Source organism: Sphingopyxis sp. (assembly GCF_050725615.1).
GTDB lineage: Bacteria > Pseudomonadota > Alphaproteobacteria > Sphingomonadales > Sphingomonadaceae > Sphingopyxis.
The window spans coordinates 1-55,173 of sequence record NZ_JBOHHU010000001.1 but is presented as its reverse complement, the minus strand read 5'-3'; the positions used below and the strand labels follow the sequence as shown (position 1 = coordinate 55,173).

Here is a 55,173-nt window from a genome sequence, read left to right as displayed (position 1 = left end):
CGCGATCGGCATCCCCGGCGCGCTGTCGAACCAGCCGCCGCCGGCCTCGACGCTCAACCAGACGCCGACCGGCACCGCGCCGGGCGCCGCGACGACCGAAACGCAGAGCAACGAAAATGCCCAGCGCGCCTATGAAGTCGGGCGCGAGATTTCGGTGACGCACCGCCCGCAGGGCCAGCTGCGCCGCGTATCGGTCGCGGTCGCGCTCAACCAGGGCAGCAAGGCGCTCGGCCAGGGCGAACTCGCCAAGATCGACCGGCTGGTCAAGGGCGCAGTCGGCTTCGACGCCGCGCGCGGCGACCAGGTCGCGATCGGCCAGCGTCCCTTCGCCAAGATCGAAGACGCATCGCCCGCCTTTTACGAGCAGGGCTGGTTCCTGCCGCTGATCAAGCAGGTCGGGGCGGTGCTCGCCGCCCTCCTCGCCTTTTTCTTCATCGGCCGCCCGCTGATCCGCTCCGCCAAGGCCAAAGCCGCCGCGCGCGCCGAACGCGACGCCGCGCTCGAGGAAACGCTGATGGCGAACGCCGGGTCGCAGCCCGCGCTCGGTTCGCGCGGCGCGGGACGCGAAATCACGCTCGAGATGATCGAGGCGGCGCCGAGCTATGAAGCGCGCGCCAACCTGGTCCGCGCCTTCGTCCGCCAGGATTCGGCGCGCGCCGCGATCGTCGTGCGCCAGCTGATGCAGGAGGGCGCGCGTGGCTGATCTCGACACCGAACTCGGCACCCCGCCCGCCAAGGCCCCGGTCGAGGGATCGGCGGCCGCCGCGATCCTGCTGATGCTGCTCGACGAAAGCGAAGCCGCGACGATCCTGAAGCATCTCGACCCCGATGAAGTGCGCCAGCTCGCCAAGGGCATGTTCGACGCCGCGAGCGCGACCGAAGGCCAGATCGAGCAGGCGCTCGACCGCTTCGTGACGCGCAGCCGCTCGGTCAGCGCCTTCAGCATCGGCGCCGATACGCGCATCCGTACCGTCATCAACCAGGCGGTGGGCAATGTCCGCGCCGACAATATCCTCGCCGCCGTCGCGCCGCAGTCGAGCGCCGCGTCGCTCGAAATGCTGCGCTGGATGGACCTTGACGCGATCAGTGGTCTGCTCGCCAGCGAACATCCGCAGGTCGGCGCGCTGATCCTGTCGGTGCTGGTCCCCGACATCGCTGCCCGCGCGATCGAAACGCTCGACGAAGGGCTGCAGGCCGATCTCGTCCTGCGCGCCGCGCAGCTGACCTCGGTTCCCGCCGCCGCGATCGAGGATCTGGAATCGGTGCTCGCCTCCGCCAACATAGGCGGCCAGCGCGTCGCCAAGCAGCCGATCGGCGGCCCGAGCGACGTCGCCAAGATTATGAAGAAAATGCCGAAGTCGCTGAGCGAGCGGACGATCCGCGCGCTCAAGAAGGCCGACCGCCAGCTTGCCCAGACGATCGAGGAAGAGATGTTCATCTTCGAAAATCTGCGCGACCTCGACATGAAGAGCCTCGGCACGATCCTGCGCGGCGTCGATGCGTCGCAGCTCGCGATCGCGCTCAAGGGCGCCGACGACGACATGGTCGACCTCTGCCTGTCGACGATGTCGCAGCGCGCGTCGGAAACGATCCGCGACGACATGGCCGAAATGACGATGGTCAAGCGCACCGACGTCGACGACGCGCAAAAGAGCATCATGCAGATCGTGCGCCAGATGGCGGCCTCGGGCGAAATCATGATCGCGGGCGCGGGCGACGATTATGTCTGATCCCCGCTTCGCCCCGACCCCGCTGGCGATCGCGATGGCCAGGGACAACGGCTTTCGCCCGACCTCCTTCGATCCCGTCGTGCGCGCCCGCGCGGTCGTCGCCGACGCGCCGGTCGCGGTCGAACCGGGCGAAGACCTGTTCGCCAAGGGCCTCGCCGAAGGCCAGCGTCTCGCCGAAGCCGGCTTTGCCGCCGAGCGCGAGCAGCTCTTGTCGCTGATCGCCGGGACCGAAGCGCTGCACGACGAACCGAGCGAAGAACTGGCGCAGATGATCGCCGAAACCGTCGAGCGACTGGTGCGCCAGATCGTCGCCGAGGCGCCGATCGACGCCGACTGGTTGAAAGGCCAGGCCGAAGCCGCCGCCGCGCTCGTCGCCGAATGCGACAAGGCGCGCACGCTGTGGGTGCATCCGCAGGACGCCGCGCTGTTGATGGATTGCGCGCTGACGCTGCCGGTCGAGGCCGATCCGGCGATGGTGCGCGGCACCGTGCGCGTCGAAACCTCGGCCGGCTGGATCGAGCATGGCCGCGCCGTCTATCTGGGCGAACTCCGCGCCGCCCTGGGCGGCGAAGGCGGCGTGGCATGACGCGCCGCATGGCCATGACCGCGCAGCAACTGCTGGCGCCCGTCGATCTCGCCAAGGCCAGCCCGCGCCGCATCGGGACGCTGGTCGCGCACGAAGGCATCATGCTCGAAGTGTCGGGTTTCCCGCAGCCTTTGGGCAGCAATGTCCGCATCAAATCGGCCGACAACGACTATGTCTATGGCGAAGTCGTCGGCTTTCGCGGCCACCGCAGCCTCGTTCTCCCCTTCGACATGAACAAGCCGCTGGTCACCGGCGCGCCGGTCGAACCGCATGGCGCGTCGTCGATGGTCCCCGTCGGCAAAGCTTTGCTCGGCCGGATCATGGACGCGCAGGGCAACCCGCTCGACGGCCGACCGCCGGTCAAGTCGCAATTCCTGTGGCCGCTCGCCGGGCGCAAGGTCAATCCGCTGCGCCGCGGCCGCGTGACCAGGGCGCTCAACATGGGCGTGCGCGCGATCAACGGCCTGCTCACCGTCGGCGAAGGCCAGCGCGTCGCGATCATCGCGGGCTCGGGCGTCGGCAAGTCGGTGCTGATGGGTCAGATGATCGCCGGCACCGAATGCGACGTGATCGTCGTCGGCCTGATCGGTGAGCGCAGCCGCGAAGTCAGCGACTTCGTCGAGACCAAGCTGCCCCCCGAGGTTCGCAAGAAATCGGTCGTGGTTGCAGTTCCCGCCGATCACCCGCCTTTGCTGCGCCTGCGCGCCGCGATGCGCGCGACCGCAATCGCCGAGGCTTTTCGCGACGAGGGCAAGAAGGTGCTGCTGTTGATCGACAGCCTGACCCGCGTCGCGCATGCGCAGCGCGAGATCGGGCTGACGCTGGGCGAACCGCCGACGATGAAGGGCTATCCGCCCTCGGTCTTCGCGCTGATCCCGTCGCTCTGCGAACGCGCCGGCATCGACCGCGAAACCGGCGGCTCGGTCACCGCGCTCTACACCGTGCTCGCCGACGGCGGCGACATCGACGATCCCGTCGTCGACAGCGCCCGCGCGATCGTCGACGGCCATATCATCCTGTCGCGCACCATGGCCGAACAGGGCGTCTATCCCGCGATCGACGTCGCCCGCTCGCTGTCGCGCACCATGGCCGATTCGGTCGATCCCGAGCATGCCGCCGCCGCCGCGCGCTTTCGCCAGCTGTGGTCGGCCTATGAAGAGAATCGCGATCTGATGCTGATGGGCGCCTACGTCGCCGGCGGCGATCCGGTGCTCGACGAAGCCATCGCCCGCCGCGCCGACCAGCTCGCCTATGTGGCGCAGCCGGCCAAGGCCCAGGTCGATTTCACAACCTCCCGCCAGTCACTCGTTGAAGGATATATTGCATGACCTCTCGCACCGCGCGTCGCAAACGGATCATCCGCGTTCGCGGCGTCGAGCATCAGATGGCCGAAGCCAATCTGGCGCGGGCCACCAACGAACTGGCGAATCTGGTCGAGCTGTCGAAGCGGCTCGAAACGCTGCGCAGCGACCTCGCGATGGCGAAGGGCGCGGTGGCCGGCCGGTCGCTCAACACGATCGGCGAACTCGGCCTGCGGCTCGACATGGCGAAGGAAAATCTCGCCGCGCCGATGAGCCATGCGAGCGCCCGCCGCGACCAGATGGGCGCGCTGGCCCAGCGCGCGATGGTCAAGGAAGAATCGGCCGTCCGCCTTTACGAAAGCAGCCGCAAATCGGCCGAGCAGGAAAGCGAGCGCCGCGCCGACGCCAACCGCCCGTTCCGCGTGCGCGGCGGTATGCGGCTGCGCCTGATCGACGGGGGCGTCGCATGATGGGCGCTCTGCCGCAGACTTTGACGGCCCCGCTTCCCTCGCTGCTCGCGACGCTCAACCCGGCGCAGTCGGGCGAAGCCGGCGACGCAGGCGGGTTCGACCAGCTTGTCGCGCAGCAGGCACGCGGCGCGGTTCCCGTCGCTGCGCCGGTTGCGACGCCGGTCGTGCCAGCCGCGACCCAGCCGAACGCGCCGGCAGTCGCCCTGCCGATCGACACCGCCGTCGCGACGCCCGCGACCGCGATATCGACCCCTCTCCAGCCCGCGCCGGCCATCGCGCAGCAGGACGCCGCGCCGAGTCAGGCTCTGCCGGTCCGGATGCCGAAAGTCACCGCGCCGTCGCAGGATGCCGCGATCATCGAGGAAGCGACCGCCGAAACGCCCGCCCCGGCGAAGGCCGCCGCCGCATCGACCGACAAGGCCATCGTCGCCGCAAACGAATTGCTCGCCACGCTGGCGCAATTCCCGGCCCCGGGGATCAAGCCCGCTCCCGCCAAGCCGACTGTCGCGGCTCCCGCGACCGAAAGCGAAACGGCAAGCAACGGCGAAGCCCCGATCAGCGCCGAAAACGCACCGACGCTGGCGTGGCTGGCCCCGACCGTCGCGCCCGCCGAAACGCGCGGCAGCGCCAGGCCCGCAGCAGAAGCCGCGCCGGCATCCAGGCCGCGCCGCGACGAGGCGCCCGCGCTGGCAGCCGCCGCACCGAAGACCCGCGACGCCGCTCCGCTGCCGCTGCCCACGCTCGCAGCCCTCGAACCGCAGGCCGCCAAGCCCGCTGCCGAGCCGTCGATGACGATCCTCTTCGCCCAGCCTGCCGCGCAGGTCGGCGCGATGACCGAGGCCGCCAAACCCGTGCTCGTTGCCGAGCGCATCCTCGACCTGACGAGCGACGATGCCTGGATCGACCAGCTCGCGTCGGACATCGCCGCGACCAAGTCGGCGTCGAACGAGGTCAGCTTTCGCCTGATGCCGCGCCATCTCGGCCGTCTCGACGTGTCGATGATGATGGGCGACGACGGCGTGTCGCTGAAGCTCGACACCCAGCATGAGGCGACCGCGACGATCGTCACTGCGGCGCAGGTCCGCCTCGTCGATGATCTCCGCCAACAGGGCGTGCGCGTTGCCGATACGCAAGTGACCCACAGCCCGACCGACGCCGGCCGCCAGTCGCAGCAGGGTCAGGGCCGCAGCCCGGCGCCCGACGCGACCCACCTGATCGAAACCGCCACCGAGCGCGATCCGCGCGACACCCATGACCAAGAGCGCGCCGGCGACCGCCGCGGCCGCTTTGCCTGACGAGGAATAGAGCGATGAGCAAGGACAAGACCGAAGCCGCCCCGCCCAAAAAGGGCAAGATGAAGAAGCTGCTGATGATCACCGTCGGCGCCGTGGCGCTGATCGGCGCCGGGGTCGGTGCGGGCCTCTATTTTGGCGTCGGCATGGCGGCGGAAGCCCCAAAGCCCGAGGATCATTATCCCAAGCTCGTCGTGCGCGATCCGGCGGCGGAACCCGCCGCCAAGGGCGAAGGCGAAGAAGCCGCGGCGCCGAAGGTCGGCACCGTGTCGGTCCCCAACGACAAGTATAAGGTCGACCCGCGCAAATATGAGATCACCTACTATCCGATCACCCAGGCGTTCACCACGAACCTCGCCGACGGGTCGGGTTTCCTGCAGATCGGGATCAGCCTGTCGACCTATTATGACGGCAAGGTCATCGCCAACATCGAACGGCAGGACGTGCCGATCCGCTCGGCGGTGCTGATGGTGCTCGCCGAACAGGACCCCGCCCTGCTCTCCACTTCGCACGGCAAGCAGCAGCTCCAGCGCCAGCTGACCGGCGCGATCAACACGGTGCTGCGCGACAAGGAAGGCTTTGGCGGCATCGACAATGTCTATTTCACGAGCCTGGTGATCCAGTGACCAGCAAGGGCAATCCTTTCAAGGCGCCGAAAGCGCCGGTCGCGAAGCCGGTTTCCGACGCAGCGGCCGATGACGCCAAGGCGTCATTGCTGCTGCGCAAGGCCGAGGGCGGTTACGCCTTTCCGCTGCTCGACGGCGTCGCCAACCAGTTCGCCCGCAGCTTGCGCGAGCTGATCCGCGCGCTCGGCGCGCCGACGGTGCAGGTCGAACGGCAGGCGGCCGAGGTTGTGCGCTTCGCCGACTGGACCGCCGCATCGGCGCCGGCGATCTTCTGGCGCTATCACGCGCCGCCGCTCAAGGGTCCGGTGCTGCTCGCCGGCGCGCGTCCGCTGATCCTCCAGCTCGTCGACATCTTCTATGGCGGCAAGGGCCAGCTCGGCGCCGAACGCGAAGAGCTGACCGATGCCGAGGAACGCTTCGCGGCGCGGCTCGGCCGCGACATGGGATTGCAACTCGCGGCGGCATGGGACGACAAGCTCGCCATCGCCCCCGAACTCGACTGCGTCACCGGCGATCCCGCCAAGCTGGCAGCCGTGCGCGCCGACGACGAACTCTATGTCCAGCGCTTCGCCCTGCGCGGCGGCAAGCTCGACGGCCGGGTCATCACCTGCGCCTATCCGGTCGCCGCATTGCGCGGCATCGCGGGCGCCGAACCCGCGCCCGAAGCGCGCGAGATGAGCCCCGCCGATGCAGCCTGGACCGCGACGCTGAGCGGCGCGTTGAAGGAGGTTCGCCTCCCCGTCCGCTCGGTTCTCGCCCGACCCGAAATTTCTTTGGTCAAACTGCTCGGTTTGGAGGTCGGTGATATCATTCCGTTAACCATTCCGCGCAATGTTCCGGTAACCGTCGCAGGCCGCAGTTTCGCGGCCGGCAGCATCGGCGAGGCCAATGGGAATGCAGCCATAATGATCGAGCATATCGAAAAAGGATCGGACCATGAGTGACATGAGCGAAGGCGCCGGTCGCCGCGACCGCCGCGACGCGAAGGACATGGCGATGGCGCCCAATTTCGACCTGCTCGCCGGGGTCTCGCTGCGCGTTTCGGTCGAGGTCGGATCGACGAGCATGACGCTCGCCGACCTGCTCGCCCTGTCCGAAGGCAGCGTCGTCGAACTCGACCGCGCCGCCAACGAACTGCTCGACATCTATGCCAATGGCACGCTGATCGCGCGCGGCGAGATCGTCAATGTCGACGGCCGCTATGGCATCCAGGTCGCCGAAGTGGTCGCCCCCGACCGCGGCCTCGCCGGTTTCGACCGGAGGGCCTGATGTTCGAATATATCCTGCGCCTGCTCATCCTGCTGCCGCTCGTCGGCGGCATGGCGTGGGGCAGCCTTTGGCTGTGGAAAAAGGTCCAGATGGGCACGCTCCAGCTTCCCGGCCAGAACGCCAAACGCGCCCGCGCGATCGAGATGATCGACGTGATGCCGCTCGGTCCCGGCACCAAGCTGACCGTCGTCGAATTCGCCGGCCAGCGCATCCTGCTGTCGGTCTCGCGCGGTACGGTCACCCGCCTCGCCGACAACAGCCAGGGCGATTTCCATGTCGACTAAACATAGTTGGCTGCGCGCTGCGGCGATCGCCGGCGGCCTCGCGCTGCTCGTCGCGGCGCCCGCCGCCTATGCGCAGGAAGCGAGCGGGCTCAGCCGCGCGGTGAACGAACTCGGCGGCGATGGCCGCCCCTTGTCCTTGTCGCTCCAGATCCTCGTCCTGATGAGCTTGTTGACGGTCCTGCCGTCGCTGCTGCTGATGATGACCAGCTTCACGCGCATCATCATCGTGCTGTCGATCCTGCGCCACGCGCTCGGGCTGCAACAGACGCCGCCGAACCAGGTGCTGGTCGGGCTCAGCCTGTTCATGTCGCTGTTCGTGATGGCGCCGGTGATCACCGAGGTGAACCGCGTCGCGATCGAACCCTATGGCCAGGAACAGATCGATATCGGCACCGCCGTCGTCCGATCGGGCGATTCGCTGCACGCGTTCATGCTCACCCAGACGCGCAAATCCGACCTGATGATGTTCGCCAAGATCGCCAAGGCGCCAAGCTATGCCAGCCCCAAGGATGTGCCCTTCTCGATCCTGCTCCCCGCCTTCGTCACCAGCGAACTCAAGACCGCCTTCCAGATCGGCTTCCTGATCTTCCTGCCTTTCCTGATCATCGACCTGATTGTCGCCTCGGCGCTGATGTCGCTGGGCATGATGATGCTGTCGCCAACGATCATATCCATGCCTTTCAAGCTGTTGCTCTTCGTCCTTGTCGACGGATGGGCGCTGACGATGGGCTCGCTCGCCTCCTCTTTCGGGACCTAGCGATATGGAGGCCGATTATTTCATCGGGGTCGCGCAGCAATCGCTGTGGATCCTCGCGCTCGCGACCGCGCCGTTGCTCATCCCGATCCTGATCGTCGGCGTGCTGCTCGGCATGGTGCAGGCGGCGACGTCGATCAACGAACAGACGCTCACCTTCATTCCCAAGCTGATCGTCGCCGCGGTCTGCCTCGCGATCTTCGGCGGCAGCATCCTCGTGCTGCTCACCGATTTCACCCGCGAGATTTTCGCGCAGATCCCGACGCTGGTGCGTTAGCCCAAGCCCTATGAACCCCGCCGACATCCCGAATGTGGAGGCAATGCTGCAGCTCTGGATGCTCGGCATGATCCGCCCCGGCGCCTGTTTTCTGGCGGCGCCGGTGTTCGGCGCGACCAATGTTCCGGTCCAGCTTCGCCTCGTCATCGCACTCGCGGTCGGCGTGCCGGCGGTCGCGGCGTCGGGCATGACGCTACCGCCCGAGGGGATCGTCTCGGTCCCGGGATTCCTGCTGGTGATCGGCGAAGTCCTGATCGGCCTCGCCATGGGTTTCGTGCTCCAGATGGGGCTCGCTGCGGCCTTGATCGCGGGCGAAACGATCAGCAACGCCATGGGCCTCGGCTTCGCGTCGATGATCGATCCGCTCAGCGGCGCGTCGAGTTCGGCGATCGGACAATTCCTGTCGATGCTCGCGACCGCGATCTTCCTCGCCGCCGATGGCCATCTCGTGCTGATTTCGATCATCGTCGACAGCTATAACGCGCTGCCCCCCGGCAACGCCTTCCCCTCCTGGGAGACGATCGGCGGCATCTTGCGCTTCGGCAGCCTGATGTTCGCCGCCGGACTGACGATCGCCCTGCCCGTCGGTTTTGTGCTGGTGCTGGTGCAGATCATCATGGGCGTGATCGGCCGCTCGGCCCCCGCGCTCAATCTGTTCGCGGTCGGCATTCCCGCCACGCTGCTGGCGGGCGTCGTCCTGCTCGGCGTCGCCACCCCGGTGATGGCCGAGGGGCTGGCGATGATCCTGTCCGACGCGCTCGACGCCGCGCGCATGGTCGCGGGGATCTGAGCCATGTCCGGGACGACCGACAAGGACCAGAAAACCGAACTTCCGACGCCGAAGAAGCTCGCCGACGCGGCGCGCGACGGCGACATATTGCAGTCGCGCGAATTGGCGACGGCGCTGATGATGCTCGTCGCGGGTGGCTGGCTGGTCGCCGCCGGCGGCTGGTTCGTACAATCGGCGGGCGATCTGCTGTCGCGCGGGCTGACGCTCGATCGCGGCGACATCACCGATTTCGCACCGGGCGAGGCCTTGCTGCGCAACGGGGTCGATATCTTGTTGCCGCTCGCGAGCCTGTTCGGCGCCGCGCTGCTCGCGGCTTTTGCCGGCCCGGCGCTGCTCGGCTCGATGGGCTGGCGCGGCAAGGCGCTCGAATTCAAGGGCAGCCGCATCAACCCGATGAGCGGGCTGAAGCGCATGTTCGGCGCGCAGGGCGCGACCGAGCTGGTCAAGGCGCTCGCCAAAGTGCTGCTGCTCGGCGGCATCGGTTACTGGCTGGTCGCCAAGAATCTGCCCGCGATCCTGCATCTCGCGTCGAGTGACCTGCGCAGCGCGATCGGGATGGCGGGTCAGGTAATCGGCCATTCGGTGCTGGTGATGGCGGGCGGGCTGGTCGTCATCGCGCTGATCGACGTGCCGACGCAATGGATGCAGCGCCGCAAGCGGCTGATGATGAGCAAGCAGGAAATCAAGGACGAGAGCCGCCAGTCCGACGGCGCCCCCGAACTCAAGCAGGCGCAGCGCCAGCGCGCGCACGAGATGCTGAGCGGGTCGGCGCGCAAGGCGGTGTCCGAGGCGACGGTGATCCTGACCAACCCGACGCATTTCTCGGTCGCGCTCCGCTATCGCCCCGGCATCGACGCCGCGCCCGTGGTCGTCGCACGCGGACGCGGCGACGTCGCGCTGGCGATCCGCGAACTCGCGCGCGGCACCGCGGTGCCGATCCTCGAATATCCGCAGCTCGCCCGCGCCATCTATTTCACCGCGCGCGCCGGGCGCGTGATCCCCGAGGAATTGTTCGTCGCGGTCGCCACCGTCCTCGCCTTCGTCTTCCGCCTCGAACGCGCGGTCGCCGACGGTCTGGCGCAGCCCGACATCAAGGTGCCGGCGTCGCACTGGTTCGATGCAGATGGGCGCAAGCAGGGTTAGGGGCGCTTTCGGGGGAGGCGCGACCCTTATGGCATCGTCATCCTGAACTTGTTTCAGGATCCATGGTCTGCCGTTTCCTTCAGCGCGGCGTCGGACGGGAGTTCAGGCCATGGATGCTGAAACAAGTTCAGCATGACGAGATTTGAACGGCAGCTTCCTTCTCCAAAACCGCCCTGCCGCAGCTTAAACTCCCCCCCGCGCTGCCGTTAACAAGTGCGAAGGATATCGCGCATGGTCAGCTCTATCGCCAACAGCCTCGGTTTCGGATCGGGGATCGACACCAAGCAATTGGTCACCGACCTCGCCGCCGCGTCGCGCGAGCCCAAGGTCGCGCGCATCACGACGCTGGCCAAACAGAATAATGCCCAGATCAGCGCGCTGGCGCAGGCCAAGTCCGATCTCGACGGCTTCGCCGACTCGCTGGGCCAGATGGTGTCCGACGGCACGTTGCGCAGCACGCCGACCGTCTCCGACGACAGCGTGCTGGGCGCCACCGCCCGCGCCGGCATGACCGCCGACAGCTTTTCCGCCACCGTCGAAGTCACCCAACTCGCGCGGGCGCAGACCGTCTATTCGGGCATCGTCGCCGACAAGAGCGCGGCGATCGGCCAGGGCACGATGACGCTGACCGTCGGGGGGGTCGCCAGGACGATCACCATCGGCGCCACCAATGACAGCCTCGACGGGCTCGCCAGTGCGATCAACGCCAGCGGCGCCGGGGTCACCGCGTCGATCGTCGCCGACGACGGCGGTTATCGCATGATCCTGAAAGGGCCGACCGGCGAGGCCAATAGCTTCACGCTGGACACCGCCACCCCCGCCCTCACCGGCTTTGCCTATGGCGCCGGCGGCGGCATGACGCTGGGCCAGAGTGCCGCCAACGCCAATTTCACCATCGACGGCGTCGCCTTCAGCCGCGCGAGCAACATCGTCGACGATGTCGTGCCCGGCATGTCGCTGACGCTGAAAAAAGCCGCGCCCGGCCAGCCGGTCGACATCGGCGCCAGCCGGCCGCTCGACATCATCAAGCAGACCGTCGGCGATTTTGTCTCGGTCTATAACCAGATGAAGGCCAGCCTGTCGTCGGCGGGCAGCCAGTCGGGCGCGACCGCCGGGCTGCGCGAACTCGAACGCGAATTGCAGGCATTGGTCGGCAAGGTGCTGACCAGTCATGGCAGCATCAACAAGCTGACCGACATCGGGATTTCAACGACGAGGGACGGCCTGCTGTCACTCGACAGCGCGAAGCTCGAAAAGGCGCTCGCGGCCGACGCCGGCGCGGTCGAGGCCTTGTTCAACCCGCGCCGTGACGCGACGCACACCGAGACGAGCGATCCCGGCATCGCCTTTGCCCTCGACGCGATCCGCGACAAGGCGGTCGCCACTGACGGCGTCATCGACCGCGTCTCCAAATCGCTCGCCGCCAAGAAGGAGAGCCTCGCCGAGACGCTTGAAAAGATCGAGCTGCGCGAGGATGCCTATGAGGCGCGGCTCGAAAAGCAGTTCGGCGGGCTCGATGCGAAGCTCGCAGCGTTCAAGGCGACCCAATCCTATCTCGAGCAACAGATCGAGATGTGGAACAACCAGAATAACAATTGAGGGCGATCGCCATGGCAGCCACCGCCTCGACGGTCCGCGCGACCGGAACCTATCGCCGCATGCAGAGCGAAAGCCGCGCGGCGGGCGCCGACCCGGTCGAACTGGTCACCATGCTGTACGACGAGCTGGAGATCGCGATCGGCGTGCTCGCCGCGATGGTGCGGCAGGGCCAGCCAATCTCGGCCACCGAACCCGCGCACCGCGCGCGCGCGATCCTGATCGGGCTCGACGCCGGGCTCGACCACCAGGCCGGCGGCGACGTCGCGGGGGCGCTGTCGCGCGTCTACAGCAGCATGCGCCGCAAGCTAGACAAGGCGGTCGCCGCGAACAGCGCCGAGGATCTGGATGAATTGCTGGAAGGCGTGAAGACCGTCAGCGGGGCGTGGCGGCAGCTCAGGTAGCCGTCGCATTGAAGGTTTTCGGACGCTGCCGAAAAGCCGACCTATAAATCCCGTTTGTGTCGAGCGACGTCGAGACACGTTTGGCGAGTGCCCGGCTTCTGGGTGTCTCGACTTCGCTCGACACAAGCGGAGATAGAGGGCGGCGTGAAATCCAATCCGAGGCCACCATCAGGCCCGACGCAGCATCCCCCAAATAACTTCGGCACCGGCCCGTTCCTTTCTCCATCGCCAAGGTGGGGACTGGCGGCGGGAGAGGAACGAACCGGTGCCGATTCAGCGGCACTGACACGGGTGGGGACGGTCAGGCTGCCTGTTGCTGAACTCCATATTTGCGCATCTTTTCGATGAGCGTGGTGCGCTTGAGCGTCAGGAGACGCGCGGCTTCCGAAATGATCCCGTCGGCCAGGTCGAGCGCAACATGGATCTGCTCGAGCTCGATCGTCTCGATCTCGCGCTTCAAATCGATCGGGCGGCCCGGGGCCGGCGCCTTGGCGAAGGGCATCGCCGGCGTGCTATCGTCCGCGCTGGCTTCAGCCGTGACATAGCCGGTGGGGATGGCCTGTCGCGGCTGAAGCGCTGCGGTGGGGTTCAAAAGGATGGCGACGTCGTCGGCGCCGAGCGTTTCGCCGCCGTGCAGCACGCTGGCGCGCTCGACGAAGTTGCGCAGTTCGCGGACATTGCCGGGCCAGCGATGCTGCATCAGCAGGTGCATCGCGTCATCGTCGAAGCGGCACTTGAGCTCGCCGGGCATCTTGCGCTGGAAATGGCGGATCAGTGCGGGAATATCCTCGACGCGGTCGGCCAGGCTCGGGACCTGGAGGACGACCACGCCGAGCCGGAAGAACAGGTCTTCGCGGAATTTGCCATCGGCGATCGCGGCGCCGAGATCCTGGTGGGTGGCCGAAATGACGCGGACGTCGACGGCCTTCACATCGCTGCTGCCGACACGGACAATCGTCCGTTCCTCGAGCACGCGGAGCAGTTTGACCTGCATGTCGAAGCGCATGTCGCCGATTTCGTCGAGGAAGAGCGTGCCGCCCTCGCTCGCTTCGAAATGGCCGATGCGGCGGGCGTGGGCGCCGGTGAAGCTGCCCTTTTCATGCCCGAAAAGTTCGGATTCGATGAGGTCGCCGGGGATGGCGCCGCAGTTGATCGCCGAAAAGGCCTTGCCCGACCGGGCGCCTTCGTCATGGATCGCGCGGGCCACCAGTTCCTTGCCCGAGCCCGAGGGGCCGCAGAGCATGACCGAGGCGTTCGAACGCGCCACCCGGCGGATCATGTCGCGCAGTCGCTGCGCCGCAGGGCTGTGCCCGATGATCAGCATTTCCAGGGCAGCCTGGTCGCTGCCGTTCCCCACCTTGGTCATTTCGATCTCCACCGCGCCCCCCGAATTCGGCGCTTTTCGATGAACCAAGAGATTGCGGAATCTGGTAAACAAAAGACTAACCAAACCGGCCTAACTCATTCAAATATAAGAGTTATTGCCAATCTGGCAGCAATGGTGGCGGATGTGTGTTGTTAACCAATGGAACGCTGCCAGATTGGCACCAATTGTCGCCGCTAATTGTTTCCCGCATCCCAGCCGAGGGTGATCGAGATGCGGCGGTTGCGCGGATCGAATCGGTCGGAGGGCACATAGGGCTCGGTATCGGCCACCCCCTCGATGCGGGCGAAGCGGTCGGACCCGATGCCGCGATAGGCGAGATATTGGCGCGCCACTTCCGCTCGCTCGACCGACAGGCGCCAATTGTTGGTGCCCGATTTGGCCGACCATTGGCTGGCATCGGTGTGGCCGCGGATCATCACCTGGTTCGGGACCCCGGCCACGATCTCGGCAATCTGCGCGAACAATCTGGTCGCTTCGGGCGTCAGCTGGTTGGTGCCGACGACGAACATCGAAAAATCGGCGTCGTCGACGATGTCGATACGCAGCCCCTCACGCGTTTCGGTGAAACGGATGTTGGGTGCGAGGCGGCGGATCTCGGCCTTGGCCTGGACCTCGCGCAGCAGCGACTTGGCGAGCTTCACGAAATTGGCGCGCTGGATTTCGCGGCCCGATGCTTCGCGCGGACCGCCTTCCGCATCGCGGGGAATCGTCATCGACTTGGTGCCGGTCTGCGCCGCGCCGTGCGGATATTTGTCGGCCGCCACCAGCGAGTCCCCGCCGAACAGGCCGTTCGAGCCCGCCGTGTCCTGTTTCGACTGGACGATCGTCGGCGCGAAATAGTCGGCGAGCGCCTTGCGCTGCTTCTCGGTCGTCGCGCCGAGCAGCCACATGAGGAGGAAGAAGGCCATCATCGCGGTCACGAAGTCGGCATAGGCCACCTTCCACGCGCCGCCGTGATGGCCGCCATGCGGCGCCTCGATGATCTTCTTGACGATGATCGGGCGCAGCGGGGTATTTGGACGCGCCGCCATTACCGGCCCCGCATACCGTCGAACACCTCGGCAAAGCTCGGCTGGTTGTCATGGTCGACCCCCGACCGCGCGGCCTCGATCACCAGCGGCTGCGGGTGACCGTGGAGCGACGCGATGATCAGCTGCTTCACCGTGTGATAGATGGCGGCGTCGCTTTCGATCACCGCGCGGGCGCGCGTCGCGAACGGACCGACCAGACCATAAGCGAGCAACACGCCGAGGAAGGTGCCGACCAGCGCCGAGCCGATCATGCCGCCGAGCACCGCCGGCGGCTTGTCGATCGAGCCCATCGTCTTCACGACGCCAAGCACCGCCGCGACGATGCCGAGCGCCGGCAGCGCGTCGGCGAGGCTCTGCAACCCGTCGGCGGGCTTGATCGCATGGTGGTGGTGGTTCTTGATCGCGCTGTCCATCACCTCCTCGACCGCATGCGGGTCGAGCGTGCCCGACGACACGACGACGAGGCGGAGCGTGTCGCAGATCAGGTGGACGAGCGTCTGGTCCTTGGCGAGTTTGGGATATTGCTGGAAGATCGGCGAACTCGCCGGATCCTCGATATGCGGTTCGACCGCGACGGGTCCCTCGGTGCGCATCATCTTCATCAGCGTCGAGACGAGCAGGATGCAGTCGAGATAGTCGGCCTTCTTGTAGGTCGGCCCCTTGAACACCTTGCCGAAGCCGCCGCCAAGCGCCTTCAGCTCCTTGCCCGAATTGCCGATGATGAGCGATCCGACCGCAGCGCCGCCGATGATCAGCATTTCGTGCGGCAGCGCGTGCATCACGGGACCGAGATTGCCCCCGGTCAGCGCAAAGCCCCCGAACACCAACACCAGCAGAACAACGATGCCGATTACGGGAAACATGCGCGGTGGGCTCCTGTTGGGGCGAAACCCCAGCAAGTGGGGACGTCTTGATGATTAACGGCAGCGGCGGCGAAAGATTTAGGGCGAAGCGCCCCGGCTCAGCTCAAAATGTCTAACAAGGTCTGACGGTTGATCCGCGCGAAGGCCGCCTGTGCCGCGTCGAGCGTCAATTTCTGGGCGTTGAGTTCGGCGATCGCCACCGACAGATCGGTGTCCTCGACCGCCGACCACTCGTCCGACAGGCTGATCCCGCGTGCTTCCAGACTGTCGCCGATGCGTTCGAGCCGCCCCGCCGACAAGCCCATCGCGGCGCGCTGGTCGGCGACATGCGAGATGGCACTGGTCAAGGAGGTCAGCGCCGTGCCGATCGCGGCGCTGTCGCCGGCGGTGATCGCGCCGACCGCGTCGCGCAGCCCGGTCGACAGGCTGTTGCCGCCGACGACGAAGGCGGTGCTGGCCGAGGGCACCGGCGCGAAGCTGATATCGGCGTCGAAGCGCACCTGTTTGGCATTGCTCGCGGCGAACAGCGGCTCGCCGTTGGAATCGCGCGTCGCGGCGAAGCCGTCGATCTCGTCGGCGATCGCCGACAGTTCGGCGGCGATGCTCGCGCGGTCGGCGGGATTGGTCGTGGCGTTCGCCGCCGACAGCGTCAGTTCGCGCGCCCGCGTGAGCAAATTGCTGACCGAGCCGAGCGCGGTGTCGGCTTGCGACACCTGCGCGCTCGCGGTCTTGACGTTGGCGGCCCAGGTCGTGGTGCTGGCCTGCGCCTTGCCGATCGTCGCGATGCGGCGCGAGGCGACCGGATCGTCCGAGGCGCGCAGCAATTTCTTGCCGCCCGAGATTTGCGTCTGGATGCGGTCGAGCTGATCCGACAGTTTCGACTGGCGCGCAATTTCGCGCGTCATGCGGTTGCCCACGGCGTTGATCATCGCGCGGTCCCTTCCTCTATCTTCAGATCGCGCTGAGCAGCGCTTGCATCGTCTCGCGCGCGACCTGGATCGTGCGCGCGGCGGCGGAATAGGCTTGCTGGAAGCGCAGCAGGTCGGCGGCTTCCTGATCGAGGTCGACCCCGCTGACATTGTCGCGCGCGGCGGCGGCGCCGTCGGCGCGGGTCCAGGCCGCACTTTCCTGCGCGCGCGCCGAAGCGGTCGCCTGCGCCTGTTCGGCGAGGCGGCCCGACCAGGCGGCTTCGGGATCGTTCGCGCCGCGCATGGCGCCGAGGCTCAGCATATTGCCGTTCGAGCCGCTGGCGTTCGCCGCCGCGACCTGATCGGGCGTCAAGGACGTAGCGGTCAGCGTCGCCGCAGTCGTGCCACTGAACAAAGGCTGGCCGGCGTCGCCATTGGCATCGGTGCCCGCCTGATGCGCGGCATTGAGCTGGGCCGCGAACTGCGCCGCCGCCGCATCGAGCCCGGCACGCTGGTCGGCGACATGATCGGCGGCCTGCCCCAGCCCGGCGAGATTACCAGAGCTTGGGTCTATGCTGTTGCCCGCCACCGAGAAGGCCAGCCGGCCGTCGGCAGCACTCGCCACCGCGACATGGGTCACCGTCGCATTGCCGACGAGCGTGTCGCCCGACGGCGCGGCGCGCAAGGTCACCGTACCGCGATCGTCATAGCTCGCGCTCACCGGCATCTGCGTCGCAATCTGGTCGACCAGCCGGTCGCGTTCGTCGAGCAGGCTCGCCTCGTTGGTCGAACCCGGGCGCGCCTTGCGCAGCCCGTCGTTGATCCGTTCGAGCGCGTCGAGATTGGTGTTGAGTTCGCCGACCGCCGTCTGGGCGGCGCCCGAAATGCCGTCGGACATGTCCGCCAAGGTTTTCGCCGTACTCTGGAACCCCGCAGCGACGTCCTTCGCCGCCTGCAGGAATTCGGCGCGCAGCGTCTTGTTGTTCGGATCGGCGGTCAGCTTGTCGGCGGTGGTGAACAGCTTGGTGAGGTTGGTCGAAATGCCGTTGCTGTCGTCGCTCAGCGCGTCTTCGGCGCGGTTCATCCACGACAGACGGGTCGCGGCGCGCGTTGCATCGCTTTCCGACACGCGGGCATCGTCGATCAGCCATTTGTCGACCGAACGCGAAAGACCGCCGATCGTGACGCCGCCCGGGCTGACGTTGCGGCTGACCAGCGCCGATTGGGTGCCGCCCGCCGTTTCGCGCAGCGCAAGGGTGCGCCGCGCGTAACCGGGGGTCTGGGCGTTGGCGATATTGTCGCCGATCGTCGACATCGCGCGCGAATAGGCCTTGAGCCCGCTCGCGCCGATGCTGAGGAGATCGCTCACTGGACGCCTCCGCCAAGGCCGCTCGGACCACTGCCGGCAAGGCCCTTGAACTGGCGCTCGACCATGTCGGCGATGCCGAACTGGCGCATCGCGGCGATGCTGTCGGCGGTCTTGGCGTCGGCCATTTCGCGGAAATTGTCGGTCGCGCTCGACCCGAAGACATCGTCGCCGAGCTTGGCCTGGCGCATCGACGCCATCAGCTGGCGCAGGATGACCGCCTCGAACGCCTCGGCCGCCTTGCGCAGTCCGCCGTCGCCGCCGCCGGCGGCCGCCGGCGTGGGACCGATCGAAGAAATGGGCGTCGTCATATGATCACCAATTCGGCTGTGAGCGCGCCGGCCTGGCTCAGCGCCTCGAGGATGGCGACAAGGTCGCCGGGAGGAACGCCCATGCGATTGATCGCATCGACGAGTTCGGACAGCGACGCGGTCGGCTTGACCAGCATCATCGGGCGATATTCCTCGGTGACATCGACGTCGCTCGACTGTTCGACGGCGGTCTCGCCGCGGCTGAACGGCGCGGGCTGGACGACGGTCGGCGATTCCTTGATCGAGACGGTCAGCTTGCCCTGCGACACCGCAGCGGTGCCGACACGCACCGCGCCGTTGATCACCACCGTGCCGGTGCGGGCGTTGACGATGACCTTGGCCGGCGGCTCGGCGCGCCGGACGCCGAGATTCTCGATCTGCGACATCAGCCGCATCCGCGCGTCGCCGCCGCCGCTGGCGCGGATCGCGATGCTGGCGCCGTCGATCATCGTCGCGGTGCCCGGCAGGGCGGCGTTGATCGCATCGGCGACGCTCTTGGCATTGGTCGCATCGAACTGGTGGAGGTTGAAGGTCAGCATTTCGCTGCTGGCGAATCCGGTATCGACCGCGCGCTCGACGGTGGCGCCGCCCGCGATGCGGCCGCTCGACGGCACATTGACCGTCAGCTTCGACCCGTCGGCGGCATCGACGCCGAGCCCGCCGATGACGAGATTGCCCTGCACCATCGCATAGATCTGGCCGTCGGCGCCATAAAGCGGCGCAAGCACGAGCGTGCCGCCGCGCAGGCTCTTGGCCTTGCCGATCGCCGAGACGGTGACGTCGAGACGCTGGCCGGGCTTGGCGAAGGGCGGCAGTTCGGCGGTGATCATCACCGCCGCCGCATTCTTGAGCGCCGGGTTCACCCCCGGCGGCAAGGTCAGGCCGAAACGCGACATCGCGCCCTTCATGCCCAGCGTCGAATAATCGAGACTGTCGTCACCGGTGCCCGCGAGCCCGACGACGAGGCCGTAGCCGGTGAGCTGGTTGGCGCGCAGGCCCTGGAACTGGCCCATGTCCTTGATCCGCTCGGCTGCGGCGGGCGCGGCGAAGGTGAAGCTCGCGACCAGGAGCGCAATGAAGGCGAGGATGGCGTGGCGCATGGGCACGGCGATGATCCCTTTGTCTCTAGAACGGGCTGATGATCGAGAAGAAGCGTTGCAGCCAACCCTGCTGGCTGGCGCGGGCGATCTCGCCCTTGCCGACGTAGCGGATGTGGGCGTTGGCAACGCGGGTCGACAGGATGCGGTTGTCGGGGCTGATGTCGATCGCGCGGACGATGCCCGAGATCTGCACCCGCTCGTCGCCGCGGTTGAGGGTGAGCAGTTTCTCGCCCTTCACCAGCATCGTGCCGTTCGGATAGACGGCGGCGACGGTCACGCTGACCTCGCCCGACAGCGTGTTCGACTGGGCGGCGTCGCCCTTGCCCTTGAAATTCTGGTTGCCGCCGGCGGCGACGTCGCTGGGGTTGAACAGCGACAGCGGCCCCGTGGTCGGCGGGGTCAGCCCGATGCTGCCGTCGCGCGTCGTCCCGGCGCTGTTGCTCTTCGCCGCGATCGTGCGTTCGACGAGCTGGATGGTCAGGATATCGCCGACCTGCCCCGCGCGGCCACCCGAGGTCAGCGCAACATAGCTGCCCTGAAAGATCGAGCCATTGGCCGGCGGCGCCGGCGGAGCCGGGTCGGGCATGGTGACCGCAAAGGCGTCGGGCGCGATCTTGTCCTTCTTCGCCTCGACCGCCGTCGGCACGGCGAGCAGGATCAGGAAGGCCGCCTTAGAGAGTCTGCGTGGCATTTTTCATCATCTCGTCGGTGGCCTGGATCATCTTGGAATTGACCTCGTAGGCGCGCTGGGTCTCGATCATGTCGACGAGTTCCTCGACGACATTGACGTTCGATCCCTCGAGCATGCCGCCGCGCAGCGTGCCACGCCCTTCCTCGCCCGCCGCGCCGACCAGCGGCGCGCCCGAGGAGGCGGTCTCGACCAGGATATTGTCGCCGATCGCCTGCAACCCCGAGGGATTGGCGAAGCGCGCGATCTCGATGCGGCCGAGTTCGGTCGCTTCGGCCTGCCCCGCGACCTGCGCCGAGACGGTGCCGTCAGCGCCGATCGAGACGCTCGTCGCATCCTCCGGGATCTGGATCTGCGGCTGGACCGGTTTGCCGTCGGGGGTGATGATCGTGCCGTCGGCCGAGCGGTTGAAATTTCCCGCGCGGGTGTAGCCGGTGCGACCATCGGGCATCTGGACCTGAAAATAGCCCGCGCCCTCGATCGCGACATCGAGCGCATTGCCCGTCGTCTGCAACGTGCCCTGCGTATCCATGCGCGAGGTGCCCGCGAGTTCGACGCCGGTGCCGAGGTTCAGACCCGTGGCATAGCGGTTTTCGGCCGAAGAGGGCGCCCCCGCCTGCGTCATAATCTGATAGCCGAGCGTCTCGAAATTGGCGCGGTCGCGCTTGAAACCCGTGGTGTTCACGTTGGCGAGGTTGTTCGCGATCACCTGCATCCGGAAGCCCTGGGCATCCAGACCGGTTCGCGCGACGTGCAAGGCACCAAAGCTCATCTATTTTCTCCTTAACGGGGCAGCGCCATCAGGTTCGCGGTCGCGCTGTCCATGTCGCGTGCGTCGCTGATGAGCTTGAGTTGCGAATCCCAGGCCTTGCTGGCCTCGATCATGTCGACGAGGGCGACCGTCGCGGTGACGTTCGAGCCCTCGATCGAGCGGGTGATGACGCGCGCTTCGGGATCGTCGGGCAGGATGCCGCCGCCCTTGACGCGGAACAGGTTGTCGAGGCCCTTGACGATCTCCGACCCCGTCGGGGTCGCGAGGCGGAGCCGATCGACCTCCTGCGGATTTTCGGGATCGCCGCCGGCGGGCACGATGAACACGCGCCCTTCCTGGTCGACCTTGATCGAGTCGGCGGGCGGGATGGTGACCGGGCCCTGCGAACCCTGCACCGGATGACCGTCGCCGGTGGTCAGCAGTCCGCTCGGCGACACCTGAAGGTCGCCGCGCCGGGTATAGGCTTCCTCGCCGTTCGGCGCCTGGACGACAAGCATCGCGTCGCCCGCCATGGCGACGTCGAGGTCGCGGCCGGTCGCGGTGATCGTCCCGGCGCGCATGTCGGCGCCGACGACTTCTTCGGACGAGACGGCGCGGCTGTCGGCGCCGCTGCCGTGCAGCCACAAGGTCTGCGCTTCGGCCAGGTCGGCGCGAAAGCCGGGCGTCTGCGCATTGGCGAGATTGTTGGCGATCGCCGTCTGCCGGGCCATGCTGCCCCGCATCGCGGTGAGGCTGGTATAGATGACGCGGTCCATATGGTTGCTCCCGGCAGGCGGCGATCAGGATCGGATCAGCGGAGGCCGATGATCGTCTGGGTCAGCGCGGACGCCCCCTCGATCGCCTTGGCATTCGCCTGGAAATTGCGCTGGGCCGCGATCAGCATCACCAGTTCCTCGGTGATATCGACGTTCGAGCGTTCGAGCGCGCCCGACTGGAGCGTGCCCATCGGGCCGTTGGTCGCGGCGTCGATCGTCGGCGGGCCGCTGTCGCCGGTCGCCTGCCAATGCGCGTCGCCGACGGGGCGGAGGCCCTCCATCGCGGGGAAGGTCGCCATCGCCACCTTGCCGAGCTTCTGGTTCGAGCCGTCGGCGAAGGTCGCCGTGGCCAGCCCGTCGAGACCGATCGACACATTGACCAGCGCGGCGTCGGGGTTCCCCGCGGCATGTTGCGGCACGACGAGATCGGTCGTCGAGGCGAGGTCGCGGCTGGTGACATTGCCGTCGGCATCGACGGGCAGCAGTTGCAGCGTCGCGCCGGTCGAGTCGACGACGCGGCCGTCCTCGAGCGGCGAGAAGGCGCCGTTGCGGGTATAGGTGACCTGGTTGCGCGGCGGTTCGCCCTTCACGACGAACATGCCGTCGCCGATGATCGCCATGTCGAACGTCTTTTCGCTCGATTCATACGATCCCTGCGTGAACTGCTGGGTGATGCCGCTCAGCCGCGTGCCCTGCCCTGCGACCGTCTTGGTCGACTGGTTCGGCGAGGCGGCGAAGATGTCGCCGAACTGCGCCTTGCTGCGCTTGAAGCCGATCGAGCCGGCGTTGGCGATGTTGTTCGAGACGACCGACATTTCGGTCTGGGCGCCCTTGAGGCCCGAAAGCGAGGTATAGAAAGACATGGGTTCGGCTCCTTATTGCGTGCTGGTGTCGGGGGTGGTCGCGGTCGACGGGGTCGCCGCCTTGATGTCCTTGAGCAGCTGGGTCTGCGCTATGAGCTGGTCGGAAATCGTCTGAAGCGTCGTGTTCGTTTCGGTGATCCCGGCGAGGCTGGAGAATTGCGCCATCTGCGCGACCATCTGCTGGTTATCGACCGGGTTGAACGGGTCCTGCTGGCTGAGCTGCGCGGTCATCAGGCGCAGGAAATCGCTCTGCCCCATCTGGTTCGCGCTGCCCTTCGGCTGGAGTACGACGTTGCTGGTGTTGGTGACGCTGTTCACGGCCATCTTATTGTCCCATCCGCAGGGTTTCGTTGATCAGGCCCTTGGCGGTTTCGAGGACCTGGACGTTGTTCTGATATTGCCGTGCGGTCTCGACCATCTCGACCAGCTCGGCGGCGCTATCGACTGCGGCTTCCCAGACATTGCCGTCCTTGTCGGCCAGCGGGTTGTTGGGGTCGTGCCGTTTCGACGGCGCCATTTTCGTTTGCGTGACCTGGTCGACCGCGACCGTCGCGCGGCCGCTGTCGTCCATCACGGTGCGAAACACCGGCTTCATCGAGCGATAGGCGCCCGCTTCGCTGCCGGCGATCGTCCCCGCATTGGCGAGGTTCGACGCGGTGGTGTTGAGGCGGACGAGCTGCGCCGACATGGCGCGGCCGCTGATGTCGAAGACCGAGAGCGAGCCGTTCATCGTCATTCTCCCTTCAGCGCGCGGGTCAGCGTGTTGACGCGGCCCGAGAGGAACGAGAGGCTCGAACGATAAGCGAGCGCGTTTTCGGCGAAGGCGGTCTGCTCGGTCGCCATTTCGACGGTATTACCGTCGAGCGACGCCTGGACGGGAATGCGATATTCGATCGCCCCTTCCATCGAGCCACCCTGCTGCGCAAGGTCGAGCGCTTTCGAAAAATCGAGGTCGCGCGCCTTGTAATTGGGCGTCGCGGCGTTGGCGATGTTCGACGCGAGCAGCATCATCCGCTGGCTCCGAAGCTGGAGCGCGCTGGCGTGGATGCCGAAGAGCTTCTCTGATGCCATCGTACATATTCCTTCTTTCGGTGGTCGCTTCCGGCAGTGGCCGGCGCAGACGCGCGAAAAACACCAAGGCATAATGCAATCGGCGTGCCAAATGCCGAACGGAGACGGTTTTCCGCCATTTATCGGAGCCTCGAACAGGCATGGGACCGGGCCGTCGAAGCCCAGGTCAGATTTTTGACGGTCACCCCGCAAGCGCGCCCGAAAGCCGCAGCAAAGCGCGATTGGCACGCATCCTGCACTCCTGCGAGCGACCATTTTGGACCGAAGGAGATGGGACATGAAACGCAAGATCATTATCGGCATCGCCGCTTTCGCCGCCTGCATCCCCGCCGCATCGGCGCAGCAGGCGAGCGAGGACTGGCAGACGATCGACGTGCTCACCGCGATGGTGGCGAACGCGATGGGCCGCACCGCGACCCCGATCGACCGCCGCATCAAGCTGGCGCGCTGCCCCGAACAGGCATCGGTGACCGCCGTCGACAGCGCGACGCTCGCCGTGCGCTGCCCGTCGCTCGGTTGGCGCCTGCGCGTGCCGATGACCGCGCCCGCCGGCGCCAGCGCCGCAGGCGGCTTCGTCGCCAAACCCGCCGCAGCGGCCCCGGTCGTGCGCCGCGGCGACAATGTCCGCGTCACCATCGACACCGAAAGCTTCTCGATCAGCTATGCCGCGACCGCCACCCAGGACGGCCGCGTCGGCGACCTGATCGCGCTGCGCGGCAGCGACGCCAAAAGCGCGCTGAGCGCCGTCGTCACCGGCCCGGGCCGCGCCCGCCTGGTCGACTGACACAAGAATTTCAGCTCCTGGTTGGGGTCCCGAGCCCCACCCTTGGCCCGGTGGCTGTCGGTTTTCCGACGCCGCCGGGCCTTTTCTTTGGTTTTTTGACTTGTTCGCCTTAATCGCCCGATTTCGCGTCCGTTAGGTCCCTTCGAAGCGGCCGTCGTTTTTCTGACGGGCCCTAGGAAAGGAGGCGCATATGACGGGAGACGGCAAGATCGGGCTGCAGGTCGGCAACGTCGTGCGCATCGGCGCCGTGCGCCAGATCGCGAGCGCCACCGCCGAACCTGCGCCGACGCCGGCGCAGCACCGGACCGCAAGCGAACCGGTTCCGGTCGCCAGCCTCATCACCCTCGCCGCCGGCATCGCCAGCCAGCCCGCCCCGGTCGACGGCGCGCGCGTCGCCGCGATCCGCGGCGCGATCGCCGACGGCAGCTATGTCCTCGACCCCGCCGCCACCGCGCGCGCGATGCTGCAGTTTCACGGGCGCGGCGCCGACGCATGATGATGCAGATGGAAGAGGTGCAGGCGCAGCTCGACGCGCTGGTCGCGGCGCTCGACGGGCACGACGCCGGCGCGATCGTCGCGGCGACCGAGGCGCTCGCCACCGCGGTGATCCTGTTCCGCAGCACCTCCGTCCCGGCGGGCCGCGAGCAGCACGCACGGATGCTGATCGACCGGGTGTTGCGCAAGCTCGAGGCCGCCGCGATCCGGGTCAATGTCCTCAAGGACTGGACGCGTCAGCGGATTGACAGGACCCACCAGATCCGCGGGACCGCGCCGCAGGGCATCGCGCTAAGCTATTAATAACCATAGTCGAACCGGCCATTTCCTCGATATGGCACGATGATTGCTTTTGGTCTGCTGAATGCAGTGGAACCAACAGCCATGACGACGATCAACAGCAGTGCAGCCGGCATCGCCGCCTCCCCCGTGATGACGGCGGTGGCCGACGCATCGGGCCGCACCGGGGTCGATTTCGACTATCTGGTCGATGTCGCGCGCGTCGAAAGCGGGTTCAACCCGACCGCCAAAGCCCCGACCTCGTCGGCGCGCGGCCTGTATCAGTTCACCAAATCGACCTGGCTGGCGACGCTCGATCGTCACGGCGCCGACCATGGCCTCGGCTGGGCCGCCAATGCGATCGGGCGCGACGCCTCGGGCCGCCTTACCGTCACCGACCCGACGCTGCGCCAGCAGATTTTCGACCTGCGCGACGACCCCGCCGCTTCGGCGGCGATGGCCGCCGCCTTCACGTCGGACAACCGCGCCTATGTCGAAAGCCGCACCGGCCGCACCGCCGAACCGGTCGACCTGTATCTCGCGCATTTCCTCGGCTCGGGCGGCGCGGTGAAATTCCTGTCGGCCTGGGCCGCCGATCCCGATCAGGCCGGCGCGCCGATGATGCCCGATGCCGCCGCCGCCAACCGCTCGATCTTCTACGCCGCCGACGGCAGCATGCGCAGCCTCGGCGACATTCGCGAACGCTTCCGCGCCAAGCTCGAAGAGGGCGGCGAACCCGGCTTCTCCCCCGGCGCCTTTCCCGGCGGCACCGCCCCCAACCCCGGCTGGCGGATGCAGATGGCGAGCGCCAGCGGCACCCAGGGCGGGCGTCCGCCGCTTCCGATGATGGATATTCAACCCATGCCCAAGAAACTCTCGATGGGCTTCGCCGCCCAGGCCTATCAGCGGCTCGCGTCGCTCGGCGGTGCCGCATGAAGCTGAGCCTCAACGCCCGCGACGCCGGCCGTTTCGCCGGCGCCGCCGCGCTGCCGGTGGGGATGCTCATCCTCGTCGCGCTGATGGTGATCCCGGTGACACCGCTGATCCTCGACATCAGCTTCGTCGCCAATATCATGGTCAGCCTCGCAGTGCTGATGGTCGCGCTGTCGGCGGCCAAACCGCTCGATTTTTCGGCCTTTCCAACCGTGTTGCTGCTCACCACGCTGTTCCGGCTGGCGCTCAACGTCGCCTCGACGCGCGTCGTCCTCGTCCACGGCCATGAAGGAACGTCGGCGGCGGGACATGTGATCGAGGCGTTCGGCCAGGTGCTGATCGGCGGCGACTATGTCGTCGGGCTGTTCGTGTTCGTCGTGCTGATGATCATCAACATGGTCGTCATCACCAAGGGCGCGGGGCGCGTGTCCGAAGTGTCGGCGCGCTTCACCCTCGACGCCCTGCCCGGCAAGCAGATGGCGATCGACGCCGACCTCAATGCCGGCCTGCTCACTCCCGACGAAGCCAAGGCGCGGCGCCAGGAAGTCGCGACCGAGGCCGATTTCTACGGCTCGATGGATGGCGCCTCGAAATTCGTGAAGGGCGACGCCGTCGCCGGCCTGCTGATCCTGTTCGTCAATATCGTCGGCGGCCTCATCCTCGGCGTGTTCAGCCATGGCCTCAGCTTTTCCGAAGCCGGCAGCACCTATGTCACGCTGGCGATCGGCGACGCGCTCGTCGCGCAGATCCCGGCGCTGTTGCTGTCGATCGCCGCCGCCGCGATCGTCACCCGCGTCACCTCGCCCATGAACCTGTCCGACCAGATCGGCAGCCAGTTCGCGGCGCCGCATATCTGGTTCGCGGTCGGCGGCATCCTGACCATCCTCGGCCTCGTCCCGGCGATGCCGCAGATGCTGATCCTGCCCGCCGCAGCCTTGTCCTTCACGATCGGCTGGCAATTGCGCAAAGCGGCCGCAGCGGTCGCCGCCGCCCCCGAACCCGCCGCTCCGCCAGCCGACCCGCACCTGATCGAATGGGCCGATGTCAGCGACAGCAGCCCGGCGCAGCTCGAGATCGGCTATGCGCTGGTCAGCCTGGTCGACGAACGCAAGGGCGCGCCGCTGATGGGCCGGATCACCGGCATCCGCCGCCAGCTGTCGAAGGAACTCGGCTTCGTCGTCCCGGCGGTGAAGGTCAGCGACGATCTGTCGCTGCCCGGCAATGTCTATCGCATCTCGGTCGCCGGGGTGATCGTCGGCGAGGACGAGGTTTTCCCGAACGAATTGCTCGCGCTCGACTCCGGCGATCTGGTCACCAAGGTCGCGGGGCGGCCGTGCAAGGATCCGACCTTCGGGCTCGACGCCTTGTGGATTCCGCGCGCGTCGCAAAACGACGCCATCGCGGCGGGCTATACCGTCGTCGATCCGGCGACCGTCGTCGCAACCCACCTCAACAACAGCATCGTCGCGTCGGCCTCGGACCTGTTCGGCATCGACGATGCGCAGGCGCTGATCGACAATCTGAAGATCCACTATCCGCAGCTGACCGCCAGCCTGACCCCGGCTGGCTATGCGCTGCCGCGCATCGCCAGCCTGTGCAAGGCGTTGCTGATCGAGCGCATTCCGCTGCGCGACTTCCGCAAGATCGCCGAGGCGATGGTCGCCTTTGCCGGGCAGCAGCTCGGCGAAAGCGAGCTGATCGAGGCCGTGCGCCAGCGCATCGGGGCGCTGATCGTCCAGACGATCGTGCCGAGCCGCATGCCGCTGCCGGTCGTTACCTTCACCCCAGAGATCGAAATGCTGCTCAACCAGGCGGTGCGCGCCAATCCGGGCGCCGAATGGCCGTTCGAACATGGCATGGCGATGAAGATCGTCGGCCAGATCGGCCAGGCGGTCGAACCTTTGCTGCTGTCGACGCGCAGCTTCGCGCTGGTCGCCTCGCCGATCTGCCGCCCCGCGCTGTCGCGGCTCGTCCGCGCGACCTTCCCCGACGTCGCGGTCATTTCCTACCTCGAAATTCCCGCCACCAAGGCGACCGAGATCGTCGCGACGATCGGCGCCGACATGCCGCGACTGGCCGATGAAAGCGCCGATCAGATGAAGGATCATCACCATGAAAATTGAGCCTGCCGTGCAGTTCGCCGGCGCGGCGGCGCGCGCCGCATCGCCGCAGGGCTATGGCGCGAGCGCCGAGGAGCTGATCGACGAATATGCGCCGCTGGTACGCAAGATCGCCTGGCAGGTGTTTTCGCGGGTGTCGCGGACCAGCGACCTCGACGATCTGGTCCAGGTCGGCCTGATCGCGCTGATCGAGGCGAGCCGCCATTATGAGGAGCGCGGCTTCGCCTTCGCCACCTATGCCTCGACCCGCATCCGCGGCGCGATGATCGACCAGCTGCGCCGCGAGGCCGATGTCGGGCGATCGGCGATGGTGGCGGGCAAAAGGATCGGCAGCGTCCGCGCCACGCTCGAACAGCATCTGATGCGCGCGCCGACGACCGCCGAAATGGCCGAGGCGTTCGAGATGTCGGCGGAGGAATATTTCGCGCTCGAACGCAGCGCGACCCACGGCCGCTCGACCTCGCTCGACGCGATGATCGACGACGGCAGCTTCCTGCTCGCCGACGAGGCCGACGGCGCCGACGAGCGGTGCGAACAGGAGGATCTGCTCGAGGCGCTGGGCGCGTGCATCGCCAAATTGCCCGAGCGCGAGCAATTGGTGCTGCAGCTCTATTTCTTCGAAGAACTCAACCTGCAGGAAATCGGCCTGACGCTCGACGTCAGCGCGGCGCGGGTGTGCCAGATCAAGCGCGATGCGATGGCGAAGATCGACCGGATGCTGCGCGAGGTCACCGAACTGGATTGACCGGGCGCGACGGCCGGGGAGGCCAGCCGCCGCATCCCGGCCGGAGGGGACTCTATGGGGGATCCTACATCGCGTAGCGGCGACGGCTGCTCCACGCGTCGCCCATTTTTTCGAAATAGCGCGTCATGCGGTCTACGCCATGGTCGGTCAGCCGCACGATCGAACGGCGGCGATCCCGTTCGTCTGTGAAACGTTCGGCCAGGTCGAGCTGTTCGAGCAACGCGATCATCCGGAGGCCCGACGACAGCGGTACCCCGGCGCCGGTAGCCAGATCGCTCGCGCTGAGTTCGCGATCGTTGGTCTTGGCCAGCATCAGGTCGAGCAGCATGTCCCAGGTCGGCCCGGTCAGCTGGTTGCTGCCGAAATGCGATCGGCGCGTGCGGCGCATCTGGAGGCTGAAATTCAGCTGCTCGAGCAAGCCGGGAACCGGCGCGTCGATCCGGTCGGGCTGCGACCCGGCCGGGCCTGTCCCGCCCGCATTCGTCGCCAGCATTTCCTGGATCTGGTCGATCCGCGATTTGATTTCCGCAATTTCTACATTCGAAAATTGCTGCATTGGTCGGGACCCCCGGGGCGTCCGCTATGCGGTCGCCCTTACGTCACCTGTCCGTTTGGTCGATCCCGCCGCGTACATGATCACGAGCAGGATCGGATAGGATATATATATCGAAAGCAGCGAATAGGGACGCGCCAATATCTCCGAAAACATCAGCTTCTGCAGGTGTCCGAAAATCGCGATCAATTGCCAGCCGGTGATCCAGTAAGGCCAGAAACGCTCTGTTTTGAACGCGATGTACCAGAAACTTATCAAGACGATGAGGTCGATGACGAAGATATTGATTTCGATATTTGTCCATTCCGGAACGGGTGACACCAAAGTGGAGCAGACCGAAGCGATCAGCGCGGTATATGCCGCCCAGCGTTCGAGGTAACCGCCGCGCTTCATCGCGACGGCTACCGTGATCAACAAAACGCTGTAATAAATCGCAACGGCCCACATGTGGCTCTCGTCAACCTTCCCTTAAGCCTTACGACGCCTTAGCCAGCGGCATTTCCACGACGTCGGCACGCACCAGGTCGTTGCTGCCTTCGTCGAGCGACGCGCTGGCGGGCTTCACCCCGGCGCCGAACATCCGCGTGCCAAGCCCAACCTGCTTCTGCGTCACGGTGAGCGCGAGATGCGCGTCGGTGAGCAGCTGGCGGACTTCACCGGCGGCGGCCAGGGCGTGCGCGACCTTCGCCATCGCTTCCTGACCGACGATCGCCGACATATTGGTGTCGCGGCGGACGGTGGGCAGGGTCGCGGCGAGATTGGCGATGCGGATCATCACCTCGTCGATGGCGTCTTCGGCCTGGTGCAGTTCGGAAGCGATTTTTTTCGCGCCGGAAAGTCGTTGGTTCAGCATTTCTTGGTCCTTGTACTTGAGAATGCTACCGGTTCCCCCCCGCAGCATTCAATTCGAACATCAGGTCAACCGACCAAGTCCGACAAGGATCGAATAGAGAGCGGAGAAGGCCAAAATCGTCACAAATGCGATCAGAATTGGCCAGATAATCCTTTCCATCAACCCGTGCCGATTGATCGGCTGGGACGCGGTCGGGAATGGCAAACCGATTTTGAAGACCTGCCAGAGCGACCCGTGCCCCGGGTCGGCTTCGTCGTCGGCGGGATCATCGGCTAGGTGAAGCGATTGATATGTCAAAGGCTGATAAGGAGTAACATCGTCGAAGACACCGTTACGAGCCAATATCGTTGCGGCCTCCACTCTATTGGAAACATTAAGTTTTTTTAAGGACCTTCGCACACGCTCGTCGACCGTGTGCGGCGACACGTCCATCAGCCGGGCGATTTCCTTGGAATTTTTATGCTCAAAAACATGCCGCAACGTTTCGATTTGCGCGGCCGACAGCAGGCTGATGTAATTGTCAGGATCGCCTTGCACGGGTCGGGAATAGTACATCTCGAGTCTAAATCAAGCTGGCTAACTAGGTGTGAACGCTTGCAGGCAGGCCTGCGGCGAGCGCTCCGGGCGTTCGATCGCGCCGAACCCGTTTTCCAGCAAGATGGTCAATCGCTTCATTCTAGTCTCCGCGCGCTGTTGTGCCATCGGCGGAAGCCGACCCGTTTATCTTTGCCCCGCTGAATCACGAAGGGCGGCCGAACGCAAGCCCGATGTGACACCGGGTGTCCCGAGTTGCGCCGCCCGCACCGCGAGCAAAACCGCGCCGAGCGGCCCGGCATCCTGCTTCAACGTCGGTGGCACGACGATACACGACATGGCCGTAACGTCATAATCGCCAATGTAGGGCATTAACCATCCGGCGGCGCGTTCGGTTGCACGGGCCAGCAAATCGGGTTGGCCGAGCGCAACGCTGCCCCCGACGATGATGCGGTCGGGCGACAGGGTGAGCATCAGCGCGACGAGGAGTTCGGCCAGGTCCGACACCACCGCATCCCAGGCCGGATCGGCGGGATCGACGGTCGCCGGGTCGCGCCCGAAGCGCGCCCACAGCGCCGGGCCGCTCACCAGCCCCTCGATACAATCGCCGTGAAAGGCGCAGGCCCCCGCAAAGCCGTCGCCCCCGGCGCGGCGCAGCCGCACATGGCCGATTTCGGGGTGAAGGCGGCCGACCACCGGACATCCGTCCACGATCACCCCGCCCCCGATCCCGGTTCCGATCGTCAGATAGACGATGGTGTTGCAATCGCGCCCCGCGCCGAGCGCAGCCTCGGCGATCCCGGCGCCATTGACATCGGTATCGAGCCCGATCGGACAACCGAACCGCGCCGCAAAAGCGCCGACGACCGGCGCACCCGACCAGCCGGGCTTGGTGGTGTGGAGCATGATGCCATAGTCGGGTGCCGCCCGATCGACGCGGATCGGACCAAAGCTGGCGATGCCGATCGCCGACAGCGGCGCCTGCGCGTTCCAATCGGCAAGCCGATCGACCGCCGCGCCCAGCGTTTCATCGGGGGTCGTCGTCGCCAGGCTATGCTGCGCGACGATATCGAGCCCGTCGGCGAGCGTGACGATCACCTTGGTCCCGCCCAACTCCACTCCCGCGAAGCGGCCAACCGGGGCGGGCGCGGCGGTCATCAGCCCGCGTCGCGCAGCCGTTCGCCGATCGAATTGGCGAAATGCTGCTCCATGGCGATCCGCGCCCGTGCCGGCTCGCGCGCCGCGATCGCGGCGGCGACTTCGCGGTGGAGCGTCAGCGTCTCTTCGCGTTCCTCGGGCGTCGTGCGCTCCTGCCAGGCGCGCGGGATGGCGAGCGCCATCAGTTCCTCGAACGAGCGGACGATCTGGTAGAAGAGCGGATTGCCGCTCGCGGCCGCGATCGTCTGGTGGAAGGCGGTGTCGGCGGCGGTGCGCGCCGCCTCGTCATGGTCGACCGCCAGGCCGTGCGCGGCGGTCAGGATCGCCCGCGCCTGCTCGTCGCTGCGGTTCAGCGCCGCCAGTTCGGCGGTGCGCAGCTCGAGCGTGCGGCGGACATCCCAGACATCGGCCAGGCTCACCTGCGCGGTGTTGACCGCATGGCCCATCGACGCCGCCATCACCGATCCGTCCATGGCACCGACCCGCGGTTTGCGGCCGTTGCCGACATCGACGAGGCGCAGCGCCGCGAGCGCGCCGAACGCCTCGCGCATCACCGGGCGGCTGACCCCCATCTGCGTCGCAAAGCTCCCTTCGCCGGGCAGCGTGTCGCCGACCTTGAGGTCGTTGGTGCGGATATGGTCGCGCACAAATTCCATCGCGCGCTCGACGAGCGAGCCGCCCGCCGCCGGATCGATCATGCCGCTCATGCGGCGACGCCAACGCGGCGCATCGCGGTCGGCGCCATGCCGAACCGGCGCGAGAAGGCGCGGGTGAAGCTCGCATTGTTGAGATAGCCGCAGCGATAGCCGATGCTCGCCACCGGCAGGTCGCTCGCCGCGAGCATCTGCCGCGCCTGGCGCAAGCGCCGCTCGCTCAGCGCCTCGGCGACGGTGCAATGATATAGCTCGCGAAAGCCGCGCGTCAGCTTGTCGCGGTTGATGCCGCAACTGCGCGCAATATCGTCGAGCGTCAGCTTTTCGTGCCAGCGTTCGTCGACGATCCGCCGCGCGGCGGCAATGCGCGCGATGTCGCTTTCGCACAGGCTCGGCTGGCCATCGACCGGCACCATGCGCCCGGCCGCCAAGGCGGCGAAGAATTGGCAGAGCAGTTCGATCGAGCGCGCCAGGCGCAGCGTGTCGATCGCCGGCGCGTCGATGTCGGGCGACACGATCGACTGGCCCAGCGCGCGCAGGTCCGACGGCAGATACCAGCGCGCGGCGGGATCGGGCAGTTCGCCGAACAGGCGGCGGCACGCGCCGCGCGACACCGCGAAGATCAGGAGATGATCGCCCGCAGCACTTTCGAGGTCGCGAAAAGCCAGCGTGCTGACCACGGGTTCCTGCACCCCCCCGAAACCGAGGATGATCGCGTCGGGCGGCAGCAGGCGGCGATCGCAACCCCCTTCCCCGACAAAACTCGTCATCTCATGCGAAACGATAACCGGATGCTTGGTGGCCATGGCTTTTCTCCCACAGCGACCCTATACCTATCTGACAGCTTTCGCAAGACCTATCTGATAGGTTCCGGAGCGCGGCGCATCGCGAGCCAGAAGGCCACGAACGACAAGGCGCTGACGATGACGCCGACCAGCGCCAGCGCCTCGGCGAGCATCGCCTCGCCGCCCATCATCGCGCTGACCCGGGTGACGATCCACGGCGCGAGGCCGAAGCCGATCAACCCCGCGACCGCGATAAAGGCGCCGATGCACAGCCCGCGCAATTCGTTCGGGATATAGACGGTGAGCGCGACCGAGACGACGAGCCCGGTGACCGCGCCGGCCGCCGAGATGATGCCGAGCATGACGGCGACGCCGGTGACGCTCGGCATGATCGGGAACAGCGCGGCCGGCACGCCGATCCCCGCCGCGATCACCGCGCCGAGCAGCAAGCCGCCGCGCCGCCCGCTTTTCTGGCCCCAGTCGGCCGACAGCCCGCCGATAATCGCCCCCGCGACCCCGGTGCCGAACAGCAAGGCGCCGACCCAGCCCGAGAATTGCTGCGGCGTCAGGTCGAAATCGCGCGACAGGACGGGCGCGATCCACACCGTCGCCGCGACATCGGCCATCACCACGGCCACCTGTCCGGCGAACAGCGGGATCAGGAAGGCGCGGCGCGACCAGAGTTCGCGCACGACAACGCGAAATGGCGCGTCGGGGCTCGCCTCGACCTCGCGCCGTTCGGGTTCGCGCAGGAACAGCAGGGGCAGGAGCAGCAGGGCGCTGATCGCGGCGAGCGCGACATGCGCGCTGCGCCAGGGCGCCATATCCTGAAACCATCCGGGCCCGGTGAAATCGGCGAAGAAGCCGAACAGCCAGCCGGTGAGGGCAAAGCCGAGCGCGACCCCGAGCGCCTTGCCCAGATTGACGATCAGCATCGCCCTGCCCCGCTGGTCGGCCGCGCAATAATCGGCGCACAGCGACAAGGCGGCGGTGAGCGATCCGGTCGAGCCGATGCCGGTGAGCATCCGCGCCGCCGTCAGCAGCGCCGCATTGGGCGCAAAGGCGGTCAGCAAGGTTCCGAGCGTCCACAGCACCCCCAGCCCGAGCGTCAGCCTTACGCGGTTGCGCCGATCGACGAGGATCCCGACCGGGATCGAGAACAGCACCATCGGCACCGCGGCGCCCAGCCCCTGGATCAGCGCCAGATGGTCATCGCTGAGCCCCATTTCGGCCTTCGCCGCTTCCTGGATCGTCCCGAAGCTGCCGAGCGCGGTGAAAGCCACCGTCGTCACCAGCGCGAGCAGCAGCAAGGGCGCCGCCGCCGCGGAGAGCCGCGCGGACGGAGCGAGCGGTTCGGCCTTCGTCGCCATCAGAGCGCGAAGATCTTGCCGGGGTTGAGCAAATTCTGCGGATCGAAGGCGCGCTTGATCCGCTTCATCTGCTCGACCGCCTCGCCCAGTTCGGCGACCAGCCAGTCCTGCTTGCCGATGCCGATGCCATGTTCGCCGGTGCAGGTGCCGTCCATCGCCAACGCGCGCTCGACGAGCCTGGCATTGATGGCCTCCACCTCCTTCATTTCCTCGGGAGCATCGGGGTCGATCGAAAAGACGACATGGAAATTGCCGTCGCCGACATGGCCGAGGATTGTCGCAGGGATGGTCGACGCCTCCAGGTCGACATGCGTTTCGCCGATGCATTCGGCGAGGCGGCTCATCGGCACGCAGACATCGGTCGCCCAGCCGATCGCGCCGGCGCGCATGTTGACCGCCGCATAATAGGCCTCGTGGCGCGCGCGCCAGAGCTTCGAGCGTTCCTCGGGCAGGTTCGACCAGTGGAACGCGCTGCCGTCATTGGCTTCGGCGAGCATCTTCACTGTCTCGACCTGTTCGGCGACGTTCGCGGCGCTGCCGTGGAACTCAAAGAACAGCGTCGGCGCTTCAGGATAATCGAGCTTCGACCAGCGGTTGACCGCCGCCATCTGCTTGGCGTCGAGGATCTCGACGCGCGCCAGCGGCACTGCGCACTGGATCGACTGGACCACCGTGTCGACCGCGCCGGCCAGCGTATCGAAGCTGCACACCGCCGCCGAAATCGTGTCGGGCACCGGATGCAGCCGCAGCGTCACCTCGGTGATGATACCGAGCGTGCCTTCGGAGCCGACATAAAGCCGGGTCAGATCATATCCCGCCGCCGACTTGCGCGCGCGGCGCGCGGTGCGGATGACCTTGCCCTGCGGCGTCACCACTTCGAGGCTGAGCACCGCGTCCTTCATCGTGCCGTAACGCACCGCATTGGTTCCCGACGCGCGGGTCGACGCCATGCCGCCGATCGTCGCATTGGCGCCCGGATCGATCGGGAAGAACAGCCCCTGATCGCGCAGATGCATGTTGAGTTCCTCGCGGCGCACCCCGGGCTGGACGACGCAGTCGAAATCCTCGGCATGCACCGCGATCACCCGGTCCATCCGGCTCATGTCGAGCGAGATGCCGCCGTGGATGGCGAGCGCATTGCCCTCGATCGATGTCCCCGCGCCAAAGGGCACGATCGGCACATCGGCGGCCGAGCACAGGGTCACCAGCGCGACGACATCGTCGGTCGACAGCGCGAACACCACCGCGTCGGGCAGCACCGGCGCGAAATGGCTCTCGCTGGCGCCATGCTGCCCGAGCACCGCCTGGCTACGCTCGAAGCGGTCCCCGAACCTTTGTTCGAGCGCTCCGACCAGATCGGCGGGGAGCGGTTTGCGCGCGCCCGCATAGGCCGTCCCCGCCACGATCAGAACTTCAGGCTTGCGCGCACGCCGTAACGGCGGCGGTCGCCGGTGATGCCGAGGTCGGAAGCCGGCAGCCCCGCGAGCGCCAGCGTCGTCTTTTCGATATAGCTTTCGAAATATTCGGTGTTGAAGATGTTGTTCGCGAACAGCGCGACCTCGACCGGGCCGGTGCGGTACGCGATCGACGCATTGGTCAGCCAATAGCTGTCGAGCAGGGTCGGCGTCGTCTGGTTGAGCGTCGCGGCGAGCCTTTTACCCTTGCCGACCAGCCCGGCGCTCAGCGTCAGGTCGCTGTCGCCGCCGGTCTCGATGCGATAGTCGCTCGAAAAGCTGGCGGTCCAGTCGGGCTGGAAGGTCAGCCGGTCGGACGACAGGCGGCGTCCGGTGGTGTTGAAATAGGCGCTGTCATCGACAATCCGCGCGTGCATCCAGGTCAGGCCGCTGCGCAGCGTCCAGTTCTGGACCGGGCGCACCATCGCTTCGAGTTCGACGCCATAGCTTTCGACGTCGCCGGTGTTGAGATCGACGGTGACGAGCCCGCCGCCCGCCGCCGGGGCGATCGAGTTGAGCCCGATATAATCCTTGTAATCGCTGTAGAAGACGGTGGCCGACAGGTTGAGCGCAGGGGTCGCATATTTCACGCCGCCCTCATAGGTCCAGGCCGAGTCACCCTTGTAGGTGCGGGTCGGCGCGGTCGGGGCATTGAAGCCGCCACCGCGATAGCCGCGCGCGACCGACACATAGGTCATAAGGTCGGGCGTCCATTTGCGCGTGATCGACAGCTTCGGCTGCCATTCGTCGGACTGGATTTTTGCGGTGGGGACGAGGCCGCCGGCGGTCGAGGTGCCGAGGATCGCGTTGGTCGTGGTCGAGATCACCGATCCGTTGGCGGTGCGATCCTCATGGTCATAGCGCAGCCCCGCCGCGATCTCCCAGTCGAGGTTCGGCTTCCAGAAGACGGTGCCGAAGGCGGCATAGGTGTCGCCGACATTCTTCGCGGTCGTGTTGCGGACGATGTTGATCGGGCCGAGCAGCGGGTGGACGAGGTTGATCGTGTCCTGGCCGCGCGCGCGGACCATTTCGTTGCTGTAGAAGACGCCGAACAGCGTCGAAAACTGGTCCGACCATTCGCTGTCGAGCCGCGATTCGAGCGTCATCGTGCGCAGGCTGTCGCGCGCGATCGTCCGCACCGTATTATCAGGACCGAAGTCGCCCTCGCCGTCGGGGGTGAAGCCGTTGCGCATGTCATAGGCGCCGATGACGCTGAGCCGCGACCCACCGCCCAGGTCGGCCTCGGCGCGCGCGCTGACGCCGCGATATTTGAAACGCACTTCGTTCAGCGTGTTGAACTGGACATCGCGGCGATAGTCGGTCGGGCCGCTGACCCGCGAATAGGGCACGTTCACCCCGTCGACGCTGTCATAATAGCCCTTGATCGTCAGCGCGAAGCCGTCCGACGGGGTGACCCGCAGCGTCGCGTTGAGGCTGTCGGTGTTGAGCGGGTTGGCGTTGCCGCCGATCACGCTGTTGGTCAGGAAACCGTCCTGCTGGCGGTGCGCCGCGGCGACGCGGAGCGCGACCTTGTCGGTCACGATCGGTCCCGACACCGAACCCGACACCATCCAGCTGTTGTCGGGCCCGGCATAGCTGCCGTTGGCGCGCATTTCGAAATCATTGCCCGGCTGGCGCGTGATGACGTTGATCGCGCCGCCCATCGTGTTCTTGCCGTACAGCGTGCCCTGCGGCCCGCGCAGCACCTCGATGCGCTCGACGTCGAGCAGCGGGTTGTTCAGGTAAGCGGTGTTCGGCTGGTAAATGCCGTCGATGAACAGGCCGACGCCGGGCTGGACCGACTGCACCAGCGTCACGCCGACGCCGCGGATCGACACGAAGGCGCGCCCCGTTCCGTCGCTGTTGATATTGAGGCCGGGCGACAGCACCGCCGCCTCGCGCACCGAATTGAAGCCGCGCGCGACCAGCGTGTCGCCGCTGATCGCGGTGACCGCGATCGGCACGTCGCTCAGCGTCTCGTCGCGCTTGCGTGCGGTGACGACGATGATGCCGTCATCCTCGCCTTCGACAGCGGCCGCAGCGGGCGCTTCCTGTGCATGGACGGGCGCCGCCGCCAGCACGGCGGCCAGCGCGAACGACGAGGCAAAAGCGAAACGGAAGTTGGTCATCTGGCATCATCCCCAAAAGAGGCGGTCATGGCCGCCCTGCGGGAACCTATCTGACAGCTTTTAGACCTATATGAAAGGTCGGCGATTATGCCGATCGGCAGACGGGGTTTGCCGGTGCGGAACGGAATTTATCCGCCCTCGTCACCCCGGGCTCGACCCGGGGTCCCGCTCAGCGACGGTGAATAGCGGGACCCCGGATCAAGTCCGGGGTGACGAAAAAGGCTAGGCTGGCTGCCGGCTGGGCCGGATCACCAACAACTATAGCCCCCATCGGCCAGCACGATGCTCCCGGTCATCAGACTCGCCATGTCCGAAGCGAGGAACAGGATCACCGCCGCCACCTCCTCGGGCTCGCCGAGCCGCGCCTGCGGGGTGCCGTCGATCCAGCGCTTGTACATCTCGCCTTGCTGGTCGGCGAAGGCGTTGAGCGGCGTCGCGATATAGGTCGGCGCGACCGCATTGACGCGCACGCCGCGCGGCGCCCATTCGGCGGCGAGGCTCTTGGTCAGCTGGTGCACCGCCGCTTTCGACGCATTATAATAGCTTTGCGGCTGCGGCCGGTTGACGATGACGCCCGACATCGACCCGACATTGACGATGCTCCCCCGCCCCGCCGCCAGCATATGCCGCCCAAAGGCGCGCGCGCACCAGAAGCTGCCGTTCAAATTGACGTCGAGGACATTCAGCCAATGTTCGTCGGCGACATCCTCGGCTGCGGTTTCGCTGCGCGCGATGCCGGCATTGTTGACCAGGATGTCGATCCGCCCCTCGCGCGCCAGCATCGCGTCGGCGGCGGCGGTCACCGCTGCGCTGTCGGTCACGTCGAGCGTCTCGGCAAAGACCGCATAGCCCTTGGCGGCCAGCTCCGCGACCGCGCGCTCCAGCGCTTCGGCATCGCGGTCGGCGATCGTCACCCGCGCCCCCGCTTCGGCGAGCGCCTCGGCGGCGCAAAAGCCGATCCCCTGCGCGCCGCCGGTGACGAAGGCGCTACGCCCGGTCAGGCGCAATTTGTCGAGATACATCGGCTTACTCCGGAACGAAGGCGGCGGCAGGCATCACCGGCTCGTGGACCGCTTCGCCGCGTTCGAGCTGATAGACCTGCCGGTCGGCGCCAAACTCGCCCCAGGGCAGCGAGCCATCGCGCGCGAAGCCGACCCATATCTGATGCACCCGCTCGGCGAGTTCCTGCGGCGGCGCCTCGCCCGCCAGCCCCTTGGGTCCGGTCGCGGTCGCCAGCGTCTTGAACACAAAGGGCAGCTCGATCCCGTGGCACGCGCCCAACTCGCCGTTGCAGGCGGGCGAGCGCCAGTCGAACTCGTACATCCACGTCCGCCCCTGGTGCACGGCGGCATATTGGCGCGCCGGCCAGCGGAAGACGAGGTCGTTCATCGCATCGGTCAGCGCCTGCCCCGGCCGCACGCCCTTCTGCTTGTAACCATAGGCCATCAGCGCCGCCTTCGCGTCGGGCATCGATCGCCCCAGCAGCCAGCGCGCGAACAGCCCGCCGATCTTCGCGCGCACGCCGGTCGGCACGAAATAAAGGTTCATCTCCTCCGCATTGCTGCCGATCAGTATCTCGACGTCACGCCCCGCGCCCTGGCGCAGCGCATCATGCGGTTTTTCAGGCAATATGTCGTCACCATAGACGGGAATGAAGCGGCTGATCCCGTACACCGGCTCGCGCCCACCCGCATCGCGCAGGTCGATCGCCCAGGGTTTGGCAAGTTTCTCGATGGCGTTCTGCACCATCTCATTGGACACGCTACGAAATCCATCCGCATCGGGCACGATGCGCAGCACCTTCGCCAACTTCCGCACCAAGTGCTGCGCCACCGCAATGTCGCGCACCATCGCCCCATGCCCGCTCTCGATGATCGCGCGGCGGAACAGCCCCTTGGCGAGCGGCGACGTCACAAGGCTGGCGATCGCCATCGCCCCGGCGCTCTCGCCGAAGACGGTGACATTCGCCGCATCGCCGCCAAAGGCCGCGATATTGCGCTGGACCCACCCCAGCGCGAAGATCATGTCGCGCAGACCCAAATTGGTCGGCACGCCCGGCACCGGCAGGAAACCGTCGATTCCCATGCGGTAGTTGATCGCGACGCAGACGGCGCCCGAGCGCGCGAACTCCGCCCCGTCGCTGACCGGCGCATCCTTGCTGCCGACGACAAAACCGCCGCCATGGATGAAGACCATCACCGGCGCGTCCTTCGCCGCGACCGGCGCCCAGATGTTGAGCCGCAGATAATCGCCGTCGCCGCCGTCACTACCATGACCGATCAGCGGGCTCGGGTCGACCATCGGAAAGTCGCTGACGCGGTGCGGCGCAGCCGGACCCGGATCGAGCGCGTCGCGCACCCCGTCCCATGGCGCGGCCGGTTGCGGCAGCTCGAAGCGTTTCGGCGGCGCGGCATAAGGAATGCCGAGATAGCGGACGATGGCGCCATCGGCGGCGCCGCGCACCCCGCCTGCTTCGGTCGCGACGATCATATCGGTGGGAGTCGGTTCGGTCATGCCATCAGGCTAGCATGCGCGCATGACGCGCCGCACCGCCCCATGCTGTGCCTTCCCCCGTTTTGACTATGCCAGTTTTTGGGGGTTCGCCCGACGGGCGTTTACGCCGGCTTGTGGCAGATTTGCAGGAAACCCGCGGCCATGAACGATGCCATCCGCGCCTTGATCGCCTCGAAATCCTCGGACTTGCAGACGCCGCCCGACAATTTGTCGATACGCCCGGTGCGCGCGAGGGTGACCATCAGCGCGCCGGTGACGAAATGATAGCCCCAGAAGATATCGCGCTCGGCGCAGTCGGGCAGCGCTTTCTTGAGCAGGTCGATCAGCCGCAGCACGACCGGGTCGAAATGGCTGTCCATCAAATCGGCGCCCCATTCGGGGGTGTTGGCGACCAAAGCGCCGAGCGCGCCATAATTCTTCCACCCCTCGCCGCCGTGGATATAGAGGTCGAGGTCGGTGTCGAGAAAGGCGTGGAGCGCGCCCTCGACGGTGGGCTTGCCGCCCGCCAGTTTCTCATAATCGTCGAGCGCCTGCATTCGCCGCTCGCTGGTCACCACCGCACGCCGCGCGAAGACCGCATCAAACAGGCTCTTCTTGTCCTCGAAATAATAATTGAGCAGCGTGTGGTGGACGCCGACGCGCTTCGCGACATCCTTCAGCGTGACGCCGTGCAGGCCGTGCTTCGAGAAGAGATATTCGGCCTCGTCGAGCATCTGCTCCATGGTTTCGGCGCGCTGTTCCGCCTTGGTCGACCGCCGGCGCGTTTTTGGCTCGTCTGCCACTGGTACCAATTCCGATCCCTGTTCCCCGGCGCCCCGCGCCGCCGCCCGCTCAACCCGTTCCATGCTCGGTCCGCAAGCGAATCTTATCGATTTTTCCGGTCGGCGCCAGCGGCATGGCGGCGAGCCGCACCACCGCATCGGGAATCCACCAGGGCGCGACACGCCCCGCGAGCGGCGCGAGCAGCGCCGCGTCGTCGATCTCCTCGCCACCGCGCATCTCGACCAGCAGCACCGGGCGCTCGCCCCATTTGGCGTCCTGCCGCCCGATCACGGCCGCGAGAGATACCTGCGGCAAGGCCCCCACCACCGCCTCGATCTCGGCGGGGTTGATCCATTCGCCGCCCGACTTGATCAGGTCCTTGGCGCGGCCGGTGATGATGAGGTTGCCCTTGCCGTCGATGCGCGCGAGATCGCCGGTCGGGAACCAACCCTCGGCATCGGTCGCGGGGGCCTCCTCGCCGAAATAGCGGTCGACCACCGCCGCGCCGCGCACATGAAGATGCCCCTCGCCGCCACGCTGCTCGGCCAGCGGCGTGCCGCCCGCGTCGGTCAGCCGCAGGTCGACCCCGATCGCGGGACGCCCCGACACCGCTGCATTTCGCAAAGGATCATCGGGCGGCGCAATCACGCCGAGCGGCGACAATTCGGTCATGCCCCAGCTCGTCTGGATGGTGACGCCGAGCCGCTTTTCGAGCCGCTCCATCAGCGCCGGCGCCATCGGCGCGCCGCCGACGATCAGGCGTTTGAGCGACGGCAATTCGCCGCCCACCGTCTCGAGATGCTCGACGAGGCCGAGCCACACTGTCGGCACCCCGACGCCGATCGTCACCCCCTCGGCGGCGATCAGCCGCGCGAGGCTGGCGCCGTCGGCCATGCGTCCCGGCAACACCAGCTTGCCGCCGACCGCAGGCAGCGCAAAGGGCAGCCCCCAGGCATTGGCATGGAACATCGGCACCACCGCGAGCACCGCATCGCGGCCGGTGAAGGCCATCACATCGGCCTGCAAAGAGCGTAGCGTGTGGAGAAAGCTGCCGCGATGCGTATAGGTCACCCCCTTGGGTGCACCGGTGGTGCCCGAGGTGAAGCAGAGGCCCGCAGGTGCCGTTTCGGAAAAATCGCCCCAGACCGCGCCGCCCGGCGCATCGGCGATCAGGCTTTCGAGCTCGGCGACCGGCACGCTCGTACCGCCCTCGCCCGCCTCGCCGTCGATCAGCAACAGCCGCTCGATCGCCGGCGCACGCTCGGCGATCAGCTTGGCCAGCGGCAACAGGTCTGCGCTCGCGACCAATATCTTCGCACCCGATTGCACCGCCATCGATGCGAGTTGCGGCCCGGTGAGCCGCGGATTGAGCGTGTGGCAAACCGCGCCCATGCCCATCACGGCGTACCAAAGCTCGACATGTGCCGCGCTGTTCCACGCCAGCGTCGCGACGCGGTCGCCCTGCCCGATGCCGAAGCCGCCGAGCAGCGACGAGATGGCGAGGCTCCGTTCCCGCAGCGCCGCATAGCTGATGCGCGCCACGCTGCCGTCCTCGCGCGCGCTCACCACCTCGGCCTCGCCATGCCAGCGCGCGGCATGGTCGAGGAAGCGGTTCAAGGTCAGCGGATAATCCTGCATGCTGCCGTCGATCATGGACAATCGGTACCCTTGACCAGCACCGGCGAGAGGATGCCGGTGTTCCAGTTCCACGGCAGGTTGCCCGCAGCGCGGCGGCGGCACATCGCCGCTTCGTGCAGCTTGTACATGCCCGGCATCAACCGCGCGCCAGCACGTGGCACATCGGCGAAGGCGAGAAACGCCGCGTCGCTGCCATAGGGCTTCCACACCGCCTGCCCCGCCGTTTCGGGCTTGCCTGTCTTGGCAAACGACACCCAATAGTCGCCCATCGCGGCGGCAAAGCGCTTTTCAGCCACCGTGTCGGGGATCTTCGGCCAATAGGGCGGCGTGTCGGTCGCGGTGCCGAACACATAAGGAATCTCGGCGGCGTGAAAGCCGTGCAGCCCCGCCTCGCTCGTCGCCGGATAGCCATGGTCGAACAGATAGAGATAGGCGTTCTGCCCCAGCGCGCTCTGCTTGATCGCGAGCCGCTCGGAGGTCCAGCCATAGAGCGCATCGCGCGTGGTCGCGATCACCGCTTCATTCAGGTCCTTCGCCGGATAGAGCTTGAGCCAGCCATCGGCGAGGTCGCCATAGCGCTGGCGGATCGCTCCCTCATAGACTGCGGCATTGGCGGGCGCGGGCGGCGCGAGCATACGCAGCGAGCGGATCTCGCCGATATTGAACCCCGCGATCATCGGCACCGGCGCTTGTTCGCCGCGATCGAAGCTGTCTACGAGCTGGCGCGGCAGGACCTTGCCGTCGACAGTGCCCCAGGGGAAATAGCCGGCCTTGAGCGCGCCGTCGTTCAGCGCACTCGCATCCATCGCGCGCAGCGCCGCAAGGTCGGCGGCGCCGAGCGCGGCGGCGACCTTGGTCCCCATCGTCTCGGCGGGAATTTCGCCATGCCGCGCCTCGCGCAGCGACGGGGTCGAGATCATATAGGCGCTTTGCGCGATCGCCTTGTGGAACAGCCCGCGCGCCTTGGGCGCGGTCATCAGATACATGACGCTCAGCGCCCCTGCGGACTCGCCCGCGATCGTGACATTGCCCGCATCGCCGCCGAAGGCGCCGATATTGGCCTTCACCCACTCGAGCGCCGCAATCTGGTCGAGCAGCCCGTAATTGCCCGACACGCCATCGGGCGATTCTTTGCTGAGCTCGGGGTGCGCCAGATAGCCGAGCGCGCCGAGCCGGTAATTGATCGACACGACCACCGCGCCGCGCGCGGCAAGCTTGGCGCCGTCGTACATGCCCTCATGGCTATACCCGTTGGTCAGCGCCCCGCCGTGGATCCAAACGATCACCGGCGCGCCTTTGACCGCTTCGGGCGCCCAGATGTTGAGCGTCAGACAGTCTTCCGAGACCTTGGCAGGCGGGTTGGTGTAGATACCGATCGCGGTCGGGCGCGGCTGGATGCAGGCGGCGCCAAAGCTCTGCGCCTTGCGCACGCCGGGCCATGCCGGCAGCGCCACCGGCGGTTTCCAGCGCAACGAGCCGACAGGCGGCTGGGCGAAGGGAATGCCCTTGAACACGCGCAGCTTGCCGACCGCCTTGCCCTCGACCGATCCGGCGGGGGTGTCGACCACCGGCGCGGCGGCGATGGCGGGCGTCGCCACCAGCACCGCGGCGGCGAGCAGCATAGATGTCTTTTTCATGCTGAAGCCTCCTCGCGGCGCAGACGCCGTGCGAGCCAGAGAAAGAGCGCGATCGCGACGAGGTAGAAAGGCGTCAGCGTATAGAGCGCGGTCTGCAACCCATGCGCGTCGCCCTGCGCCTTGAACCAGTCGCTCGCGAAACCCACCCAGGTCGGCCCGAGCCCCAGCCCGATGAAATTCATAATCAGCAGCAGCAGCGCCCCCGACAGCACGCGCTGGTTGGGCTTCACTTCCTCCTGCACCAGCGCGACCGATGCCGAGAGGTAGAAATAGTTGAAGACCATCACCACGGTCAGCAGCGCGAGCGCCAGCGGCCAGCCCGGCGCCCAGACGAAACCGATGTAGAAGGGCATCGCGACGACCAGCGACAGCGCCGGAGCGATCGCATAGCCGGCGCGCGATTTTTTCACCATGCGGTCGATCACCCGCCCCGACACGATCATCCCGCCGCCCATGCCGACGAGCAGCACCAGCGCGTACCAGACCGCGACGTCGCCCAGCTCCATGCCCTTTTCGCGCATCAGGAACAGCACTGCGAAATTGCCGAGGCCGTATGTCACGAACTGCGTGGCACCGCTGCCCAGCGCCGCGAGCATCAGCACGGGGTGAGAGAGGAACATCCGCACCGTCGGCCAGAACTCCGCCTTGTCGTCCGCAGACGCACTCGAAGCCGGCGCCGCAACATCGGTCGCGCCGCGCGTCGGCTCGCGCACCGTCAGCCAGACGGCGAGCGCGGTGACGATGCCGATGACACCGACCGTAATAAAGGGGATGCGCCAGCCGAAATGCTCGGCGATCGCGGCGCCGAACGCTACCCCCGCCGCCGCGCCGATCGCCGGGCCGAGGTTGAAGATACCCAGCGCCGCCGCGCGCTTGCCCGGCGGATAGGTGTCGGTGATGATCGCATAGGAGGGCGGCACGCCCCCCGCCTCACCAAAGCCGACGACCATCCGCGCGATCGCGAGCTGCGTGTAATTGCTCGCCATTCCGCACGCCACCGTCGCCCCGCTCCACACCGCGCAGGCGAGCGACAGCACCCGGACGCGGCTCGTCCGGTCGGCGAACCAGCCGACCGGAATCGCGATGAAGCAGTAGAACATCGCGAAATAGAGCCCGCTGATCAGCCCGAGTTGGCCGTCCGTAATCTTCAGCGCGTCCTGGATCGGCTTGGCCAGGATCGACAGCAGCTGCCGGTCGAGGAAGTTCAGCACATAGACGAAGCAGAGCATCCCCAGCACAAAGCCGGGCCGCGCAGCCGGCTTCGTGGCGGATGGCGAGAGCGTGCCGGCCAACATGGCTTAGAGGCTGTAGCCGAGGCGGATGCCGAAGGTGCGCGGCCGCATCGTGCCGAAGCGGCTGACGAGGAAGGCTTCGGGATGGATGTAGGTGATCGAATGATCGTCGAAGAGGTTTTCGACATAAAGCTGCGCCGACAGATCGCCCTTCTTCAGGCCCAGGCTCATGTTGACGTTGCTATAGGCATCGGTCTTGCCGAAGGTCGACAGCGGCAGGTTCGGATTGCCCGGCGTGTTCGGAAAGCTGCTGTTATACGCACCGATATGCTGCGCATTGACCGCGAGCATCGCATCGACATCGGACCCGATCTTGAAATTATACGACATGTAAGCCGACCCCTGGATGCGCGGCGCCGACAGCCGGTGGCCGAGTACTGCGCCCGAAATCGCCGCTTCGGCGGGCGACAGCCTGGTGATCTTGCTGTCATTATAGGCGCCGTTGAACCCGATCGTCACCCCGGTCGCGGGGATCACATTGACCTCGAACTCGAAACCCTTGCTGCGCGCCGCGCCGATGTTGGTCGCGAACTGCACCGAGTCTGACACGCGGTTTGCCTGCGCCTGAATATTGCTCCAGTCGATCAGGTAGAAAGCCGTGTTGATCGACACGCGACCGCCGAGCCAGCGCCCCTTGGCGCCGATCTCATAGCTTTTCAGGCTATCCGACGTCGCGCCGAAGGGGATGATGATGTCGTTCGGATCGACGAGACTCGCGGCGCCCGCCCGCGCGTTGACGATCGGGGCGCGAAACCCGGTCGAGAAGGTCGCATAGGTGGTGAGGCTGTCGCTCGGCTTGAAGGTCGCGCTGGCCTTCCACGACGGCTTCGATCCCTTGGCCTTGATGCCTTCGGCCGCCGCATAGGGGGTGAAGGTGGTGAAGTTGGTCGGAATACCGAACAGGGCATAGGTGTAATAGTTGAAGCCGGCGGCGGTGGCGAGATAGCCCCCCGCCTCGGCAAAGCTCTGCGCTGCGGTCTCGCCATAGCGCACGCCGCCGGTCAGCCAGAATTTGTCGGAAAAGCGATAGGTCAGCTCACCGAAACCCGCGACTTCGGTGCTTTTCGAATGGGTGTAGAGCTTCTGGAAATATTTGTCGGGCAGCCCGGTCAGGCCGCGCGCCGCGAGGAAGTCGAGGTTCGAGCGATAGAGGAAATCGACGTCGCGGCGACGGTTGAGGTAGAAACCGCCGACCACAAACTCGAGCGGACCGTCGAAGGTTGAGGCGAGCCGCGTTTCCTGCACGAACACCTTGTCATAGCCATCGGCGTCGAGCCCGAAGGCGATCGGCGCGCCGGGGAAGGAACCCGGCGCGAAGGTGCCGGCAAGGTCGACGTAGAAACGCTGGTCGAAATCCGAATAGGTCGACGAGCTGGTGAGCTTGGCGAAATCAAATTCATAGTCGATCGTCGCGTTGGCGATCGCCTGCTTGCCGGTGAAGCGGTCGGGCTCGTCCGAAATGCGCTTGTTGCGCCCGAGGCCGGGGCTGGTCAGCGAGCTGTCCTTGGGATTGCTATATTCGTAGCTGCCGAGCAGTTTGACCGACAGCCGGTCGGTCGGACGCCACAGCAGCACCAGCCGCCCGCCATAATCGACCAGCGTGTTGGAATTATGGACCCCGGTCCCGACATTATCGAGATAGCCTTCCTCGTGCCGGTAGAAACCGACCGCACGCACCGCGAGCCGGTCCTCAACGAGCGGCACATTGACCATCGCATTGTAACGCTGGCGGATCGAGTCCGACCCCGTCAGCCCGAAATCGACCAGCGCCGCAGTATCGAAATCATTGAGGTCGGGGCTTTTCTGCAGGATACGCATCGCGCCCGACAGCGAACCCGATCCGAACAAAGTTCCCTGCGGCCCGCGCAGGAATTCGACGCGCTCGACGTCGAACAAATTGGGGTCGACCACCGTCGTGTTGCCGATCGTCGAAACCGGTAGTTCGTCGATATAGATGGCGACCGAACTTTGCAGGTTGGCGTTATAGCCGTTGGTCGCGATGCCGCGTGCGGTGAAATTGTTGAAGTTGGCGGTCGGCTTGTTGAGCACGACCCCCGGCGTCTCGCGGCCGATGCCCTCATAACCGACGATGCCCTTTTCGGTCAGCTCTTCCTGCGAAAAGGCCGAGATGCTGATCGGCACGTCCTGAATGCGCTCGGCGCGGCGCGTCGCGGTGACGATGATGTCGCTTTCGCTGTCGTCCGGTTCCGCCGCCTTGGGCGCGGCGCCCCCGGCATCCTGTGCCATCGCGATGGTCGGAACGGTAAACAGCGCGCCCGCACAAACGGACGCCAAGAAGATTGCCTTCATCCTATCTCTCCCAGCACGCGCCGATCGGGTGTCGGCGTCATGCGGTTTATGACGCTGCTTCGCACGCGAGTCAATATTCACTCTCTTGTGTGTGAATATTATTGAGAAAGGGCGTTTCCGTGTGAAGTTGGGCGGAAATCCGGCGGGAAATGGCGCAATGGCGCGGCGCGACGAAGGGCGCAGCAGAACTGCCCCTCCGCTGTGCCGGGGTTCCGGCTTTAGTGGTCCGAAGCCCCCGCCGCGCCGATTCCCGTTTCGGCGCGGACGCGCTGCGCCGGGTAGCCTGCCCGGTCGACCGCTGCGCGCCCACTCTTGTCGGCGAGCGAAACGAGCCAGATCGCCAGGAAGGCGGCGGGCATCGAGAAGATCGTCGGCGAGCTGTACGGAAAGACCGGGTCGGCATAGCCGAGCACCGCAACCCAGATCGCCGGCGACAATATCGTCAGCACCAGCGCGAGCAGCACCCCCACGAAACCGCCGATCACAACGCCGCGCGTCGTGCACCCGCTCCACAGCAGCGACATCACCAGCACCGGGAAATTGCCCGACGCCGCGAGCGCGAAGGCCAGGCTGACCATGAAGGCGACATTCTGCTTCTCGAACGCGATGCCGAGCAGGATCGCGAGGATCGCCAACACCGGCACCGTATAGCGCGACACCTTGAGCTCGTCGGCCGAGTTGGCCTGCCCCTGCTTGATGATCGACGCATAGATGTCGTGCGACACCGCCGACGCTCCCGACAAGGTCAGCCCTGCGACCACCGCGAGGATCGTCGCGAAGGCGACCGCGCTGACGATGCCGAGAAAGATGTCGCCGCCGATCGCCGAGGCGAGGTGGATCGCCGCCATATTGCCGCCACCCTTCAGCGTTCCGTCGGGCATCAGATAGTCGGGGTTCGACGCAACGAAGGTGATCGCGCCGAAGCCGATGATGAAGGTCAGGATATAGAAATAGCCGATCCACCCGGTCGCCCACAGCACCGACTTGCGCGCTTCCTTGGCGTCGGGGACGGTGAAGAAGCGCATCAAGATATGCGGCAGCCCCGCGGTCCCGAACATCAGCGCCATGCCGAAGCTGATCGCCGACAGCGGGTCCTTGATGAAGCCGCCCGGCCCCATGATCGACAGGCCCTTCGCCGCCGCCTCCGCAGGGGTCGCCCCCGCCGACGCGGCAAGACCGGTCTTGACCTCGACCGCCTTGGCGAACAGCGCCTCGGGCGAAAAGCCGAATTGCCACAGCACCGCGAACGCCATGAAGGTCGCGCAGCCGAGCAGCATCACCGCCTTGATGATCTGGACCCAGGTCGTCGCGATCATGCCGCCGAACAGCACATAACAGGTCATCAGCGCGCCGACGATCAGCACCGCATAGGTGTAGGGCAAGCCGAACAGCAATTTGATCAGCTGCCCCGCGCCGACCATCTGCGCGATCAGGTAAAAGAGGACGACCGCCAGCGTGCTGAACGCCGCGAACAGCCGCACCGGGGTCTGTGCGAAGCGGAAACTCGCAACGTCGGCGAAGGTGTAGCGGCCGAGGTTGCGCAGCCGTTCGGCGAGCAGGAAGAGCAGGATCGGCCAGCCGACGAGGAAGCCGGTCGAATAGATCAGCCCGTCATAACCGTCGGCAAAAATCTGCGCCGAAATGCCGAGGAAGGATGCCGCCGACATATAGTCGCCGGCGATCGCCAGCCCGTTCTGGAACCCGGTGATGCCGCCGCCGGCGGTGTAGAAATCGGACGCGCTGCGCACCCGCCCGGCCGCCCAGCGCGTGATACCGAGCGTTGCCAGCACGAAGGCCGAGAACATCAGGATCGCGGGCCAGTTCGCCGCCTGTTGCTCGGTCTGGCCGGTCAGCGCATCGGCCGCCGCGACCGCCGGCCAGCCGAGCGCGGCGAGGATCAGCGCGGTGCGCGTGATCGGAAAGCGGCTCATGCGCCATAATCCTTGCGCAGTGCGTCGAGATCGCGGTCGAAGACCTTGTTGGCGCGGCGAACATAAAGCGCAGTGAGCAATATGCCCGCGACGATCACCCCGAGCCCGAGCGGAATGCCGAGCGAGGTCACGCCATTGCCAAGCGGCCAAGCGAGGATATGCGGTTCAAAAGCGATCAGCAGGATATAGCCGAAATAAATGACCAGCATGACGATCGTCAGCCGCCAGCCAAAACGCGACCGCGTCGTTACCAGCCGCTGATAGCGTTCGTCAGCCTCGATAGCCTGCGACCCGGCGGCGGCTTCTGCCCCCTGCCCCTCTCCCCGTTGTTCCAAACCGTGTCTCCCGTTGGTTGCAACAGCTATGCGGGTGCCGGACGCGAAACCCAAGCGCTTAATCGGGGCGCCACTCCGAAGCCAGCACCCCGTCCGGGCCGAACAACGCCTGACGCGCATCGGGAGCAGCCGCTGCCGCGCGCAATCGATCGGCAAGCGGGTCGTCGACGGGATGCTCCCCGCCCTGCAGGAAAGCGATCCAGGCATCGACAGCGACCCCGAGCGAGGGACAGCGCCCACCGCGCCGCTGGTGCCATGCGAGCGTCTCCAGCCAGCGCTGCGGGATCTTCTGGCTGCCGTCCATCGCGATCTGGATCAGCCGGTGATGCAGCGCCGGATTGGCGAAACGCTCGAGCAGCGCGTCGGCATAGGCGGCAAGATCCTGCCCCGGCTCGGCGTCGATCGTCGGCGCGGCTTCATCGCGCATCAGCGTCTCGATCAGCGGACGGATCGCGGGATCGGCGATCGCCTGGTGCACAAACTCATGCCCCTTCCCCAGCCCGATATAGGCGAGCGCCGAATGCGCGCCGTTGAGCATCCGCAGCTTGGCGGTTTCATAGGGCGCGACGTCGGCCACCAGTTCGGCGCCGACCGCCTCCCAGCGCGGACGCGGACCGGCGAAATCATCCTCGATCACCCACTGGCTGAAGCCCTCGGTGACCACCGCGCCTTCGTCGCGCACGCCAAGTTCGCCTTCGATCGCGGCGCGGTCGGCCTCGGTCGTTGCGGGGACGATGCGGTCGATCATCGTCGCGGGGCATCGGCATTCGCCGTCGAACCAGTCGACGATGTCGCGATGTTCGGCGGCGAGATATTCACGCATCAGGCGGCGCAATACCGCGCCATTGTTCGCGAGATTGTCACAACTGAGCAGGGTGAGCCCGGGCAGCCCTGCCGCACACCGCGCCGCTAGCGCCGCGCCGACGAAGCGATAGAGGCTCGCGCTCGCCCGCGCCGCATCGATATCGAGCGAGCCGTCGGCAGCGCGCAAATAACCCTTCTCGGTCACGGTGAAGCTGACGATATGCGTCGCCGGCGCCGCGATGGCGTCGATCACGGCCTGCGGGTCTTCGGAGGCGACGAGCACCTGCTGCACCGCGCCGATGACCCGCAGACTACTGCCGGCCACGCTGCGCGTCGCCACGGTGTAGAGCCCGCCCTGCGGGTTCAGTTGCGCCGCGACATCGCCCGAGCGCAGCGACACCCCGACGATGCCCCAGTCGCGGTCGCCCGCGCCCATCGCGTCGTCGGTATAGACCGCCTGATGCGCCCGGTGGAACGCGCCGATACCGATATGCACGATGCCCGCCGCTTGGCGCTCGCGGTCGTAAGCCGGCCGCCCGATCGATGGGGGCAGGACGGTGTCGGCCGCGAGTCTCACAGCTTGTACGCGGCCTTGGCGAGATTATAGCTGAGGTCGGTCACGAGTTCGGCGGCCTCCCATTCCTCCATGCGGTGCTCGGCGACGAGCTGCGCCAGGAAACCGCAGTCGATCCGCCGCGCGACGTCGTGCCGCGCCGGGATCGACAGAAAGGCGCGCGTGTCGTCGTTGAAGCCGACGGTGTTGTAGAAACCCGCGGTTTCGGTGACCTGATTGCGGAAGCGGCGCATCCCCTCGGGACTATCGTGGAACCACCAGGCGGGGCCCAGCTTGAGCGCCGGATAATGGCCCGCCAGCGGCGCGAGTTCGCGCGCATAGCTCGTCTCGTCAAGCGTGAAGAGGATGATCGTCAGCCCCGCCGCATTGCCATAGCGCCCCAACAGCGGGCGCAGCGCATGGACATAATCGGTGCCGGTCGGAATATCGGCGCCCTTGTCGCGGCCATAATGGTCGAACAACCAGGGGTTGTGATTGCGGAAGGCGCCGGGGTGGATCTGCATCACCAGCCCGTCGTCGACGCTCATCCCCGCCATCACCGTCAGCATATGGGCGCGGAACAATTCGGCGTCGGCGGCGCTGACCTCGCCGCGCGTCACCCGCGCGAACAGCGCCTCCGCCTCGGTGCGCGTCAGGTCGGCGGTCGCGGCGGTCGGATGGCCATGGTCGGTCGATGTCGCGCCCATCTCGGCAAAGAAAGCGCGGCGGTTGCGATGCGCGGCGAGATAGCCCGCATAGCCATAGGCGTCCTCGCCGCTCAGTTCGGAGAAGCGCGCCAGATTGGCGCAAAAACCTTCGAACTCGGGGTCGACCACCGGATCGGGACGATAGGCGGTGATCACCCTGCCCGCCCACTCGCCGCTCGCATTGGCGGCGCGGATCGCGCCATGATGCTCGAGCGTATCGAGCGGGCTTTCGGTGGTCGCGATCACCTCGATCCCGAAGCGGTCGAACAGCGCGCGCGGGCGGAAGGCGTCGGTCGCCAGCGCCTCGGTGATACGGTCGTAATAGAGGTCCGACGTCGCGCCCTCGAACTGCACGTCGATGCCGAACGCCTCCGCGAACACCCAGTCCATCCACATCCGCGACGGGGTGCCGCGGAACAGATGATAGCGTTCGGCGAACAGCCGCCAGCTCTCGCGCGGGTCGGCTTGCGCGTTGCGAATGCCGAGCGCGTCGAGCGACACGCCCTGCGAATAGAGCATCCGGAACACATAATGATCGGGATGCAGCAGCAGCTCGGCGGCGTTGCCGAAGGGCGCATCGCCCGCGAACCAACGCGGGTCGGTGTGGCCGTGCGGGCTGATGATCGGCAGATCGGCGACCTCGGCATAGAGCCGCCGCGCAATGTCGCGCTGTCCCGGGTCCGACGGGAACAGGCGATCGGGATTCAGGATCAGCGGACGGGTCATGGGCGGACAGCCTCGCTTTCCACGGTGACCGGCGCGAGCTTCGGGCTGAGGAGGTGGATGGCCAGCACCGCGATGAAATAGGTGACGGTGCAGGCGGCAAAGATGATCGTATAATTGCCGCCCGTCGCATCGAGCACGAGCCCGGTCGACTTGGCCATGATCATGCCGCCGACGCCGCCCATGAACCCGCCGAGCCCGATCACCGACCCCACCGCGCGCTTCGGGAACATGTCGGGCGGGATCGACAGGATCGTCGACGAGAAAGCCTGATGCCCCGCCAGCGCGATGCCGATCAGCACCACCGCGAGCCACATATTCTCCAGACCCGTGACAAACAGCAAGGGCAGGACGCAGCAGCCGGCGCCGAGCATCGTGATCTTGCGCGCAAAATTGACGCTGCGGCCGCGCTGGATCAGCTTCGACGACACCCAGCCGCCCAGAATGCTGCCGACATCGGACAGCAGATACATGATGATCATCGGCAACAGCACGATTTTCAGGTCGACGTTGTACGTCGTGCTGAAATATTTGGGCAACCAGAACAGCATCAGGAACCACACCGGGTCGGTCAGGAATTTGCCGATCGCAAAGGCCCAGGCTTCGCGCTTGGTGACGATCTTGTTCCAGCCGAGGCGTTCGATCTTTTCGGGCGGATCATGCTCGATCCACGCCAGTTCAGCCTCGCTGACCTTGCCGCTCTCGCGCGGATTGCTGTACAGCCACAGCCACAGCACGAGCAGGATCACCCCGAAAGCGCCGGTGTAGATAAAGGTCTGGCGCCAGTCGAAGCCCAGATAACGCATGAAGAAGGCGATCGTTGGCGCGGTCAGGATCACGCCGATCGTCGTCGCGCTGTTGACCCAGCCGATCGCATAGGCGCGTTCCTTCTGCGGAAACCATTCGCTCGACGCGCGCACGACCGAAGGAAAATGCCCCGCTTCGCCGATGCCGAGGACGACGCGCGCCAGCATGAAGGAGACGACCGACGAGGCAAAGCCGTGGGCGACATGGCCGACGGTCCAGATCGAAATCGCGATCGCGTATCCGACCTTGGGCCCGAAGCGGTCGATCAGCCAGCCCATCAGCAGGAAACCCATCGCATAGGCCGCCTGAAACGCCGTGACGATGTTGCCATAATCATTCTCGGACCAGCCGAGATCCTTGCCGAGCACCGGGGCGAGCAGGCCCAGCATCGTCCGGTCGATATAGTTGACCGTCGTCGCGGCAAAAAGCAGCGCGATGATCAGCCAGCGATATCGCCCCGTCCGGGGTACCGGCGGCGCCGACCCTCCGTCCGCGATTGCCTGTGCCATGTCACTCTCCCGTTATCGGCTCTTTTGAGCCTTGTGCCTGACTAGCCTGTAATGCTGCAGCGGACGCGGATTTTTCCGTCGAACAGCGCCTCGGCGCTCTGGCCGGGGCGAATTTCGTGCACCCCGGTGATCGCCCCCGCTGACACCCAGGTGCCGGGCGGGATCGCGA

General features: G+C 66.5%; 58 protein-coding genes (1 of these 58 only partly in view). 22 read left to right on the top strand and 36 right to left on the bottom strand.

Annotated elements, in window-relative coordinates:
• The 16 genes from fliF to ACREB7_RS00215 form a co-directional block, all read left to right on the top strand.
• Window positions 1–703 carry the 3' end of a flagellar basal-body MS-ring/collar protein FliF gene (gene fliF / locus ACREB7_RS00290; protein ID WP_431590304.1) on the top strand. The gene continues 953 nt to the left of window position 1, outside the view, so 703 of the gene's 1,656 nt are visible here — the last part of the coding sequence; its start codon lies beyond the left edge, outside the window; it ends in the stop codon at window positions 701–703.
• Window positions 696–1,730: a flagellar motor switch protein FliG gene (gene fliG / locus ACREB7_RS00285; RefSeq protein ID WP_431590303.1), complete on the top strand. Its 1,035-nt coding sequence runs from the start codon at window positions 696–698 to the stop codon at window positions 1,728–1,730. Before fliF ends, fliG begins: the two co-directional genes overlap by 8 nt.
• Window positions 1,723–2,316, top strand: a complete 594-nt coding sequence (locus tag ACREB7_RS00280) for a FliH/SctL family protein (protein WP_431590302.1) — start codon at window positions 1,723–1,725, stop codon at window positions 2,314–2,316. Before fliG ends, ACREB7_RS00280 begins: the two co-directional genes overlap by 8 nt.
• Window positions 2,313–3,644, top strand: a complete 1,332-nt coding sequence (locus ACREB7_RS00275; RefSeq protein WP_431590301.1) for a FliI/YscN family ATPase — start codon at window positions 2,313–2,315, stop codon at window positions 3,642–3,644. Before ACREB7_RS00280 ends, ACREB7_RS00275 begins: the two co-directional genes overlap by 4 nt.
• Entirely contained in the window at window positions 3,641–4,087 is a 447-nt protein-coding gene (locus ACREB7_RS00270; protein WP_431590300.1) for a hypothetical protein, read from the top strand. Before ACREB7_RS00275 ends, ACREB7_RS00270 begins: the two co-directional genes overlap by 4 nt.
• Window positions 4,084–5,382, top strand: coding sequence for a flagellar hook-length control protein FliK (locus ACREB7_RS00265; protein WP_431590299.1), 1,299 nt, complete (start codon window positions 4,084–4,086; stop codon window positions 5,380–5,382). The genes ACREB7_RS00270 and ACREB7_RS00265 overlap by 4 nt, the downstream gene beginning before the upstream one ends.
• Before the next feature lie 14 nt (window positions 5,383–5,396).
• Window positions 5,397–6,005 carry a flagellar basal body-associated FliL family protein gene (locus tag ACREB7_RS00260; protein ID WP_431590298.1) on the top strand — a complete coding sequence of 203 codons (609 nt, stop codon included), beginning with the start codon at window positions 5,397–5,399 and terminating at the stop codon, window positions 6,003–6,005.
• The gene (locus ACREB7_RS00255; protein WP_431590297.1) at window positions 6,002–6,949 is read left to right on the top strand and encodes a FliM/FliN family flagellar motor switch protein; all 948 of its coding nucleotides are present in this window, start codon (window positions 6,002–6,004) and stop codon (window positions 6,947–6,949) included. The genes ACREB7_RS00260 and ACREB7_RS00255 overlap by 4 nt, the downstream gene beginning before the upstream one ends.
• Complete coding sequence (gene fliN, locus ACREB7_RS00250) at window positions 6,942–7,274, top strand: flagellar motor switch protein FliN (RefSeq protein ID WP_056349467.1); 333 nt, start codon at window positions 6,942–6,944, stop codon at window positions 7,272–7,274. The genes ACREB7_RS00255 and fliN overlap by 8 nt, the downstream gene beginning before the upstream one ends.
• Entirely contained in the window at window positions 7,274–7,558 is a 285-nt protein-coding gene (locus tag ACREB7_RS00245) for a flagellar biosynthetic protein FliO (RefSeq protein WP_431590296.1), read from the top strand. The genes fliN and ACREB7_RS00245 overlap by 1 nt, the downstream gene beginning before the upstream one ends.
• Window positions 7,548–8,315 (top strand): flagellar type III secretion system pore protein FliP, encoded by a 768-nt coding sequence (gene fliP, locus ACREB7_RS00240; RefSeq protein ID WP_431590295.1) that lies wholly within the window; start codon window positions 7,548–7,550, stop codon window positions 8,313–8,315. Before ACREB7_RS00245 ends, fliP begins: the two co-directional genes overlap by 11 nt.
• A gap of 4 nt (window positions 8,316–8,319) precedes the next feature.
• Window positions 8,320–8,589, top strand: a complete 270-nt coding sequence (locus ACREB7_RS00235) for a flagellar biosynthetic protein FliQ (RefSeq protein ID WP_431590294.1) — start codon at window positions 8,320–8,322, stop codon at window positions 8,587–8,589.
• 10 nt (window positions 8,590–8,599) lie between these two features.
• The gene (fliR, locus tag ACREB7_RS00230; RefSeq protein WP_431590293.1) at window positions 8,600–9,379 is read left to right on the top strand and encodes a flagellar biosynthetic protein FliR; all 780 of its coding nucleotides are present in this window, start codon (window positions 8,600–8,602) and stop codon (window positions 9,377–9,379) included.
• Between the two features lie 3 nt (window positions 9,380–9,382).
• A complete protein-coding gene (flhB, locus tag ACREB7_RS00225) occupies window positions 9,383–10,522 on the top strand; it encodes a flagellar type III secretion system protein FlhB (RefSeq protein WP_431590292.1) in 1,140 nt (379 codons plus the stop codon).
• A 231-nt stretch (window positions 10,523–10,753) separates the two neighbouring features.
• Window positions 10,754–12,121, top strand: a complete 1,368-nt coding sequence (fliD, locus tag ACREB7_RS00220; RefSeq protein ID WP_431590291.1) for a flagellar filament capping protein FliD — start codon at window positions 10,754–10,756, stop codon at window positions 12,119–12,121.
• An 11-nt stretch (window positions 12,122–12,132) separates the two neighbouring features.
• Window positions 12,133–12,522, top strand: a complete 390-nt coding sequence (locus ACREB7_RS00215) for a flagellar protein FliS (protein WP_431590290.1) — start codon at window positions 12,133–12,135, stop codon at window positions 12,520–12,522.
• Window positions 12,523–12,823: 301 nt separating this feature from the next.
• Here ACREB7_RS00215 and ACREB7_RS00210 read toward each other — a convergent pair whose 3' ends face one another.
• The 14 genes from ACREB7_RS00210 to ACREB7_RS00145 all read right to left on the bottom strand — a co-directional run bounded on the left by ACREB7_RS00210 (window position 12,824) and on the right by ACREB7_RS00145 (window position 23,637).
• Window positions 12,824–13,888: a sigma-54 interaction domain-containing protein gene (locus ACREB7_RS00210; protein WP_431590289.1), complete on the bottom strand. Its 1,065-nt coding sequence runs from the start codon at window positions 13,886–13,888 to the stop codon at window positions 12,824–12,826.
• Between the two features lie 194 nt (window positions 13,889–14,082).
• Window positions 14,083–14,940, bottom strand: a complete 858-nt coding sequence (locus ACREB7_RS00205) for a flagellar motor protein MotB (RefSeq protein ID WP_431590288.1) — start codon at window positions 14,938–14,940, stop codon at window positions 14,083–14,085.
• Window positions 14,940–15,803, bottom strand: coding sequence for a flagellar motor stator protein MotA (gene motA / locus ACREB7_RS00200; protein WP_431590287.1), 864 nt, complete (start codon window positions 15,801–15,803; stop codon window positions 14,940–14,942). Before motA ends, ACREB7_RS00205 begins: the two co-directional genes overlap by 1 nt.
• A 98-nt stretch (window positions 15,804–15,901) precedes the next feature.
• The gene (locus tag ACREB7_RS00195; protein ID WP_431590286.1) at window positions 15,902–16,732 is read right to left on the bottom strand and encodes a flagellin; all 831 of its coding nucleotides are present in this window, start codon (window positions 16,730–16,732) and stop codon (window positions 15,902–15,904) included.
• Window positions 16,733–16,754: 22 nt separating this feature from the next.
• Complete coding sequence (flgK, locus tag ACREB7_RS00190; RefSeq protein WP_431590285.1) at window positions 16,755–18,080, bottom strand: flagellar hook-associated protein FlgK; 1,326 nt, start codon at window positions 18,078–18,080, stop codon at window positions 16,755–16,757.
• The gene (locus tag ACREB7_RS00185) at window positions 18,077–18,388 is read right to left on the bottom strand and encodes a rod-binding protein (RefSeq protein WP_431590284.1); all 312 of its coding nucleotides are present in this window, start codon (window positions 18,386–18,388) and stop codon (window positions 18,077–18,079) included. Before ACREB7_RS00185 ends, flgK begins: the two co-directional genes overlap by 4 nt.
• Window positions 18,385–19,488, bottom strand: coding sequence for a flagellar basal body P-ring protein FlgI (locus ACREB7_RS00180; RefSeq protein WP_431590364.1), 1,104 nt, complete (start codon window positions 19,486–19,488; stop codon window positions 18,385–18,387). Before ACREB7_RS00180 ends, ACREB7_RS00185 begins: the two co-directional genes overlap by 4 nt.
• A gap of 25 nt (window positions 19,489–19,513) precedes the next feature.
• Window positions 19,514–20,179 carry a flagellar basal body L-ring protein FlgH gene (locus ACREB7_RS00175; RefSeq protein ID WP_431590283.1) on the bottom strand — a complete coding sequence of 222 codons (666 nt, stop codon included), beginning with the start codon at window positions 20,177–20,179 and terminating at the stop codon, window positions 19,514–19,516.
• Window positions 20,160–20,948, bottom strand: coding sequence for a flagellar basal-body rod protein FlgG (gene flgG / locus ACREB7_RS00170; protein ID WP_431590282.1), 789 nt, complete (start codon window positions 20,946–20,948; stop codon window positions 20,160–20,162). The genes ACREB7_RS00175 and flgG overlap by 20 nt, the downstream gene beginning before the upstream one ends.
• A gap of 11 nt (window positions 20,949–20,959) precedes the next feature.
• A complete protein-coding gene (locus ACREB7_RS00165; RefSeq protein ID WP_431590281.1) occupies window positions 20,960–21,703 on the bottom strand; it encodes a flagellar basal body rod protein FlgF in 744 nt (247 codons plus the stop codon).
• A 35-nt stretch (window positions 21,704–21,738) separates the two neighbouring features.
• Window positions 21,739–22,566, bottom strand: coding sequence for a flagellar hook-basal body complex protein (locus tag ACREB7_RS00160; protein WP_431590280.1), 828 nt, complete (start codon window positions 22,564–22,566; stop codon window positions 21,739–21,741).
• A gap of 12 nt (window positions 22,567–22,578) precedes the next feature.
• Window positions 22,579–22,890, bottom strand: coding sequence for a flagellar hook assembly protein FlgD (locus tag ACREB7_RS00155; RefSeq protein WP_431590279.1), 312 nt, complete (start codon window positions 22,888–22,890; stop codon window positions 22,579–22,581).
• 1 nt (window position 22,891) lies between these two features.
• Window positions 22,892–23,302, bottom strand: a complete 411-nt coding sequence (gene flgC / locus ACREB7_RS00150) for a flagellar basal body rod protein FlgC (RefSeq protein ID WP_431590278.1) — start codon at window positions 23,300–23,302, stop codon at window positions 22,892–22,894.
• Window positions 23,299–23,637, bottom strand: a complete 339-nt coding sequence (locus ACREB7_RS00145; protein WP_431590277.1) for a flagellar basal body rod protein FlgB — start codon at window positions 23,635–23,637, stop codon at window positions 23,299–23,301. The genes flgC and ACREB7_RS00145 overlap by 4 nt, the downstream gene beginning before the upstream one ends.
• A 277-nt stretch (window positions 23,638–23,914) precedes the next feature.
• Between ACREB7_RS00145 and ACREB7_RS00140 the strand changes: the two genes are divergently transcribed.
• The 6 genes from ACREB7_RS00140 to ACREB7_RS00115 all read left to right on the top strand — a co-directional run bounded on the left by ACREB7_RS00140 (window position 23,915) and on the right by ACREB7_RS00115 (window position 28,993).
• Window positions 23,915–24,421 carry a flagella basal body P-ring formation protein FlgA gene (locus tag ACREB7_RS00140; RefSeq protein WP_431590276.1) on the top strand — a complete coding sequence of 169 codons (507 nt, stop codon included), beginning with the start codon at window positions 23,915–23,917 and terminating at the stop codon, window positions 24,419–24,421.
• A gap of 190 nt (window positions 24,422–24,611) precedes the next feature.
• The gene (gene flgM / locus ACREB7_RS00135; protein WP_431590275.1) at window positions 24,612–24,917 is read left to right on the top strand and encodes a flagellar biosynthesis anti-sigma factor FlgM; all 306 of its coding nucleotides are present in this window, start codon (window positions 24,612–24,614) and stop codon (window positions 24,915–24,917) included.
• Window positions 24,914–25,219 carry a hypothetical protein gene (locus ACREB7_RS00130; protein ID WP_431590274.1) on the top strand — a complete coding sequence of 102 codons (306 nt, stop codon included), beginning with the start codon at window positions 24,914–24,916 and terminating at the stop codon, window positions 25,217–25,219. The genes flgM and ACREB7_RS00130 overlap by 4 nt, the downstream gene beginning before the upstream one ends.
• Window positions 25,220–25,300: 81 nt before the next feature.
• Window positions 25,301–26,131 (top strand): transglycosylase SLT domain-containing protein, encoded by an 831-nt coding sequence (locus tag ACREB7_RS00125; protein WP_431590273.1) that lies wholly within the window; start codon window positions 25,301–25,303, stop codon window positions 26,129–26,131.
• Entirely contained in the window at window positions 26,128–28,251 is a 2,124-nt protein-coding gene (gene flhA, locus ACREB7_RS00120) for a flagellar biosynthesis protein FlhA (protein WP_431590272.1), read from the top strand. The genes ACREB7_RS00125 and flhA overlap by 4 nt, the downstream gene beginning before the upstream one ends.
• Window positions 28,241–28,993: a sigma-70 family RNA polymerase sigma factor gene (locus ACREB7_RS00115; RefSeq protein WP_431590271.1), complete on the top strand. Its 753-nt coding sequence runs from the start codon at window positions 28,241–28,243 to the stop codon at window positions 28,991–28,993. The genes flhA and ACREB7_RS00115 overlap by 11 nt, the downstream gene beginning before the upstream one ends.
• 64 nt (window positions 28,994–29,057) lie before the next feature.
• On the opposite strand, the gene ACREB7_RS00110 is transcribed toward ACREB7_RS00115, so the two are convergent.
• The 22 genes from ACREB7_RS00110 to ACREB7_RS00005 form a co-directional block, all read right to left on the bottom strand.
• Window positions 29,058–29,549: a MarR family winged helix-turn-helix transcriptional regulator gene (locus ACREB7_RS00110; RefSeq protein ID WP_431590270.1), complete on the bottom strand. Its 492-nt coding sequence runs from the start codon at window positions 29,547–29,549 to the stop codon at window positions 29,058–29,060.
• Between the two features lie 24 nt (window positions 29,550–29,573).
• Window positions 29,574–29,993, bottom strand: coding sequence for a hypothetical protein (locus ACREB7_RS00105; RefSeq protein WP_431590269.1), 420 nt, complete (start codon window positions 29,991–29,993; stop codon window positions 29,574–29,576).
• 28 nt (window positions 29,994–30,021) lie between these two features.
• Window positions 30,022–30,399, bottom strand: a complete 378-nt coding sequence (locus ACREB7_RS00100; protein ID WP_431590268.1) for a hypothetical protein — start codon at window positions 30,397–30,399, stop codon at window positions 30,022–30,024.
• A 60-nt stretch (window positions 30,400–30,459) separates the two neighbouring features.
• A complete protein-coding gene (locus tag ACREB7_RS00095) occupies window positions 30,460–30,954 on the bottom strand; it encodes a response regulator transcription factor (protein ID WP_431590267.1) in 495 nt (164 codons plus the stop codon).
• Between the two features lie 165 nt (window positions 30,955–31,119).
• Entirely contained in the window at window positions 31,120–32,091 is a 972-nt protein-coding gene (locus ACREB7_RS00090; RefSeq protein WP_431590266.1) for an ROK family protein, read from the bottom strand.
• Window positions 32,091–32,798, bottom strand: a complete 708-nt coding sequence (locus tag ACREB7_RS00085; protein ID WP_431590265.1) for a FadR/GntR family transcriptional regulator — start codon at window positions 32,796–32,798, stop codon at window positions 32,091–32,093. The genes ACREB7_RS00090 and ACREB7_RS00085 overlap by 1 nt, the downstream gene beginning before the upstream one ends.
• On the bottom strand, window positions 32,795–33,550 hold the full coding sequence (locus tag ACREB7_RS00080; RefSeq protein WP_431590264.1) for a helix-turn-helix transcriptional regulator: 756 nt from the start codon (window positions 33,548–33,550) through the stop codon (window positions 32,795–32,797). Before ACREB7_RS00080 ends, ACREB7_RS00085 begins: the two co-directional genes overlap by 4 nt.
• 50 nt (window positions 33,551–33,600) lie before the next feature.
• A complete protein-coding gene (locus tag ACREB7_RS00075) occupies window positions 33,601–34,899 on the bottom strand; it encodes an MFS transporter (RefSeq protein WP_431590263.1) in 1,299 nt (432 codons plus the stop codon).
• Window positions 34,899–36,302 (bottom strand): FAD-linked oxidase C-terminal domain-containing protein, encoded by a 1,404-nt coding sequence (locus ACREB7_RS00070; RefSeq protein WP_431590262.1) that lies wholly within the window; start codon window positions 36,300–36,302, stop codon window positions 34,899–34,901. The genes ACREB7_RS00075 and ACREB7_RS00070 overlap by 1 nt, the downstream gene beginning before the upstream one ends.
• A 2-nt stretch (window positions 36,303–36,304) precedes the next feature.
• Complete coding sequence (locus ACREB7_RS00065; protein WP_431590261.1) at window positions 36,305–38,482, bottom strand: TonB-dependent receptor; 2,178 nt, start codon at window positions 38,480–38,482, stop codon at window positions 36,305–36,307.
• Window positions 38,483–38,730: 248 nt separating this feature from the next.
• Entirely contained in the window at window positions 38,731–39,504 is a 774-nt protein-coding gene (locus ACREB7_RS00060; protein ID WP_431590260.1) for an SDR family NAD(P)-dependent oxidoreductase, read from the bottom strand.
• Window positions 39,505–39,508: 4 nt separating this feature from the next.
• Entirely contained in the window at window positions 39,509–40,996 is a 1,488-nt protein-coding gene (locus ACREB7_RS00055) for a carboxylesterase/lipase family protein (RefSeq protein ID WP_431590259.1), read from the bottom strand.
• Window positions 40,997–41,097: 101 nt separating this feature from the next.
• Window positions 41,098–41,778, bottom strand: coding sequence for a TetR/AcrR family transcriptional regulator (locus tag ACREB7_RS00050; RefSeq protein ID WP_431590258.1), 681 nt, complete (start codon window positions 41,776–41,778; stop codon window positions 41,098–41,100).
• Between the two features lie 49 nt (window positions 41,779–41,827).
• Window positions 41,828–43,411: an AMP-binding protein gene (locus ACREB7_RS00045; RefSeq protein WP_431590257.1), complete on the bottom strand. Its 1,584-nt coding sequence runs from the start codon at window positions 43,409–43,411 to the stop codon at window positions 41,828–41,830.
• The gene (locus ACREB7_RS00040) at window positions 43,408–45,033 is read right to left on the bottom strand and encodes a carboxylesterase/lipase family protein (RefSeq protein ID WP_431590256.1); all 1,626 of its coding nucleotides are present in this window, start codon (window positions 45,031–45,033) and stop codon (window positions 43,408–43,410) included. The genes ACREB7_RS00045 and ACREB7_RS00040 overlap by 4 nt, the downstream gene beginning before the upstream one ends.
• Complete coding sequence (locus ACREB7_RS00035) at window positions 45,030–46,328, bottom strand: spinster family MFS transporter (RefSeq protein ID WP_431590255.1); 1,299 nt, start codon at window positions 46,326–46,328, stop codon at window positions 45,030–45,032. The genes ACREB7_RS00040 and ACREB7_RS00035 overlap by 4 nt, the downstream gene beginning before the upstream one ends.
• Window positions 46,329–46,331: 3 nt before the next feature.
• On the bottom strand, window positions 46,332–48,635 hold the full coding sequence (locus tag ACREB7_RS00030) for a TonB-dependent receptor (protein ID WP_431590254.1): 2,304 nt from the start codon (window positions 48,633–48,635) through the stop codon (window positions 46,332–46,334).
• 218 nt (window positions 48,636–48,853) lie between these two features.
• A complete protein-coding gene (locus ACREB7_RS00025) occupies window positions 48,854–50,566 on the bottom strand; it encodes a cation acetate symporter (protein WP_431590253.1) in 1,713 nt (570 codons plus the stop codon).
• Window positions 50,563–50,901 (bottom strand): DUF485 domain-containing protein, encoded by a 339-nt coding sequence (locus ACREB7_RS00020; protein WP_431590252.1) that lies wholly within the window; start codon window positions 50,899–50,901, stop codon window positions 50,563–50,565. The genes ACREB7_RS00025 and ACREB7_RS00020 overlap by 4 nt, the downstream gene beginning before the upstream one ends.
• A gap of 58 nt (window positions 50,902–50,959) precedes the next feature.
• Complete coding sequence (locus ACREB7_RS00015) at window positions 50,960–52,282, bottom strand: mannitol dehydrogenase family protein (RefSeq protein WP_431590251.1); 1,323 nt, start codon at window positions 52,280–52,282, stop codon at window positions 50,960–50,962.
• Entirely contained in the window at window positions 52,279–53,691 is a 1,413-nt protein-coding gene (gene uxaC / locus ACREB7_RS00010; RefSeq protein ID WP_431590250.1) for a glucuronate isomerase, read from the bottom strand. The genes ACREB7_RS00015 and uxaC overlap by 4 nt, the downstream gene beginning before the upstream one ends.
• On the bottom strand, window positions 53,688–55,004 hold the full coding sequence (locus ACREB7_RS00005; RefSeq protein ID WP_431590249.1) for an MFS transporter: 1,317 nt from the start codon (window positions 55,002–55,004) through the stop codon (window positions 53,688–53,690). Before ACREB7_RS00005 ends, uxaC begins: the two co-directional genes overlap by 4 nt.
• Between the last annotated feature and the right edge of the window lie 169 nt (window positions 55,005–55,173).

Excerpts from the sequence above, each read along its gene's own strand:
- ACREB7_RS00215 (WP_431590290.1), top strand. The coding sequence starts at position 12,133 with ATGGCAGCCACCGCCTCGACGGTCCGCGCGACCGGAACCTATCGCCGC.
- fliN (WP_056349467.1), top strand. The coding sequence starts at position 6,942 with ATGAGTGACATGAGCGAAGGCGCCGGTCGCCGCGACCGCCGCGACGCG.
- ACREB7_RS00060 (WP_431590260.1), bottom strand. The coding sequence starts at position 39,504 with ATGTATCTCGACAAATTGCGCCTGACCGGGCGTAGCGCCTTCGTCACC.
- ACREB7_RS00165 (WP_431590281.1), bottom strand. The coding sequence starts at position 21,703 with ATGGACCGCGTCATCTATACCAGCCTCACCGCGATGCGGGGCAGCATG.
- flgG (WP_431590282.1), bottom strand. The coding sequence starts at position 20,948 with ATGAGCTTTGGTGCCTTGCACGTCGCGCGAACCGGTCTGGATGCCCAG.
- ACREB7_RS00195 (WP_431590286.1), bottom strand. The coding sequence starts at position 16,732 with ATGATCAACGCCGTGGGCAACCGCATGACGCGCGAAATTGCGCGCCAG.
- flhA (WP_431590272.1), top strand. The coding sequence starts at position 26,128 with ATGAAGCTGAGCCTCAACGCCCGCGACGCCGGCCGTTTCGCCGGCGCC.
- fliP (WP_431590295.1), top strand. The coding sequence starts at position 7,548 with ATGTCGACTAAACATAGTTGGCTGCGCGCTGCGGCGATCGCCGGCGGC.
- ACREB7_RS00115 (WP_431590271.1), top strand. The coding sequence starts at position 28,241 with ATGAAAATTGAGCCTGCCGTGCAGTTCGCCGGCGCGGCGGCGCGCGCC.
- ACREB7_RS00280 (WP_431590302.1), top strand. The coding sequence starts at position 1,723 with ATGTCTGATCCCCGCTTCGCCCCGACCCCGCTGGCGATCGCGATGGCC.
- ACREB7_RS00040 (WP_431590256.1), bottom strand. The coding sequence starts at position 45,033 with ATGAAAAAGACATCTATGCTGCTCGCCGCCGCGGTGCTGGTGGCGACG.
- ACREB7_RS00095 (WP_431590267.1), bottom strand. The coding sequence starts at position 30,954 with ATGTACTATTCCCGACCCGTGCAAGGCGATCCTGACAATTACATCAGC.
- ACREB7_RS00065 (WP_431590261.1), bottom strand. The coding sequence starts at position 38,482 with ATGACCAACTTCCGTTTCGCTTTTGCCTCGTCGTTCGCGCTGGCCGCC.
- ACREB7_RS00160 (WP_431590280.1), bottom strand. The coding sequence starts at position 22,566 with ATGTCTTTCTATACCTCGCTTTCGGGCCTCAAGGGCGCCCAGACCGAA.
- ACREB7_RS00260 (WP_431590298.1), top strand. The coding sequence starts at position 5,397 with ATGAGCAAGGACAAGACCGAAGCCGCCCCGCCCAAAAAGGGCAAGATG.
- flhB (WP_431590292.1), top strand. The coding sequence starts at position 9,383 with ATGTCCGGGACGACCGACAAGGACCAGAAAACCGAACTTCCGACGCCG.
- ACREB7_RS00075 (WP_431590263.1), bottom strand. The coding sequence starts at position 34,899 with ATGGCGACGAAGGCCGAACCGCTCGCTCCGTCCGCGCGGCTCTCCGCG.
- ACREB7_RS00185 (WP_431590284.1), bottom strand. The coding sequence starts at position 18,388 with ATGACGACGCCCATTTCTTCGATCGGTCCCACGCCGGCGGCCGCCGGC.
- ACREB7_RS00270 (WP_431590300.1), top strand. The coding sequence starts at position 3,641 with ATGACCTCTCGCACCGCGCGTCGCAAACGGATCATCCGCGTTCGCGGC.
- ACREB7_RS00235 (WP_431590294.1), top strand. The coding sequence starts at position 8,320 with ATGGAGGCCGATTATTTCATCGGGGTCGCGCAGCAATCGCTGTGGATC.
- flgC (WP_431590278.1), bottom strand. The coding sequence starts at position 23,302 with ATGACGATGAACGGCTCGCTCTCGGTCTTCGACATCAGCGGCCGCGCC.
- ACREB7_RS00180 (WP_431590364.1), bottom strand. The coding sequence starts at position 19,488 with ATGCGCCACGCCATCCTCGCCTTCATTGCGCTCCTGGTCGCGAGCTTC.
- ACREB7_RS00080 (WP_431590264.1), bottom strand. The coding sequence starts at position 33,550 with ATGGCCACCAAGCATCCGGTTATCGTTTCGCATGAGATGACGAGTTTT.
- ACREB7_RS00140 (WP_431590276.1), top strand. The coding sequence starts at position 23,915 with ATGAAACGCAAGATCATTATCGGCATCGCCGCTTTCGCCGCCTGCATC.
- ACREB7_RS00245 (WP_431590296.1), top strand. The coding sequence starts at position 7,274 with ATGTTCGAATATATCCTGCGCCTGCTCATCCTGCTGCCGCTCGTCGGC.
- ACREB7_RS00105 (WP_431590269.1), bottom strand. The coding sequence starts at position 29,993 with ATGTGGGCCGTTGCGATTTATTACAGCGTTTTGTTGATCACGGTAGCC.
- ACREB7_RS00055 (WP_431590259.1), bottom strand. The coding sequence starts at position 40,996 with ATGACCGAACCGACTCCCACCGATATGATCGTCGCGACCGAAGCAGGC.
- ACREB7_RS00035 (WP_431590255.1), bottom strand. The coding sequence starts at position 46,328 with ATGTTGGCCGGCACGCTCTCGCCATCCGCCACGAAGCCGGCTGCGCGG.
- ACREB7_RS00085 (WP_431590265.1), bottom strand. The coding sequence starts at position 32,798 with ATGAGCGGCATGATCGATCCGGCGGCGGGCGGCTCGCTCGTCGAGCGC.
- ACREB7_RS00210 (WP_431590289.1), bottom strand. The coding sequence starts at position 13,888 with ATGACCAAGGTGGGGAACGGCAGCGACCAGGCTGCCCTGGAAATGCTG.
- ACREB7_RS00110 (WP_431590270.1), bottom strand. The coding sequence starts at position 29,549 with ATGCAGCAATTTTCGAATGTAGAAATTGCGGAAATCAAATCGCGGATC.
- ACREB7_RS00130 (WP_431590274.1), top strand. The coding sequence starts at position 24,914 with ATGATGATGCAGATGGAAGAGGTGCAGGCGCAGCTCGACGCGCTGGTC.
- ACREB7_RS00090 (WP_431590266.1), bottom strand. The coding sequence starts at position 32,091 with ATGACCGCCGCGCCCGCCCCGGTTGGCCGCTTCGCGGGAGTGGAGTTG.
- ACREB7_RS00175 (WP_431590283.1), bottom strand. The coding sequence starts at position 20,179 with ATGCCACGCAGACTCTCTAAGGCGGCCTTCCTGATCCTGCTCGCCGTG.
- ACREB7_RS00025 (WP_431590253.1), bottom strand. The coding sequence starts at position 50,566 with ATGAGCCGCTTTCCGATCACGCGCACCGCGCTGATCCTCGCCGCGCTC.
- fliR (WP_431590293.1), top strand. The coding sequence starts at position 8,600 with ATGAACCCCGCCGACATCCCGAATGTGGAGGCAATGCTGCAGCTCTGG.
- ACREB7_RS00205 (WP_431590288.1), bottom strand. The coding sequence starts at position 14,940 with ATGGCGGCGCGTCCAAATACCCCGCTGCGCCCGATCATCGTCAAGAAG.
- uxaC (WP_431590250.1), bottom strand. The coding sequence starts at position 53,691 with ATGACCCGTCCGCTGATCCTGAATCCCGATCGCCTGTTCCCGTCGGAC.
- ACREB7_RS00155 (WP_431590279.1), bottom strand. The coding sequence starts at position 22,890 with ATGGCCGTGAACAGCGTCACCAACACCAGCAACGTCGTACTCCAGCCG.
- ACREB7_RS00030 (WP_431590254.1), bottom strand. The coding sequence starts at position 48,635 with ATGAAGGCAATCTTCTTGGCGTCCGTTTGTGCGGGCGCGCTGTTTACC.
- motA (WP_431590287.1), bottom strand. The coding sequence starts at position 15,803 with ATGTTTCCCGTAATCGGCATCGTTGTTCTGCTGGTGTTGGTGTTCGGG.
- flgM (WP_431590275.1), top strand. The coding sequence starts at position 24,612 with ATGACGGGAGACGGCAAGATCGGGCTGCAGGTCGGCAACGTCGTGCGC.
- ACREB7_RS00100 (WP_431590268.1), bottom strand. The coding sequence starts at position 30,399 with ATGCTGAACCAACGACTTTCCGGCGCGAAAAAAATCGCTTCCGAACTG.
- ACREB7_RS00005 (WP_431590249.1), bottom strand. The coding sequence starts at position 55,004 with ATGGCACAGGCAATCGCGGACGGAGGGTCGGCGCCGCCGGTACCCCGG.
- fliD (WP_431590291.1), top strand. The coding sequence starts at position 10,754 with ATGGTCAGCTCTATCGCCAACAGCCTCGGTTTCGGATCGGGGATCGAC.
- ACREB7_RS00125 (WP_431590273.1), top strand. The coding sequence starts at position 25,301 with ATGACGACGATCAACAGCAGTGCAGCCGGCATCGCCGCCTCCCCCGTG.
- ACREB7_RS00045 (WP_431590257.1), bottom strand. The coding sequence starts at position 43,411 with ATGATCGACGGCAGCATGCAGGATTATCCGCTGACCTTGAACCGCTTC.
- ACREB7_RS00145 (WP_431590277.1), bottom strand. The coding sequence starts at position 23,637 with ATGGCATCAGAGAAGCTCTTCGGCATCCACGCCAGCGCGCTCCAGCTT.
- ACREB7_RS00265 (WP_431590299.1), top strand. The coding sequence starts at position 4,084 with ATGATGGGCGCTCTGCCGCAGACTTTGACGGCCCCGCTTCCCTCGCTG.
- ACREB7_RS00275 (WP_431590301.1), top strand. The coding sequence starts at position 2,313 with ATGACGCGCCGCATGGCCATGACCGCGCAGCAACTGCTGGCGCCCGTC.